Annotated in this window: 48 protein-coding genes (2 of these 48 only partly in view); 18 read left to right on the forward strand and 30 right to left on the reverse strand. The window is 74.0% G+C overall.

All coding sequences use genetic code 11. From position 1 onward, the window contains the following. Both ACZ67M_RS34025 and ACZ67M_RS34030 read right to left on the reverse strand, forming a co-directional pair. Window positions 1-3692: type I polyketide synthase (locus ACZ67M_RS34025; RefSeq protein WP_469853929.1), on the reverse strand; the 3692-nt coding region annotated here is incomplete at its 3' end. 77 nt (window positions 3693-3769) lie between these two features. Next, complete coding sequence (locus ACZ67M_RS34030) at window positions 3770-4990, reverse strand: cytochrome P450 (protein WP_385797583.1); 1221 nt, start codon at window positions 4988-4990, stop codon at window positions 3770-3772. Between the two features lie 311 nt (window positions 4991-5301). On the opposite strand from ACZ67M_RS34030, the gene ACZ67M_RS34035 reads away from it, so the two are divergent. From ACZ67M_RS34035 to ACZ67M_RS34080, 10 genes are all read left to right on the forward strand, one after another. Next, a complete protein-coding gene (locus tag ACZ67M_RS34035; RefSeq protein ID WP_361362996.1) occupies window positions 5302-6537 on the forward strand; it encodes a macrolide family glycosyltransferase in 1236 nt (411 codons plus the stop codon). Between the two features lie 52 nt (window positions 6538-6589). Then, entirely contained in the window at window positions 6590-7837 is a 1248-nt protein-coding gene (locus ACZ67M_RS34040; protein WP_469853930.1) for a cytochrome P450, read from the forward strand. A 39-nt stretch (window positions 7838-7876) separates the two neighbouring features. Then, complete coding sequence (locus ACZ67M_RS34045; protein WP_392103221.1) at window positions 7877-8311, forward strand: sugar 3,4-ketoisomerase; 435 nt, start codon at window positions 7877-7879, stop codon at window positions 8309-8311. Beyond that, on the forward strand, window positions 8308-9447 hold the full coding sequence (locus ACZ67M_RS34050; protein ID WP_385797588.1) for a DegT/DnrJ/EryC1/StrS family aminotransferase: 1140 nt from the start codon (window positions 8308-8310) through the stop codon (window positions 9445-9447). Before ACZ67M_RS34045 ends, ACZ67M_RS34050 begins: the two co-directional genes overlap by 4 nt. A 79-nt stretch (window positions 9448-9526) precedes the next feature. Then, window positions 9527-10438 carry a glucose-1-phosphate thymidylyltransferase RfbA gene (gene rfbA, locus ACZ67M_RS34055; protein WP_361363326.1) on the forward strand — a complete coding sequence of 304 codons (912 nt, stop codon included), beginning with the start codon at window positions 9527-9529 and terminating at the stop codon, window positions 10436-10438. A 47-nt stretch (window positions 10439-10485) separates the two neighbouring features. Continuing rightward, window positions 10486-11490 carry a dTDP-glucose 4,6-dehydratase gene (gene rfbB, locus ACZ67M_RS34060; protein WP_469853931.1) on the forward strand — a complete coding sequence of 335 codons (1005 nt, stop codon included), beginning with the start codon at window positions 10486-10488 and terminating at the stop codon, window positions 11488-11490. After that, the gene (locus tag ACZ67M_RS34065; RefSeq protein ID WP_361363011.1) at window positions 11477-12070 is read left to right on the forward strand and encodes a dTDP-4-dehydrorhamnose 3,5-epimerase family protein; all 594 of its coding nucleotides are present in this window, start codon (window positions 11477-11479) and stop codon (window positions 12068-12070) included. The genes rfbB and ACZ67M_RS34065 overlap by 14 nt, the downstream gene beginning before the upstream one ends. Window positions 12071-12077: 7 nt before the next feature. After that, window positions 12078-12854, forward strand: a complete 777-nt coding sequence (locus tag ACZ67M_RS34070) for a thioesterase II family protein (RefSeq protein ID WP_361363013.1) — start codon at window positions 12078-12080, stop codon at window positions 12852-12854. Continuing rightward, window positions 12844-14298: an NDP-hexose 2,3-dehydratase family protein gene (locus ACZ67M_RS34075; RefSeq protein WP_469853932.1), complete on the forward strand. Its 1455-nt coding sequence runs from the start codon at window positions 12844-12846 to the stop codon at window positions 14296-14298. Before ACZ67M_RS34070 ends, ACZ67M_RS34075 begins: the two co-directional genes overlap by 11 nt. A 31-nt stretch (window positions 14299-14329) precedes the next feature. Further along, window positions 14330-15322 (forward strand): Gfo/Idh/MocA family protein, encoded by a 993-nt coding sequence (locus ACZ67M_RS34080; RefSeq protein ID WP_392103224.1) that lies wholly within the window; start codon window positions 14330-14332, stop codon window positions 15320-15322. A 21-nt stretch (window positions 15323-15343) separates the two neighbouring features. On the opposite strand, the gene abc-f is transcribed toward ACZ67M_RS34080, so the two are convergent. The 10 genes from abc-f to ACZ67M_RS34130 form a co-directional block, all read right to left on the reverse strand. After that, window positions 15344-17014, reverse strand: coding sequence for a ribosomal protection-like ABC-F family protein (gene abc-f / locus ACZ67M_RS34085; protein ID WP_469853933.1), 1671 nt, complete (start codon window positions 17012-17014; stop codon window positions 15344-15346). Window positions 17015-17173: 159 nt separating this feature from the next. Continuing rightward, window positions 17174-18382, reverse strand: a complete 1209-nt coding sequence (metK, locus tag ACZ67M_RS34090; protein WP_392016245.1) for a methionine adenosyltransferase — start codon at window positions 18380-18382, stop codon at window positions 17174-17176. Between the two features lie 70 nt (window positions 18383-18452). Beyond that, window positions 18453-20642, reverse strand: coding sequence for a condensation domain-containing protein (locus tag ACZ67M_RS34095; RefSeq protein ID WP_469853934.1), 2190 nt, complete (start codon window positions 20640-20642; stop codon window positions 18453-18455). A 229-nt stretch (window positions 20643-20871) separates the two neighbouring features. Continuing rightward, window positions 20872-21822 (reverse strand): 4'-phosphopantetheinyl transferase family protein, encoded by a 951-nt coding sequence (locus tag ACZ67M_RS34100; RefSeq protein WP_392016250.1) that lies wholly within the window; start codon window positions 21820-21822, stop codon window positions 20872-20874. A gap of 47 nt (window positions 21823-21869) precedes the next feature. Further along, entirely contained in the window at window positions 21870-23630 is a 1761-nt protein-coding gene (locus ACZ67M_RS34105; protein ID WP_469854101.1) for an acyl-CoA dehydrogenase, read from the reverse strand. Window positions 23631-23772: 142 nt separating this feature from the next. Beyond that, on the reverse strand, window positions 23773-24027 hold the full coding sequence (locus tag ACZ67M_RS34110) for an acyl carrier protein (protein WP_064732217.1): 255 nt from the start codon (window positions 24025-24027) through the stop codon (window positions 23773-23775). Between the two features lie 122 nt (window positions 24028-24149). Then, window positions 24150-25106 carry an aromatase/cyclase gene (locus tag ACZ67M_RS34115; RefSeq protein WP_469853935.1) on the reverse strand — a complete coding sequence of 319 codons (957 nt, stop codon included), beginning with the start codon at window positions 25104-25106 and terminating at the stop codon, window positions 24150-24152. Window positions 25107-25132: 26 nt separating this feature from the next. After that, entirely contained in the window at window positions 25133-25933 is an 801-nt protein-coding gene (gene fabG, locus ACZ67M_RS34120) for a 3-oxoacyl-ACP reductase FabG (RefSeq protein ID WP_385797613.1), read from the reverse strand. Next, entirely contained in the window at window positions 25930-27627 is a 1698-nt protein-coding gene (locus tag ACZ67M_RS34125) for an FAD-dependent oxidoreductase (RefSeq protein ID WP_469853936.1), read from the reverse strand. The genes fabG and ACZ67M_RS34125 overlap by 4 nt, the downstream gene beginning before the upstream one ends. Next, a complete protein-coding gene (locus ACZ67M_RS34130) occupies window positions 27627-29552 on the reverse strand; it encodes an AMP-binding protein (RefSeq protein WP_469853937.1) in 1926 nt (641 codons plus the stop codon). Before ACZ67M_RS34130 ends, ACZ67M_RS34125 begins: the two co-directional genes overlap by 1 nt. A 130-nt stretch (window positions 29553-29682) precedes the next feature. Here ACZ67M_RS34130 and ACZ67M_RS34135 point away from each other — a divergent pair, with 130 nt between their 5' ends. Further along, window positions 29683-30144: a nuclear transport factor 2 family protein gene (locus tag ACZ67M_RS34135; RefSeq protein ID WP_392016259.1), complete on the forward strand. Its 462-nt coding sequence runs from the start codon at window positions 29683-29685 to the stop codon at window positions 30142-30144. 14 nt (window positions 30145-30158) lie between these two features. Further along, window positions 30159-30617: a nuclear transport factor 2 family protein gene (locus ACZ67M_RS34140; protein ID WP_064732213.1), complete on the forward strand. Its 459-nt coding sequence runs from the start codon at window positions 30159-30161 to the stop codon at window positions 30615-30617. An 86-nt stretch (window positions 30618-30703) separates the two neighbouring features. Here the strand turns inward: ACZ67M_RS34140 and ACZ67M_RS34145 are convergent, their stop codons facing one another. From ACZ67M_RS34145 to ACZ67M_RS34175, 7 genes are all read right to left on the reverse strand, one after another. Next, window positions 30704-31615, reverse strand: a complete 912-nt coding sequence (locus ACZ67M_RS34145) for an MBL fold metallo-hydrolase (protein WP_392103233.1) — start codon at window positions 31613-31615, stop codon at window positions 30704-30706. Then, window positions 31612-32922 (reverse strand): FAD-dependent monooxygenase, encoded by a 1311-nt coding sequence (locus tag ACZ67M_RS34150; protein ID WP_469853938.1) that lies wholly within the window; start codon window positions 32920-32922, stop codon window positions 31612-31614. Before ACZ67M_RS34150 ends, ACZ67M_RS34145 begins: the two co-directional genes overlap by 4 nt. A 14-nt stretch (window positions 32923-32936) precedes the next feature. Beyond that, the gene (locus ACZ67M_RS34155; RefSeq protein ID WP_382802462.1) at window positions 32937-33200 is read right to left on the reverse strand and encodes an acyl carrier protein; all 264 of its coding nucleotides are present in this window, start codon (window positions 33198-33200) and stop codon (window positions 32937-32939) included. A 75-nt stretch (window positions 33201-33275) separates the two neighbouring features. Further along, on the reverse strand, window positions 33276-34532 hold the full coding sequence (locus ACZ67M_RS34160) for a ketosynthase chain-length factor (protein ID WP_392016267.1): 1257 nt from the start codon (window positions 34530-34532) through the stop codon (window positions 33276-33278). Continuing rightward, window positions 34529-35791 (reverse strand): beta-ketoacyl-[acyl-carrier-protein] synthase family protein, encoded by a 1263-nt coding sequence (locus ACZ67M_RS34165; RefSeq protein WP_469853939.1) that lies wholly within the window; start codon window positions 35789-35791, stop codon window positions 34529-34531. The genes ACZ67M_RS34160 and ACZ67M_RS34165 overlap by 4 nt, the downstream gene beginning before the upstream one ends. Before the next feature lie 10 nt (window positions 35792-35801). Further along, window positions 35802-36566 carry a thioesterase II family protein gene (locus ACZ67M_RS34170; protein ID WP_392016273.1) on the reverse strand — a complete coding sequence of 255 codons (765 nt, stop codon included), beginning with the start codon at window positions 36564-36566 and terminating at the stop codon, window positions 35802-35804. Window positions 36567-36613: 47 nt separating this feature from the next. Beyond that, on the reverse strand, window positions 36614-37435 hold the full coding sequence (locus ACZ67M_RS34175; protein WP_064732206.1) for an AfsR/SARP family transcriptional regulator: 822 nt from the start codon (window positions 37433-37435) through the stop codon (window positions 36614-36616). Window positions 37436-37784: 349 nt separating this feature from the next. Between ACZ67M_RS34175 and ACZ67M_RS34180 the strand changes: the two genes are divergently transcribed. Beyond that, window positions 37785-38828: an AfsR/SARP family transcriptional regulator gene (locus ACZ67M_RS34180; RefSeq protein WP_469853940.1), complete on the forward strand. Its 1044-nt coding sequence runs from the start codon at window positions 37785-37787 to the stop codon at window positions 38826-38828. A 19-nt stretch (window positions 38829-38847) separates the two neighbouring features. Here ACZ67M_RS34180 and ACZ67M_RS34185 read toward each other — a convergent pair whose 3' ends face one another. Next, entirely contained in the window at window positions 38848-39867 is a 1020-nt protein-coding gene (locus ACZ67M_RS34185) for a 3-oxoacyl-ACP synthase III family protein (RefSeq protein ID WP_361363068.1), read from the reverse strand. Between the two features lie 241 nt (window positions 39868-40108). Here ACZ67M_RS34185 and ccrA point away from each other — a divergent pair, with 241 nt between their 5' ends. Both ccrA and ACZ67M_RS34195 read left to right on the forward strand, forming a co-directional pair. Beyond that, a complete protein-coding gene (gene ccrA, locus ACZ67M_RS34190) occupies window positions 40109-41461 on the forward strand; it encodes a crotonyl-CoA carboxylase/reductase (RefSeq protein WP_378808211.1) in 1353 nt (450 codons plus the stop codon). Continuing rightward, entirely contained in the window at window positions 41458-43206 is a 1749-nt protein-coding gene (locus ACZ67M_RS34195) for a 3-hydroxyacyl-CoA dehydrogenase family protein (protein ID WP_469853941.1), read from the forward strand. The genes ccrA and ACZ67M_RS34195 overlap by 4 nt, the downstream gene beginning before the upstream one ends. Before the next feature lie 19 nt (window positions 43207-43225). Here ACZ67M_RS34195 and ACZ67M_RS34200 read toward each other — a convergent pair whose 3' ends face one another. From ACZ67M_RS34200 to ACZ67M_RS34230, 7 genes are all read right to left on the reverse strand, one after another. Further along, the gene (locus tag ACZ67M_RS34200) at window positions 43226-45529 is read right to left on the reverse strand and encodes a helix-turn-helix transcriptional regulator (RefSeq protein WP_469853942.1); all 2304 of its coding nucleotides are present in this window, start codon (window positions 45527-45529) and stop codon (window positions 43226-43228) included. Between the two features lie 4 nt (window positions 45530-45533). After that, window positions 45534-46364, reverse strand: coding sequence for a 4'-phosphopantetheinyl transferase family protein (locus tag ACZ67M_RS34205; protein WP_361363079.1), 831 nt, complete (start codon window positions 46362-46364; stop codon window positions 45534-45536). Continuing rightward, complete coding sequence (locus ACZ67M_RS34210; RefSeq protein ID WP_469853943.1) at window positions 46361-48229, reverse strand: beta-ketoacyl synthase N-terminal-like domain-containing protein; 1869 nt, start codon at window positions 48227-48229, stop codon at window positions 46361-46363. Before ACZ67M_RS34210 ends, ACZ67M_RS34205 begins: the two co-directional genes overlap by 4 nt. Window positions 48230-48246: 17 nt before the next feature. Continuing rightward, window positions 48247-49008: an acyl carrier protein gene (locus ACZ67M_RS34215; protein WP_392103247.1), complete on the reverse strand. Its 762-nt coding sequence runs from the start codon at window positions 49006-49008 to the stop codon at window positions 48247-48249. Window positions 49009-49200: 192 nt separating this feature from the next. Then, entirely contained in the window at window positions 49201-50031 is an 831-nt protein-coding gene (locus tag ACZ67M_RS34220; protein ID WP_064732199.1) for an AfsR/SARP family transcriptional regulator, read from the reverse strand. Between the two features lie 219 nt (window positions 50032-50250). Beyond that, window positions 50251-50859, reverse strand: coding sequence for a ScbR family autoregulator-binding transcription factor (locus tag ACZ67M_RS34225; protein WP_361363087.1), 609 nt, complete (start codon window positions 50857-50859; stop codon window positions 50251-50253). Window positions 50860-51031: 172 nt separating this feature from the next. After that, window positions 51032-51241, reverse strand: coding sequence for an acyl-CoA carboxylase epsilon subunit (locus ACZ67M_RS34230; protein WP_392103248.1), 210 nt, complete (start codon window positions 51239-51241; stop codon window positions 51032-51034). 291 nt (window positions 51242-51532) lie between these two features. Between ACZ67M_RS34230 and ACZ67M_RS34235 the strand changes: the two genes are divergently transcribed. Beyond that, complete coding sequence (locus ACZ67M_RS34235; RefSeq protein ID WP_469853944.1) at window positions 51533-52525, forward strand: ScbA/BarX family gamma-butyrolactone biosynthesis protein; 993 nt, start codon at window positions 51533-51535, stop codon at window positions 52523-52525. A gap of 42 nt (window positions 52526-52567) precedes the next feature. Here the strand turns inward: ACZ67M_RS34235 and ACZ67M_RS34240 are convergent, their stop codons facing one another. Continuing rightward, a complete protein-coding gene (locus ACZ67M_RS34240; RefSeq protein WP_467323025.1) occupies window positions 52568-53452 on the reverse strand; it encodes an SDR family oxidoreductase in 885 nt (294 codons plus the stop codon). A gap of 174 nt (window positions 53453-53626) precedes the next feature. Between ACZ67M_RS34240 and ACZ67M_RS34245 the strand changes: the two genes are divergently transcribed. Beyond that, complete coding sequence (locus tag ACZ67M_RS34245) at window positions 53627-54292, forward strand: ScbR family autoregulator-binding transcription factor (RefSeq protein ID WP_361363097.1); 666 nt, start codon at window positions 53627-53629, stop codon at window positions 54290-54292. On the opposite strand, the gene ACZ67M_RS34250 is transcribed toward ACZ67M_RS34245, so the two are convergent. Then, complete coding sequence (locus tag ACZ67M_RS34250; RefSeq protein ID WP_469853945.1) at window positions 54285-55820, reverse strand: FAD-dependent monooxygenase; 1536 nt, start codon at window positions 55818-55820, stop codon at window positions 54285-54287. The genes ACZ67M_RS34245 and ACZ67M_RS34250 overlap by 8 nt on opposite strands. Before the next feature lie 418 nt (window positions 55821-56238). Between ACZ67M_RS34250 and ACZ67M_RS34255 the strand changes: the two genes are divergently transcribed. Then, a protein-coding gene (locus tag ACZ67M_RS34255; protein WP_385797658.1) for a DNA primase family protein crosses the window boundary here: on the forward strand, window positions 56239-57671 show its 5' portion. It continues 1 nt past the right edge of the window; 1433 of the gene's 1434 nt are visible here — the first part of the coding sequence; it begins with the start codon at window positions 56239-56241; the stop codon is cut by the window's right edge — 2 of its three bases fall inside, at window positions 57670-57671. Beyond that, on the reverse strand, window positions 57630-57671 hold the 3' end of the coding sequence (locus ACZ67M_RS34260; protein WP_361363105.1) for a type II 3-dehydroquinate dehydratase. The gene runs 489 nt beyond the window's last position; 42 of the gene's 531 nt are visible here — the last part of the coding sequence; the start codon falls outside the window, past its right edge; its stop codon occupies window positions 57630-57632. The genes ACZ67M_RS34255 and ACZ67M_RS34260 overlap by 43 nt on opposite strands.

A 57671-nucleotide genomic window follows, 5' to 3' on the forward strand; every position in this document is an offset into this window, starting at 1 on the left:
ACACCCTCACCCCACCCCGTACCGTCCGCACCCTCCGCGAACGCCCGGCACCGCCCGTCCACCGACAACCCACGCTGCTGCGAGAACTCCACGAACATCCCGGGACTGGCCATCACCGCGGCACCGCCGGCCAGTGCGAGGTCGCACTCGCCCGACCGCAGCGCCTGGGCGGCCAGGTGCAGGGAGACCAGGGAGGACGAGCAGGCCGTGTCCACCGTCACCGCCGGACCCTCAAGGCCCAGCGCGTAGGAGATCCGGCCGGACAGGACGCTGGCGGTGTTGCCGGTCAGGAGGTACCCGTCGTAGCCCTGGGCGGGCTCGTAGAGGCGGGGTCCGTACTCCTGTGTCATGGCGCCGACGAAGACGCCGGTCCGGGAACCACGCAGACCCGCCGCCGGCACACCCGCCCGCTCCAACGCCTCCCACGACGTCTCCAACAACAACCGCTGCTGCGGATCCATCGCCACCGCCTCACGCGGCGAAATACCGAAGAACCCCGCGTCGAACTCCCCCGCACCATGCAGGAACCCACCCTCACGCACATACGTACGCCCAGGCCGACCCGGCTCCGGATCGAACAACCCCTCCACATCCCAGCCCCGGTCCACCGGGAACCCCGACACCGCATCCCCACCCGACACCACCAGATCCCACAAACCCTCCGGCGAACCCACCCCACCCGGGAACCGGCACGCCATCCCCACGATCGCGATGGCGTCGTCGGGGTGGTCGGTGCCGGTCGGAGCGGTGCGCGGCTCCGGCGCCGCCGTGACGCCCGGTATCTCCTCGCCTTCGCCGGCGGTGTCCCGGATGAGACGGGCGACCTCCAGCGGCGTCGGGTGGTCGTACACCAGCGTGGTGGGCAGTTTCAGGCCGGTCGCGGCGCGCAGCCGGTTGCGCAGTTCGATGCCCTGGATCGATTCGAAGCCCTGCTCCTTGAAGGTCAGTTCAGCGCTGACCGTGTCCGCGGAGGAGCGGCCGAGCACGGTCGCCGCGTGCACCCTGACGAGTTCGAGGACGTGGTCGAGTCGATCGGCCCCGGAAAGGCCGCGCAGCTCGCGGCTGAGCAGCGTCTCCTCGGTGTCCGGGACTCCTCCGCTGACCGGCTCGGCCTCGGGCACCGAGTCGAACCAGTGCCGCGTGCGCTGGAAGGCGTAGGTGGGCAGTTCAACCCGTCGGGCGGCGGTGCCCTCGAACAGGGCGGACCATTCGACGGGTACGCCCTGCACGAAGAGTTCGGCGGCGGCGGACAGGAAGCGCTCCAGCCCTCCTTCGTCGCGGCGCAGCGAGCCGACCGCGATCACGTCGGCGGTCTCCTGCACCGCCATCGTGAGCACCGGGTGCGCGCTGGACTCCACGAACGTCCCGAATCCGGCGTCGATCAGCAGCCGAGCGGTCTGCTCGAAACGGACGGTGTGGCGGAGGTTGCGGTACCAGTAGCCCGCGTCGAGGGTCGTGGTGTCGGTCAGGGCCGCGTCGACGGTCGAGTAGAACGGGACGCGTGAAGCCTGCGGGGTGATCGGGGCGAGCACGTCGAGGAGTTCGGCCTCGATGCGCTCCACGTGGGCCGAGTGCGAGGCGTAGTCCACCGGGACCTGACGGGCCCGGACCTCGTCGGCCCGGCAGGCGGCGACGAAGTCGACGATCGCGTCGGCGTCACCGGCGACGACCGTGCTCGACGGGCCGTTGACCGCGGCGACATCCAGGCGCCCCTCCCAACCCACGAGCCGTGCTTCGACGTCCGCACGCGGAAGCGACACCGACGCCATACCGCCCAGGCCGGCCAGCTCACGGCCGATCACCTGAGCCCGAAGCGCGACCACACGCGCCGCATCCTCCAGCGACAGGGCACCGCTGACAGCCGCCGCCGCGATCTCACCCTGCGAGTGACCCACCACCGCATCCGGTACGACACCCAAGGAGCGCCACAGCTGGGCCAGAGAGACCATGACCGCCCAGGTGACGGGCTGGATCACCTCCACCCGCTCCAGAGCAGCACCCGACCGCAGCACCTCGACCGGATCGAAGTCCACGAACGGCTCCAAGGCCGCCGCACACTCCCCCATCCGCGCCGCGAACACCGGTGAAGAATCCAGCAGTTCACGGCCCATCCCCGCCCACTGCGTCCCCTGCCCCGGGAACACCAGCACCGTCCGGCTGCGGGCAGCCGACTCGGGGGCGACGCCGTGGACGGCGGAGCGTTCCAGGCGGGTGAGGAGCTGGTGACGGTCGCCCGCGAGGACCACGGCGCGGTGGGCGAAGACGGTGCGTGCCTCGGCGAGGGTGCGGGCGGCGTCGTGGAGGTCGAGTTCGGGGGTGTGCTCCACGTGGGCGCTGAGCCGGGCGGCCTGGTCGCGCAGGGCTTCGGCGGTGCGGCCGGACACCACGACCGGTACCACCGGCAGGTGGTGGGCGGCCTCGGGGGCCGGGACGGGCGCGGGGGCCTGGGACAGGACGAGGTGCGCGTTGGTGCCGCCCATGCCGAAGGCGGAGACGCCGGCGAGTCGGGAGGTGCCGGGTTCGGCGGCCCAGGACTCCAGTTCGGTCTGGACGGTGAGGTTGAGTCCGTCGAGGTCGATGTCCGGGTTGGGCGTGGTGTGGTGGAGGCTCGGCGGGAGTTCGCCCTCGCGTACGGCGAGGACGGCCTTGAGGAGGCCGACGACACCCGCGGCGCCTTCGAGATGACCGACGTTGGTCTTGGCGGAGCCGACGGCCAGCGGGGTGCGGCGGCCCGTGGCGGTGCCGAGCACGGCTCCCAGGGCGGCCGCCTCGACCGGGTCTCCGGCGCGGGTGCCGGTGCCGTGCAGTTCGACGTAGCCCACCTGCCCGGCGGGGACGCCGGCGTGGGCGTACGCCTCGCGGAGCACCACTTCCTGGGCTGCCCGGTCGGGGGTGGTCAGACTGGGGCCGCCGCCGTCGTTGTTGACGGCTCCGCCCTTGATGACACAGTGCACGCGGTCGCCGTCGGCGAGCGCGCGGTGCAGCGGTTTGAGGACGATCACGCCGCCGCCCTCACCGCGGACGTAGCCGTTGGCGCGGGCGTCGAAGGTGTGGCAGCGGCCGTCGGGGGAGAGGGCGCCCATCATCTCCATGGCGGTCGTGCTGTCCTCGGCGAGGACGAGGTTGACGCCGCCGGCCAGGCAGAGGTCGCTCTCACCTCGGCGCAGGCTCTCGCAGGCGAGGTGGACGGCGACGAGCGCGGAGGACTGGGCGGTGTCGACGGCCATGCTGGGGCCGCGCAGGCCGAGCCGGTGGGAGAGCCGGTTGGCGGTCATGGCGCGGTGGCGGCCGGCGGCGGTGTAGCCGTCGGTGTGGCCGGCGGCGCGGGTGAGCGTGGCGTAGTCGTCGGAGGCGATGCCGACGTAGACGCCGCCGCGGGTGCCGCTGAGGCGGGCCGGGACGATCCCGGCGTGTTCCAGGGCCTCCCAGCCGAGTTCGAGGACCAGGCGGTGCTGGGGGTCGGTCGCGGCGGCCTCGGCGGGGCTCATCCCGAAGAATCCGGCGTCGAACCCGCCGTGGTCCGCGAGGGCGCCGCGCCGGGTTCCGTCGGGCTGCGCGGTGACGGCGTCGCGTCCGTCGCGCAGCAGTTGCCAGAATTCCCCGATGCCGTCGGCTCCGGGAAGCCTGCACGCCATCCCCACGACGGCTATGTCGTTGTCATCCGTGTGCTGCTCACGGGTATTCGGGGTCATGAATTCTCCATAGCCAGGGATACGGTGCGAGGGGCCCACGGGCAAGAATGGGGAATGCGGCCGGAGCGCCGCTGGAATCACCAGGTGACGGGGAGTTCGACCAGGCCGCGGACGAGCATTCCGCGGTGCCAGTCGAGTTCCGCGGCGGGCCGGGCGAGGCGCAGTCCGGGGAGCCGGCCGGTGAGGGCTTCCAGCGCGCACTGGAGTTCGGCGCGGGCCAGGGGGGCGCCGAGGCAGAAGTGGGGGCCCTGGCCGAAGGCGATGTGGGGGTTGGCGGCGCGGTCGAGGACCACGTCGTCGGGGGCGTCGAAGACGGTCTCGTCCCGGTTGGCGGAGGCGAGGGAGTAGACGACGGCCTCGCCGGCCCGGATGGTGACGCCGCCGATCTCGACGTCCTCGGTGGCGACGCGGCTGGGGCCGACACTGGCCCACAGGGGGACGTAGCGCAGGAGTTCCTCGACGGTGGCGGGGATCAGGCCGGGGTCGGCGACGAGGCGTTCGTAGCGGGCGCGGTCGTCGAGGAGGACGAGGGCCTGGCCGGCGAGCTGGTTGGCGGTGGTCTCGTGGCCACCGACGAGCATGCCGCCGGTGAGCATGAGGAGTTCGTCCTCGCTGAGCCGGCCGCCCTCGTCGCGGGCCTCGATGAGGGCGCTGATGAGGTCGTCCTCGGGGTGGGCGCGGCGCTGGGCGACGTAGCCGCGCAGGTAGTCGGCGTACTCCTCGGCGGCCTGGGCGACCTGTTCCTCGGTGAAGCGGCTGGCGGACATGAGCGCCTCGGTGAAGGCCCGGAAGATGTGCTGGTCGGTGCGGGGGATGCCGAGCATCTCGCAGATGACGGCGGTGGGCAGGGGCAGGGCGAGGCGGGACACGAGGTCGGCGGGGCCGCCGTCGGCGACCATGTCGTCGACGAGATCGTGGGTGATCTCGGTGATGCGGGGGCGCAGGGCGGCGACGCGACGGGCGGTGAAGGCGCGGGAGACGAGGCGGCGCAGCCGGGCGTGCGACTCGGGCGGCATGCCCATGAGGCCGACGGAGTCCAGGGCGCGGGGTGCGGCGCGGGGTACGTCGTGGTCGGCGGCGGCGTGCATGCTCAGCCGGGGGTCCGCGGAGGCCTTCTTGACGTCGGCGTGCCGGGTCAGCAGCCAGGCGTCGCCGCCGTAGGGCATGCGGACGCGGGCCACGGGCGAGGTGGCGCGCAGTTCGGCGTAGTCGGGGTCGAGTCGCAGGTCGACGTGGTCGCCGAAGGGGTAGGTGCGGACCGTTCCGACGGCCGCGGCGGCGGCATGGGGGCAGGTCATGGCGGTATCTCCTCTGTGTACGGACCGGGGGACCTTTCACCGGAACAGCACCCGACGGCGCCGCGGCCGGTATGCCGCGGCAGGAAAGGGATTGTGCCAATCGAGGAGAGGGCGCAGCGGGAATTCGAGCGGCGCTGGAGCGGAATGCGAGCGTGCACCGACGAGCATTGGAGGGCGCTGGTACACGGTGGTCAGGCATCGTCGGCCGGCGGGTGACCGCGCCGGGTCCGTTCCGGTGACGGTGGTGCCTCGTCCCCTGGTCGGGGGCGTGCCGACACGTCGTATCCGATTCGCCTCGAAGGGCTGGCCCGATGGCGCACATCGCCTTTTTCATTCTCCCCGCGGCAGGTCACGTGAATCCGACGCTGTCCGTGGCGAGGGAACTCGTCGCGCGCGGACACCGGGTCACCTACGCCCTTTCGGAGAACTACCGCGAGCGGGTGCTCGCGACCGGGGCGGAGTTCCTTCCGTACGCCCTGGACCAGGACCGGTTCTGGGCCACGATGGTGCCGAAGCAGGACGCGGCGGAGTACACGGACCAGCAGGAGTTCGTGAACATGATGACGTGGATGCTGGACATGACCCGGCAGACACTGGGGGACTTCGAGCGTCACTTCGGGGAGGGCGGCGACCGTCCCGACGTGTTCGTGTGCGACCCGTCGTCGTTCTGGAGCGGGCACATCCTGGCGGCCAAGTGGGGGGTGCCGGTGATCCGCAGCACGCCGACCTACGTGGCCAACGAGCACTGGTCGCTGCATCCGCCGGTGGACACGGCGGAGGAGCAGGCCGAGGACCCGGTGACGGGTGCCCTGTTCGAGGTGGTGGCCGGACTGCTGGCCGAGCACCGGGTGGAGAAGTCCATCGGGGACTTCGCGGCCGAGGTGCACTCGGGTCCGGCGCTGGTGTACCTGCCGCGGGCGTTCCAGTACGCGGGTGACACCTTCGGCGAGGAGGTCGGGTTCGTCGGTCCGTGCACGAGCGCGAACTCCTTCCACGGCGAGTGGGAGCCGCCGGGCACCGGCCGTCCACTGGTGCTGATCAGCCTGGGCACGCTGTACAACAAGCAGCCGGACTTCTTCCGGGCCTGCGTGGAGGCCTTCCGCGACACCGACTGGGACGTCGTGATCACGCACGCGGGCGGGGTGGCCGAGGGTGAACTCGGCGACGTTCCGCCGCACATCCGGGTGTACGACTTCGCGCCGCAGGGCGCGGTGCTCGCGCACGCCTCCGTGATGATCAACCACGGTGGTACGAGCACCGTGCTCCAGGCGGTGTCCGAGGGTGTGCCGGTGATCGCCGTTCCGCAGATGGCGGAGCTGCACGCGACCGCCACCCGGGCCGAGCAGCTGGGTGTGGGCGCCAAGATCCTGCGCAAGGACGTCACGCCCGAGCGGCTGCGCGAGACGACGCTGGCCCTGGCCGGCAGCGCCGAGGTGCGGGCGGCGGTGGCCCGCCTGCGCGCCGAGATCGAGGCCGCGGGCGGTCCCGCGGCCGCCGCCGACGCGGTGGAGGCGCTGCTCGCGCCCGCCGCGGCCGCCGCGGCCTGAGGGCCGCGCCGACCAGCCACCTTCCGACTTCACCGACCTTCAGGAAGCGAACATGACGACACAGACCGCCGAGGTCACGGCCGAGGCCGACCAGGACGCCGAGACACCCCACCCGTTGGCGCAGCCGGCGGACGCCGACGCGGCCGCGCTGCTCGACTGGTTCGCGCGGGCCCGGTCGGAGGCGCCGGTCTTCTGGGACGCGACCAGGTTCGCCTGGCAGGTGTTCTCCTACGCGGACTACAACACCGTCTCGACCAACCCGCAGCTCTTCTCCTCGGACTTCTCGCCGGTCTTCCCGGTGCCCGAGGAGCTGGCCCTGCTGATGGGGCCGGGTACCTTCGGCGGCATCGACCCGCCGCGGCACGGTCCGCTGCGCAAGCTGGTCAGCCAGGCGTTCACGCCGCGGCGGATGGCCGCGCTGGAGCCGAGGATCGAGGAGATCACCCGGCGGCTGCTGGCGGAGCTGGACGGGCGTACCGAGATCGACGTGGTGACGGACCTGGCGTACCCGCTGCCGGTGACGGTGATCGCGGAGCTGCTGGGGGTGCCGGCCGAGGACCAGGACCTGTTCCGGGAGTGGGTCGACGTCATCCTCAACAACGAGGGGATGGAGTACCCGAACCTGCCGGACGACTTCGCCGAGACGATGGGCCCCGCCATCAAGGAGTGGGCGGCCTACCTCTACGCGAAGATCGCCGAGAAGCGGGAGCGGCCGGCCGACGACCTGATGAGCGGTCTGATCGAGTCCGAGGTGGACGGGCGCCGGCTCACCGACGAGGAGATCGTCAACATCGTGGCGCTGCTGCTGACGGCGGGCCACATCTCCAGCGCCACGCTGCTGAGCAACCTGTTCATCGTGCTGGACCGGCACCCGGGGGCCCAGGCGGAGCTGCGTGCGGACCGCTCGCTGATCTCGGCGGCGGTGGAGGAGACGCTGCGTTTCCGCAGCCCGTTCAACAACATCTTCCGGTTGCTGAAGGAGGACACCGACATCCTCGGTGTGCCGATGAAGGCGGGGCAGATGGTGGTGGCGTGGAGCCAGTCCGCCAACCGCGACCCGCTCCAGTTCCCGGACCCGGACACCTTCGACGTGCACCGCTCGGCCAACAAGCACATGGCGTTCGGTCACGGCATCCACCACTGCCTGGGCGCGTTCCTGGCCCGCATGGAGGCGAAGGTCTTCCTCAACCTGGTCTTCGACGCGTACTCGTCGTTCACCGTCCACCACGACCGGGCGGAGTTCTACGAGGCGGACCAGCTCACCGCCCGTCATCTGCCGGTCTCCGTCGCCCGCGGCTGAGCGGGCCCGCATCCAGGGAGCTCGATCGTGGCGGTGGGGATGACTACGGAAGTGGCGGTGGGCGGGGTCAGGCCCTGCACCGTCATCGACTTGGAGCAGCACGTCGACGAGCGGGGCAGTCTCTCCGTCGTCGAGTCCGAATGGACGGCCGGGTTCCCGATCCGTCGGGTGTACTACCTGCACGACCCCGATGTCGGTTCCTCCCGCGGCGGTCACGCGCACCGGGCGCTGGAGCAGCTCGTCATCGCCGTCCACGGTGGTTTCACGATCACCGTGGACGACGGGGCGAACGAGGCGGAGTACCGGCTGGACGACGCGGGGCGGGGGCTGTACGTCGGCCCGATGGTCTGGCGGAACCTGAAGGACTTCTCGCCGGGGGCGGTGGCGCTGGTGCTGGCGTCGCTGCACTTCGACGAGGCGGACTACTACCGCGACTACGAGGAGTTCCTGTCCGCCGTACGGGGGTCGCGGTGACCGCCGTGGCGCCGGAGCGCGCCGGGCGGGTGGCCTTCCACGACCTGCGGGACCTGCACGCGCTGGACGGTGTGCAGGAGCGGGTGGACGCGGCCGTGCTGCGGGTGGCCCGCTCGGGCCGCTATCTACTGGGGCCGGAACTCGCGGCGTTCGAGGAGGAGTTCGCCCGCTACTGCGAGAACGAGCACTGTGTCGGCGTGGGCAGCGGTCTGGACGCGCTGGAGCTGGCCCTGCGGGCGCTGGACGTGGGTCCGGGGGACGAGGTGATCGTGCCCGCGCACACCTACATCGCCACATGGCTGGCGGTGTCGGCGGTCGGGGCGCGGCCGGTCCCGGTGGAGCCCGAGGCGGACTCGTACCTGATGGATCCGGAGCGGCTGGCCGACGCCTGCACCCCGCGGACGCGGGCCGTCATGCCGGTGCATCCCTACGGGCATCCGGCGGACCTCGACGCGATCGACGCCGTGGCCGCCGCCCGGGGCATTCCGGTGGTCGAGGACGCGGCGCAGGCGCACGGCGCGCGCTACCGGGGCCGGCGGGCCGGTTCGCGGTACGTGGCCGCGTTCAGCTTCTATCCGGGCAAGAACCTGGGGGCGCTGGGCGACGCGGGCGCGGTGGTGACGTCGGACGCGCGGCTCGCGGAGCGGATACGGCTGCTGCGCAACTACGGGTCGCGGGTCAAGTACCGGCACGAGGTGCCCGGCACGAACTCGCGGCTGGACGAGATCCAGGCCGCCGCGCTGCGGGTGAAACTGACCTGCCTGGACGGGTGGAACGCCCGCCGGGCCGAGGTCGCGGCCCGCTACACCGAGGGCCTGGCCGGGCTGCCGGGGCTGGAGGTGCCCACGGTGCGGCCGTGGGCCGAGCCGGTGTGGCATCAGTACGTGGTGCGCGCCGCGCGTCGTGCCGCTCTGGTGTCCGCGCTGGAGGCGGCCGGGGTGGAGACGCTGGTCCACTATCCGGTGGCCGTGCACCGCTCCGAGGCCTACGCGGGAGTGGTCGGCGGGCCGCTGCCCCGCAGCGAGCGCCTGGCCGACGAGGTGCTGAGCCTGCCCATGGGGCCGCAACTGACCGCGCAGGACGTCACGGCCGTCATCGCGGCGGTCCGCGAGGCGACGGAGACCATTCATGATTGACGTTGTACGCAATGCGCCCGGCGCCCCGTCCGGGACGACGCCGTGGCACGCCTCCGGTGGCGGACCGGGCAGGCGGCCGATGAAGGGGATCATCCTGGCCGGCGGCAGCGGCACCCGGCTGCGCCCGCTGACGGGCACGATCTCCAAGCAACTGCTCCCAGTGTATGACAAGCCGATGATCTACTACCCGTTGTCGGTGCTGATGCTGGCCGGCGTCCGGGACATCCTGATCATCTCGGCCCGGGACCACCTGGACATGTTCCGATCCATGCTCGGCGACGGCTCACGGCTCGGCCTGGAGCTGAGCTACGCCGCGCAGGACGAGCCGCGCGGGATCGCGGAGGCCTTCCTGATCGGGCAGGAGCACATCGGGGACAGCCCGGTCGCGCTCATCCTGGGGGACAACGTCTTCCACGGGCCCGGCTTCTCGTCCCTGATCCACCAGGCCGCGGCCCGCCTCGACGGCTGCGAGCTGTTCGGCTACCCGGTGAAGGACCCCCAGCGCTACGGCGTCGGCGAGGTCGACGCCGAGGGCCGGCTGGTGTCGCTGGTGGAGAAGCCGGTCAAGCCGCGCTCCAACCTGGCGGTCACCGGCCTGTACCTGTACGACAACGACGTGGTGGACATCGCCCGGGGGCTCGCGCCCTCCGCGCGCGGCGAACTGGAGATCACGGACGTCAACCGCGCCTACCTGGCCGCCGGGCGCGCCCGGCTGACCGCGCTGGGACGCGGCTTCGCCTGGCTGGACATGGGCACCCACGACTCCCTGCTCCAGGCCGGCCAGTACGTGCAGTTGCTGGAGCAGCGCCAGGGCGAGCGGATCGCCTGCGTCGAGGAGATCGCCCTGCGGATGGGCTTCATCGGCCCGGAGCAGTGCCAGGCGCTCGGCCGGGAGCTGGGCGACTCCGGCTACGGCCGCTACGTGCAGGAGACGGCCCGCCGGACCCCGGCCCGGGCCCCGGAGCCCGCCGTCGGCTTCACCGCCGCCTGAGCGGCGCGCCCCCACCCAACCATCCCTTCGCGGAAAGGTTCTTGCCGATGCGTGTCCTGGTGACCGGAGGAGCGGGCTTCATCGGCTCGCACTTCGTCAGAGAACTGCTGTCCGACGCCTATCCGGACCTGGCGGCGACCCGGGTGGTGGTCCTGGACGCGCTGACCTACGCCGGCAACCGGGCCAACCTGGATCCGGTGCGCACCGACGGCCGGCTGGAGTTCGTGCGCGGCGACATCTGCGACGCGCAGCTGGTCGGCCGGCTGATGCAGGGCGTCGACCTGGTGGTGCACTTCGCCGCCGAGTCGCACGTGGACCGGTCCATCGAGGACGCGTCCGCTTTCGTGCGCACCAACGTGCAGGGCACGCAGACGCTGCTGGACGCCGCGGTACGCGCCGGCGCGGGCCGCTTCGTGCACGTCTCCACGGACGAGGTGTACGGCTCGATCGAGACCGGCTCCTGGCCGGAGGAGCACCCGCTCGCGCCCAACTCGCCGTACGCGGCCTCCAAGGCGGCCTCGGACCTGATGGCACTGGCCTTCCACCGCACGCACGGCCTGGAGCTGTGTGTGACCCGCTGCTCCAACAACTACGGGCCGTACCAGTTCCCGGAGAAGCTCGTCCCGCTGTTCACGACCAACCTCGTGGACGGTCTGACCGTGCCCCTGTACGGAGACGGCGGCAACAGCCGGGACTGGCTGCACGTGGACGACCACTGCCGCGGCATCGCGCTGGTCGCGGCGAAGGGCCGCCCGGGCGAGGTCTACAACATCGGCGGCGGCACGGAACTGACCAACCGTGAGCTGACCGGCCGGCTGCTCGAGCTGTGCGGGCGGGACGCCTCGGCGGTGCGCCGGGTCGCGGACCGCGCCGGGCACGACCGCCGGTACTCGGTGGACATCGCGAAGATCTCCACCGAGCTGGGCTACGCCCCGCGGATCGGCCTCGACCGCGGTCTGGCGGACACGGTGGCGTGGTACCGCGACAACCGGTCCTGGTGGGAGCCGCTCAAGTCGGACGGGCGGGGGGCGGACGGCCGTGCACGTCGATGAGACGGGCATCCCCGGCACCTACCGGGTGACGCCCGAGCGGCTGTCCGACGACCGGGGCGTCTTCTTCGAGGCCGCCAAGTACAGCGTGCTGACCGAGCGGACGGGGCTGCCGTTCGCGGTCCGCCAGGTCAACAACTCCGTCTCCCGCAAGGGCGTGCTGCGCGGCGTGCACTGCAACGACGTGCCCGACGGCGCGAGCAAGCTGGTGACCTGCGTACGCGGGTCGATGCTGGACGTCATGGTCGACCTGCGGGTGGGCTCGCCCACCTTCGGACACCACGAGGTGACCCGGATGTCGGCCGGCGACGGGATCGCCCTGTACCTGCCGGGCAGCATCGGCCACGCCTTCCTCTCCCTGGAGGACGGCACCTGCGTCAACTACCTGCTCTCCACCGAGTACGTGCCCGGCGCGATGGTCGACCTGGACGCCCTGGACGCCGAACTGGCGCTGCCCTGGGACCTGACCGGGCCGCCCGTGCGCTCGCCCAAGGACGCGGCCGCCCCCTCGCTGGCGGAGGTCCTCGCCTCCGGCCGGCTGCCGCACTACTCGCCGCCCCCGCCCGCTCGTCCGAGGAGCTGAGACCACCGTGACTGCCTCCACCACCGCCCGCGGGCCCGCCACCGCCCCCGGAGGCTGGCTGCGCCGCTACCGCCCCGCCGAGGACGCGGCCGTCCGACTGGTGTGCTTCCCGCACGCGGGCGGCTCGGCCTCCGCCTACCTGCGTCTCGCCGCCGCACTGGCCCCGTCGGGCGTGGAGGTGCTGGCCGTGCAGTACCCGGGCCGCCAGGACCGGCGCGGCGAGCCGTTCATCGACACCGTCGACGAGCTGGTCGAGGCGGTGCTGCCGGAAGTACGGCAGTGGACGGACGGCCCGTTCGCGCTGTTCGGGCACAGCCTGGGCGCGACCCTGGCCTTCGAGACCGCACGGCGGCTCACCGATTCCGGCCGGCCCCCGGCCCATCTGTTCCTGTCCGGGCGCCGGGCGCCGGTCGTGCCGCGCTCCGACACGGTCCACCTCCTCGACGACCGGTCGCTGATCGAGCGGGTGACCCGCCTCCAGGGCACCGACCCGACGCTGCTCCAGGACGAGGAGCTGCTGCGCATGGTGCTGCCGGCGATCCGCAACGACTACGCGATGGCCGGCGCCTACCGCTACCGGCCGGGCCCGCCGCTGCCGGTGCCGGCCACCGTGCTGACCGGCGACACCGACCCGAACGTGACTCCCGAGGACGCCCGGCGCTGGTCGGAGGTGGTCGCGGGGCCCTGTGAACTCAACGTCCTGACCGGCGGCCACTTCTTCCTCAACGACCACACGGCGGGGATCTGCTCGCTGATCGAGGAGGCGCTGGCCGATGCTCGTTGACCTCCCCACGCCGGCCGCGCCGGTGTCCTTCGCCGAGGACCGGGCCCGGACGGCCGGCCGCGTGCTGCTGTCGGCCCGGACGCCGGAGAGCACGGCGATGCCGGCCGACCGGGTGCGCCCGTGGCTGGCCGAGCAGGCCCGCCGGGGCGAGTACCGGGTGACCCCGGTGCCGTTCTCCCTGCTGCGCGGCTGGCACTTCGAGGAGGACGGCGGCAACCTGCGGCACGAGTCGGGCCGTTTCTTCAGCGTGGAGGGCCTGCACGTGACGGCCGACGGCCTGCCTCCGGGGGGCCGGCGCCAGCCGATCATCGTGCAGCCCGAGGTGGGTCTGCTGGGCATCGTCGCCCGGGAGATCGACGGGGTGCTGCACTTCCTGATGCAGGCCAAGATGGAACCCGGCAACATCAACTCCTTCCAGCTCTCCCCCACCGTGCAGGCCACCCGCAGCAACTTCACCGGCGTGCACCGGGGGCGCCGCATCCCCTTCCTCGACCTGTTCCTGGAGCGGGGGCGCTCGCGCGTGCTGGTGGACGTGCTCCAGTCCGAGCAGGCCGACTGGTTCCTCGCCAAGCGCAACCGCAACATGATCGTCGAGATCGACGAGGACGTGGAGACGGGCGAGGAGTTCCGCTGGCTGACGCTCGGCCAGCTCCTGCGGCTGCTGCGCCTGGACAACGTGGTCAACATGGACAGCCGCTCCGTGCTGGCGTGCCTGCCGACCGCCGGCGCCCGTCCGCGGGCGGCGGGCGGCCCGGACGACACCGGGGCGCTGCGCTCCTTCCACGATCCGGCCGCCCCGTCGGTGCACGGCATGTCCGAGATCCTCAGCTGGCTGACCGGGGTCCGCGCGGTGCGCGAACTCGACCAGCGCCGCGTCCCGTTGCGCGAGGTCGAAGAGGACGGCTGGCTGTTCTCCAGCACCGAGATCGGGCACCGGAGCGGCCGGCGCTTCCGGGTGATCGGCGCGGACGTCGCGGCCAGCAACCGCGAGGTGGGCTCCTGGACGCAGCCGATGATCCAGCCGCAGGTCCCCGGCCTGATGGCCCTCCTCGTCAAACGGATCCGCGGCACGCTGCACGCCCTGGTGCAGGCCCGGGTGGACGTGGGACACCTGAACGTGGCGGAACTGGCGCCGACCGTGCACTGCCGCCCCGCCGACCACACCGGGCCGGGCCGCGAGCCGTTCCCGCCGTTCCTCACGGACGTGCTCACCGCCCCCGCGGAACGGTTCCGCTACGACGGAGTGCAGTCCGAGGAGGGCGGGCGCTTCTACCATGCGGAGAACCGCTACGCCGTGGTCGAGGCCCCCGACGACTTCCCCGAGGAACTCCCCCCGGACTACGCCTGGTTGACGTTCGCCCAGCTCACCGAGTTGCTGGCGCACGGAAACTACCTGAACGTCGAGTTGCGGACCCTGGTGGTCTGCGCCCACACCCTCTACTGACGGCCGACGGCCCCTCACCCACGGACCGCCCATGACCACTCCCCCGCGCCTCGGCCTCCTCGGCTGCTCGGACATCGCCGCCCGCCGCACCCTGCCCGCGCTGCTGCGCACCCCCGGCCTGCGGCTCACGGCCGTGGCGGCGCGCGATCCCGGGCGGGCGGCCGACTACGCGGCGCGCTTCGGCGGGGTGGCCGCCGCCTCGTACGAGGAACTGCTCACCCGGCCCGACGTCGACGCGGTCTACCTGTCGCTGCCGACCCTGCTGCACGCGCGCTGGGCCGAGCGGGCGCTGACGGCGGGCAAGCACGTCCTGGTGGAGAAGCCGCTGGCGGCCAACGGTGCGGACGCTCGACGGCTGTTCGCGCTGGCCCGTGAACGGGGGCTGGTGCTGCTGGAGAACTTCATGTTCCTCCACCACGGCACCCACCGGACGGTGACCGCCCTCCTCGACTCCGGCGCCCTGGGCCCCGTACGCGCCGTGTCGGCGGCCTTCACCATCCCGCCGCGCCCCGACGACGACCTGCGGTACGACCCGCTGCTGGGGGGCGGTGCCCTGCTGGACAACGGCGTCTATCCGCTGCGCGCGGCGCTGCGGTTCCTCGGCGGGGACGTCACGGTGGCCGGGGCGAGCCTGCGGCACAGCCGTCGCTTCGGGGTCGACCTGTCGGGTGCCGTCCTGCTGACCGGCCCCGACGGCGCCACCGCGCACCTGCGCTTCGGCATGGAGCACCACTACCGCTCCTGGTACGAGATCCAGGGCACCCTGGGCACCCTCTCGGTGGAGCACGTCTACACCACGGCCCCCGACCACCGGCCGGTGATCCGCCTCGCCACCGGCCGTGACGTGGAGGAGATCGCGGTGCCCGCCGAGGACCACTTCGAGGCGGTGCTGCGGTTCTTCGCGACCGCCGTACGCGACCGCGGTGCGGTGGCGCCGCGGCTGCGGCTGCTGGACCAGGAGTCCCTGCGGCAGGCCGCGCTGCTGGACGAGACCCGGGCGCGGGCGGTCCGCGTCGAGGTGTGACGCGGACCGCCCGCGCCGGCGTCAGCCGGTGACCCGCCTGCCCGCGGCCAGTTCCATGTGGGTGCCGGTGAAGGCGCGGCGCATCCGGCGGTCGTGGGTGACGACCACGACGGTGCCGGTGTAGTCGGCCAGGGCGGCCTCGAGTTCCTCGACCAGCAGCGGTGAGAGGTGGTTGGTGGGCTCGTCCAGGAGCAGCAGGTCCACCGGGCGGGTGACGAGCCGGGCCAGGTCGATGCGGCGGCGCTGGCCGACCGACAGGGAGCCGACCGGCAGGCCGAGTTCGGAGCGCCGGAACAGGCCGAGGGCCAGCAGTTCGTCCGTGTACTCGTCGGGGTGGCCCGGCCGGCCGTCGGCGAACTCGGCGAGCACCGAACGGCGGGGCTGCTTGGGCAGCTCGTCCTGGCGCAGCCATCCGGTGTGCGCGGCACGGGCGACCGTGCCCCGGTCGGGTTCCAGGTCGCCGGCCAGCACCCGCAGCAGGGTGGACTTGCCGGCGCCGTTCGGGCCGGTGATCAGGAGCCGTTCGCCGGCGGTGACCGACAGGTGGTCGAGACGCAGCCGTCCGTCGACCTCCAGGCCACTCGCCTCGACCAGGGGTGCGGTCGGGTCGGCTGCGGGCTCGCCCGCGGGGGTCAGGGACACGGTGAAGCGCAGCGGGTCCGGGGGGCGCGGCACCGGATTGTCCCGCAGCCGTTTGAGCCGCTCGTTGGCGTTGCGGGCCTTGCTGGAGGTGGCGGAGCTGGAGGACCGCGCCCGGTGGTGCTCGGAGCCGCTGAACGCCCAGGGGCCCTTCTTGGCGATGGTGGCGAGCATGCGGCCGGCGTTGGCGGCGAGGGTCTCCTGCCGGTCGATCTCGGCCAGGTGGTCCTGGTACTCGCGCTCCCAGCGGGCGCGGGCGGCGGCCTTGGCGGTCAGGTAGCCCTGGTAGCCGTCGCCGTAGCGGTTGACGGTGCGCCGGTCGGGGTCGACCTCCAGGATCGTCGTGGTGACCGCCTCCAGGAAGGCGCGGTCGTGGGTGATGACGACGACCGTGCCCCGGTGCTCCCGCAGCCGCTTCTCGAGCCAGTCCACGGCCTGGTCGTCGAGGTCGTTGGTGGGTTCGTCGAGCAGCAGCAGTTCGGGGGCGGCGGCGAGGGTGGCGGCCAGGGCCAGCCGGGACCGCTCACCGCCGGAGAGGGTGTCCACGGCCCGGTCGCGGTCCAGGCCGGGCAGGCCCAGACCGTGCAGCGCGGCGTCGGCGCGGGCGTCCGCCTCGTATCCACCGCGGTCCTCGAACTCGGCTTGAAGGTCGCCCAGTTCGGCCATGCGGCCGGGGCTGTCGTCACCCGCGAGCGCCGCCTCCGCCGCGTGCAGCCGCCGTTCGAGGTCCCTGAGGTCGGCGAACGCCTGGTCCAGGACGTCCCGCACCGTGGCGCCGGCGGGGAGTTCGAGGCGCTGGGGCAGATGACCGAGGCCGCCGGGGGCGGCGACGGTGACCTCGCCGTTGTCGGCGCTCTCCACCCCGGCGATCAGCCGCAGCAGGGTCGACTTGCCCGACCCGTTGTCACCGATGACGCCGGCCTTCTCGCCGGGCTTGACGGTGAGGGAGACCCGGTCCAGCACCACGTGGTCGTCGTAGCGCTTGGTGACCTCCTCGAGGGTGAGCTGGGAATGCGCCCGGGACGCGGTGGGTGAGGACAGTCGCACAGGCATCTCCAGGTGGTGGGGGGCGGTCGGCGTGCGGTGCCTCGTCCATCATTCCGGGACGAGCGCGCACGCCGCACCGCCCATGGTCGTCTTCAAGCCGCGCGCGAGTGTTTCTCCGGCGGTTCTCCGGCGTTCCCCGAGGCGCCGGGGTCCGCCGGAGGGGGCTCACAGGCCGGCCGCGGCCCTCAGCTGCTCGACGCGGTCGGTGCGCTCCCAGGTGAAGTCGGGCAGTTCGCGGCCGAAGTGGCCGTACGCGGCGGTCCGGGCGTAGATCGGGCGCAGCAGGTCGAGGTCGCGGACGATGGCGCCGGGGCGCAGGTCGAAGACCTCGGTGACGGCGTCCTCGATGCGCCGCTGGCTGACCCGTCCGGTGCCGAAGGTCTCGACGAAGAGCCCGACCGGCTCGGCCTTGCCGATGGCGTACGCCACCTGGACCTCGCAGCGCTCGGCCAGTCCGGCGGCGACGACGTTCTTGGCGACCCAGCGCATCGCGTACGCCGCCGAACGGTCCACCTTGGAGGGGTCCTTGCCGGAGAAGGCGCCGCCGCCGTGGCGGGCCATGCCGCCGTAGGTGTCGATGATGATCTTGCGTCCGGTCAGGCCGGCGTCGCCCATCGGGCCGCCGATCTCGAACCGGCCGGTCGGGTTGACCAGCAGCCGGTAGTCGTCGGTCTCCAGTTTGATGCCGTCCGCGGCCAGCTCGGCGAGGACGTGGTCGACGACGTACTCCCGGATGTCGGGCGTCAGCAGGGTGTCGAGGTCGATGTCGGAGGCGTGCTGGGAGGAGACCACGACCGTGTCCAGGCGGACCGGGCGGCTGCCCTCGTACTCGACGGTGACCTGGGTCTTCCCGTCGGGGCGCAGGTAGGGCACGGTGCCGTCCTTGCGGACCTCGGTCAGGCGCCGGGACAGCCGGTGGGCCAGTTCGATGGGCAGCGGCATCAGGGAGGGCGTCTCGGCGGTGGCGTAGCCGAACATCAGGCCCTGGTCGCCGGCGCCCTGCCGGTCGAGTTCGTCCTCCTCGCCCTCGACGCGGGCCTCGTAGGCGGTGTCGACGCCCTGTGCGATGTCGGGGGACTGCGCCCCGATCGACACGGACACGCCACAGGAGGCGCCGTCGAAGCCCTTGCGGGAGGAGTCGTAGCCGATGGCCAGGACGGTGTCCCTGACGATCTGGGCGATCGGCACGTAGGCGGTGGTGGTGACCTCGCCGGCGATGTGCACCTGGCCGGTGGTGATGAGCGTCTCCACGGCGACCCGGGCGCCGGGATCCTCGCGGATCATGGCGTCGAGGATGGCATCACTGATCTGGTCCGCGATCTTGTCTGGGTGGCCCTCGGTCACGGACTCCGAGGTGAACAGGCGACGGGGCATGGCTCTCCAGGGATGTGGCGTCGTTCGGCGGCCGGCGGACCCGGCCGTCGCTTCGGCGCCGTGGGGCCGGTCACCTGGGGCGTCCGGCTCGTGCGGCGACGGATTCGAGGATCCGGGTGAAGGCGGTGTCGTCGGTCGTGGCGCCGGTGAGCACCACGAGCGGCGGCCGTTCCCCGTTCGCCGCCGCGCGCCGGGCCCGTTCGCAGGCGGCGGTGCCGCCGCCGGAGAAGGCGGCGAGGACGAGCAGGGGCCCGGTGTCGCGCAGGGGGTCCCGCGCGGTGTGCCCGGCGTCGGCGGCGGTACGCAGCAGGACGACGGACTCGGGGCCCTGGTAGGCCTCGGCCAGCCGCTCGTAGCGGGTCCGGGGCAGGCCCGGCGTCTGGACGAGGCACACGGTGCCCGCGTCGGGGGCGGTGGCCGGGCGCAGCGGGACGAGCGGGGGTTCCGCCGGGGTCACGGGCGCCGCGGCCGGGGGCGGGGCGGAGCCGGGTGCGGCGGAGCCGGGTGCGGCGGAGCCGGGTGCGTCGGGGGCCGTCGACAGCATGCGCAGCAGCTCGGCGACGGTGGTGGAGTCGGCGGGCAGGTACGGCATCTCGGTCAGCAGCGACGCGCTGTCGTTGAGGACCTCGGTGGCGTCGGCGTACGGGGAATGGTCGTGGGTCGCGGTGAGGACGAGTCCGCCGTCGTCGTCGTGCCGGGTGACCAGCGTGACGGGGAAGGCGGTGCGGGCGCCCAGGGGCTCGGGCCTGCCCACGCGCACTCCCTCGGCGGCGAGTTCGGCCGCCAGGTCGTCGACGGGGCGGGGTCCGCCCTCGAAGACCAGGAGGCTGCCGTCCTGCGGCGCGGAGGAGGCGGGCGCGGGGGATCCGGAGCCGCCCCGAGTCCCTTGTGCCGGGGCCCGGTTCGCCGTGGCCGCGGACGGTACGGGTGCGGAGGTCGCGGGCGCGGGGGTGGACCAGTCGCGTACCTGGCCGGGCGAGACCCATTCGTAGGCCGCCATGTCCAGCACCCGGTCGCGTACGTCGGCCAGCAGGGTCGCCACCGTGGAGTGGGGGTCGACCTCGACGCTCAGCGGCAGCGGGACGCGCAGCGGCGCGGGCAGGCGCTCGGCGCCCTCCAGGGTGATGCCGCGGCCGGAGACGGCCACGCCGAAGCGGACCCGTGCCGGGCCCTGCGCCCCGCTGGCCCGGTACAGCAGGACGGCCCACAGCGCTTGCAGGACGCCGCTCTCGGTGCTGCCCCAGTGGGCGGCCCAGGCGGTGAGCCGTTCGGCGAGGGCGGCGTCAAGGCGCACCTCGGTCCGCCCGGTGGCCGAGCCGGGGACGGCGGCGGGCGGGACGGGGGCGTCGGTGAGCGGAACGGGGGATACGGCGTCGGCGCGGGGCGCGGAATGCGACCAGTAGTCCCGTGCCGGGCCGAGGTCCTGGCGGTGCAGCCAGCGGACGTAGTCCCGGATGTCGGGGCGCCGCTCGCCGCCGGGCAGCCGGCCGCCGGCCAGGTAGGCGCGGTAGAACTCGCGCACGAGCAGGCGGGCGCTCCAGTCGTCGAGGAGCGCGTGGTGGTAGGTGAGCAGGACCCGGGACGGCGTGTCGGCGCCGCGCCCCGCGCCGCCGCCCAGGACGGTGACCCGCAGGGCGGGGGGCAGGCGCGGGTCGAGGCCGCGCCCGAGGTCGTGCTCGACCAGGTCGGGCCAGCCGACCGTGCCCTCCGGCAGCCACAGGACTTCGGCGTTCACGTCGTCGTGGAGGAGCAGCAGCGGGTCGGGGCCGTCGCCGAAGGCGGCGCGCAGCACGCTCTCCCGGTCCACGACGGACTGCCATGAGGCGCGGAACCGGTCGAGGTCGAGCCGGCCGTGCCAGGCCCAGGTGAGCCGTTCCACGTGCCGGCCGGGGTGGGCGTCGGCGTCGGCGAGCAGTTCGCGCTGGAGCGCGGTCGGCGGTACGGAGCGGGCGGTACGGGTGCCGGGGGCCGGGTGGGTGAGCAGATCGGCGAGCAGGCCCCAGGGGAAGGCGGCGGGCGCTCCGGCGGGCAGGCGCAGGGTGTGGGGGGCGCCGTCGCGGTCGACGACGTTCGGCCAGGCGAGCGTGTCGGGGTGGTGGACGGCGACCTGGTCGAGGGCTGCCTCCAGGCGGTCCCCGTCCAGGGGTCCGTGCACCTCCAGGGTCGGGTGGCCGTGGGGTGCGGGTCCGAGGTCGAGCACGACCGTGGTGGCCGTGGCGTCCCGGCCGGGCTGCGGTGGTGAGGTGTGATTGGCGGTCATCGACGGTCCGGGGCGGGCACCTTCCGTGGTCGCGCGTACGGCGTGCGGTCCACGCGTACGGCTGTGTGCACGACGGTTGTGTGCACGACCTCGGCGTGCGGCTCGAAGGCCCCCTCCCTCCCCTCTGTGCGAACGCCCGACGAGTATGCGCGTGGCCGCCGACACGGGCCCCACACGGTGCTGACACGGCGCTGGACCAGGGCGATGCCCTGACGGCGGTCCGGTGCGGTCACGGGTCCGCGCCCGTCCCGGCACCGCCCGGCGAGCCGGGGGCGAGCAGGTCCGCCACGGCTCCCATGAATCCCTCGTCGAGCATGGTGTGGGCCGCCGTGTCGCGGGAGCTGTCGAGGCCGGCGTCGTGGCTGGCGACGCTCAGGAGGTAGCGGCCGAGCACCCGCCGGGTGCTGAAGGCCCATTCGCCGCGGGAGGCGGGCCGGCCGTCGGGGGCCAGGAGTCCCGCGCCGTCGGCGCCGAAGCCGAACTCGGTGAAGCCGAGCCGCAGTCCCTGGCCGATGGCCTTGGTGTACGCCTCCTTCAGCGTCCACAGGCGCAGCAGGGCCGCCGACCGCCGCCGGGCCGGCAGCAGTTCCAGTTCGGCGCGTTCCGCGGGGCTGCACACGTGGCTGTGCAGGAGGTCGAACGACATGGCGCGGCCCGCGGGTTCGGCGTCCACGCCGATCCGGCCGGTGCGGCTGACGGCCACCGCGATCAGGTCGTCGGTGTGGGTGAGGCTGATGTCGACCTGGTCGAGGCCGCGCAGATAGGGCCGGCCGCCGATCTTGTAGGCGAGGTTGAGGTCGGTGGCCCTGGCGTCCAGGGCGGCGGCGGCCGTGTACTTGGTGACCAGGCGCGAGGTGAGGAACCGGAAGCGGATGAGCGGGTCCTCGGTGCGCCGGTAGCGCTGCCAGTCCCGGCCCAGGAGCGGACGCAGGCCCGGATCGGTGACGGCGGTGCCGAGCCACTGGCCCCAGGTGGTGAACACCACGGCGTTGCCGCGCGACCGCATGCCCTCGCGCACCCGGTGCCAGGGGCCGTCGGGTCCGACGACGTGGACCGGCTCGCTGATGCGGTCGAGATCGGCGGGCCCGGCCTCGGCGGGTCCCGCGCCGACGGACCCCACCGCGGGGCCGGTGCCCGTGGGGCGGGGGTCGGTGGGGAAGGCGTCTGCCGGGGGATTCACTTCGGGCCACCCTTTCCAGGGGGTCGGGCTCGCGGGGGCGGGCGGCGTCAGCGGGCCAGGGCGGTGGAGTCCAGGTCGCAGGAGAGGCCGGACCGGTGGCGGTGGAGCAGCTCGTCGAGCAGCCGGTGTGTGCACCCGTCGGGCAGGTCGGGCACCGGGACGCCGAGGCGGGCGCCGATCCGGGACAGGGCGAGCACGGCCCACGCGGGGTCGGCGAGGAAGGGGTCCGTGCCGTCCTGGCCCTCCCAGACACCGAGGACCGCGGCGGCGCCGACGATCAGGCTGTAGCGGTCGCTCAGCACGCACACCGCGGGATCCGCGAGCGCCCGGCCGCCGGAGGCCGGCAGCGCCCGGCAGGTCTCCCGCAGGGCGCGCAGTTCGGCGACGAACGTCTCGGCCAGCTCGGCGAGGACGCCGACCTGGCCGCCGACCCCGCGGCACGCGGCGAGCCGGGCGGCCGAGCCGGCCAGGGAGGCGGCCATGAAGTCGCCGCCGCCCGCGATGCCCAGTGCCCCGTAGTCCAGTGCGGGCAGTTCGGCGCCGGCGCGGAAGAGTTCGGGCGGCGGCTCGTCCTCGGCGAACCAGGCGGACTCGGCCAATGTCCTGAGCTGCGGGACGATCACGGCCTGGCAGGAGGCGGTGCCGGCGTGGCCGAGTCCGGCCACCGGCAGGTCCCGCATCAGTTTGCCGAGGGCACCGTACTCGGGGCTGTCGAGGTCGTAGCCCCGGCCGCCCAGCACCGCGGCCAGTTCCTCCAGGTTCTCCCGCAGCAGGTCGGGGACGACGTACTTGACGGCCGCCGCGAAGACGTGGGCCCGGCCGGGCAGCAGGCCGAGCGCCCGCAGCGCGACGGTGGCCATGGCGTCGCAGGCCAGCAGGTCGGCGAAGACACCGGTGAGGGGGCTGTGCCAGCGGCGGGCGATCCGGCCGCCGCGCCCGGTGGTGGCGGCGCGGACGGCGGAGTGCAGGACCGTGTCGACGGCGGCGGTGACGACGCCGCAGATCACGCTGCGGTTGACCTGGAAGGTGCGCAGGGCCAGGGTGACCCCGTCCCCCGGGGCGCCGACGAGCGCGTCCTCGGGCACCGCGCGGCCGTCGAACTCCAGGCCGCTGAAGAGGGCTCCGCGCATGCCGGCGGTCTCCACCCGCGGCAGGTGGAGGGTGGTGCCGGGCGCGGCCCGCGCGGGGTCCAGGAGGAACACCGAGTGGCTGCGCGGGCCCCGTGCGGGGTCGGTGCGGGCGTAGACGACGTGCGCGTCGGCGCGCGCGGCGTTGATGACGACGTCCTTGCGGCCGTGCAGGAGGTGGCCGCCGCCGGGTGCGGGGCGGGCGGTGAACTCGTCCCGCAGGATGGCGTTGGCGTGGGCGAGTTCGTGGTGCAGGATCGTGGCCCGTCCGCCGGCCAGCAGCTGCCCGGCCAGGTCGTGTCGCATGCGTGCGCCGCCGGCCGCCCAGACGGCGCCGGTCGCGAACATCGAGGTGATGCCGTGGCCGAAGCCCAGGGCGACGTCACGCCGGAAGACCGGGCGCAGGGCCCGGGCGAGCAGGTCGGCGCGGGTGAGCCGGCCGCCGTGGGCGGCGGGCACGAACTCGGCGGCCCAGCCCTCCTCGTCGAGCAGCGCCTCGGTCTCACGCGGCGGGGTGCGCCGCTCGTCGGCGGCGAACAGGGCGCGCAGCCCGTGGGGGTTGGCCGGGTCGTACGGGTCGCCGAGGAGGGATTCCAGCCGCGCGGCACGCGCGCGTGCGGCCTCCTCCCAGCGGCCGGGTTCGCCGTCGGGCGCGGGCGCGGTCTGCGCGATGCCGGTCATGGCGCGCAACTCAGCTCCTTCGTCCGCTCGCGGCGGGCCTCTCGCACTCCCGGACGCCAGCTTGACCAGGCCGCCTCGCGCGGGACCGGAAGGGCGGTGGAGCGGTGCCGGAGCCGCGCGGGAACCGGACCGGGGCGCGGGGTCAGACTCCCGCGCGCGCGGCCAGCTTCCGTGCGACGAAGGTGTCGAGGGCGCGCAGGGTCCGGAAATGCTCCAGGTCCATGTCCTCCTCGCCGACGGTCACGCCGAACTCGCGCTCCACGAAGGCGACCAGTTGCATGCCGAACACGGAACTGACGTAGCCCTGCTCGAAGATGTCGTCGTCGTCCCCGAGGTCGTGGACCGGGAAGAACCTGGAGAGGTAGGCCGCCGTCCTGGCTCTGGCGTCCGTGCTCATCGCTCACCGTCCTGTCGTCGGTTCGGCCCGCCGGCGCTCCGTCGAGGGCTCCCGGCCTCGACTGTCCGGGCAGGCGCTGGAGTGTGCCCGGAGCCCCGATGGACCCCGGGCACACGAGCGGTTCAGCCGGCCCGGACCACCGACTCGGCGTACTCGCGGGCCAGTTCGAGGGTGGCGGTGGAGTTGCGGCCGAGCGCCTCGCGGACGTACCGGCGGGCCTGTTCGAGGTCCGCGCCGGGGCCCAGGACGCGTTCGACGGCGTCCTCGCGCAGCACGACGCTGTGCTGCGCCACGGCGGTCGTCCCGCTGCCGTCGGACACCACGGACCACTCACCGGTGTGCGCCTCCATCAGCGCGGGTGTGGCGGTCTGCTTGTAGACGATGCGTCCGGCGTGCGGGAAGCAGATCCGTACGGACTCGGTGGTGTGCGAGGCGCCGTCCGCGGTGAGCGTGTCCATCGCCATGACCTGGACGCCGGGCGCGTCCTCGGTCAGCTCCAGCCGGGAGACGTGGGGGATCAGCCGGGGCCAGTCGCCGACCCGGTAGAGGAAGTCGTAGACCGGTTCGGCGGGCGCGGCCACGCGGATCGAGTCCTCGAAGGAGAGGACCAGGCTGTCCAGGCGCCGCCAGCGTTCGGCGAGCCTCTTCAGGCCGGCCAGCTCGGCGCGGGAGTTGGTGTCGACGGCCCGTTCCACCCACTCCGCGTCGCCGGGCCGGTCGCCGTGGACGGTGAAGTCGTGCAGCAGGGTCAGCAGGGTGGTGCCGCCCGGCAGCTCCTCCACCGCCCAGGTCCCGTTCATGGTCCGCACCGGCGCCTGCGGGTGCGACTGGCGGAACTCCACCCGCCGGGTGGCCGGGTCCTGAACCCGCTGCGAGATCCAGGACCGGACCTGGCCGTTGGCCGTCGCCCACATCCGCAGCCGTTCGTTGGTCCCGTCCGTCTCCAGTCGCTCGACGTGGACGTTGGGTGGAAAGAACAGCGGCCACCGCACGGCGTCCGCGATCAGTCCGTAGACGATCCCTGCCGGTGCGTCCACCTCGGTCGAGTGCGACGTCCTGTGCACGCGCTCACCCGTCACCACACACCTCTTCCTGACGTCGTGTTTCAGAAATTGCCGAGTCCGCCGCAGACGTTGAGCGCCTGCGCGGTGATGGAGGCGGCCGTCTCGGAGGCCAGGTAGGCCACGAGACCGGCCACCTCCTGCGGGGTGGAGTAGCGGCCGAGGGGGATCTTCGCCTCGAACTGCTCCTGCACCGCGTCCTCGGTGGTCTGCCAGGCGGCGGCGTACCCCTGCCGTACGCGGGACGCCATGGGCGTCTCCACGTAGCCGGGACAGACCGCGTTGACCGTGACGCCCGTGGGGGCGAGTTCGCGGCCCAGCGCCTTGGTGAAGCCGACCACCCCGTGCTTGGAGGCGCTGTAGGGGGCGCCGAGCAGGACGCCCTGCTTGCCGGCGGTCGACGCGATGTTGACGATCCGACCGTGCGCGGAGTCGGCCAGGCCGCCGTTGCGCAGGACCTCGCGGGTCACGAGGAACACGCTGTTGAGGTTGGTGTCGATGACGTCGTACCAGAGGTCGTCGGTGAGGTCGGCGGTGACGCCGCCGCCGCTGCGTCCGGCGTTGTTGACGAGGACCGTGACGGGCCCGTACGTGTCCACCGCGGCGCGCACCAGGTCGGCCACCGCGGTGCGGGAGCGCACGTCGGCGGCCCGGCCGTCCACCTCCAGGCCCTCGGCGCGCAGGTCGTCGACGGTCTGCTTGACGTCCGCGTCGGTGCGTGCGCACAGGAAGACGCGGTGCCCGGCGCGGCCCAGTGCGCGGGCCACGGCCAGTCCGATGCCGCTGGTGCCGCCGGTGACGAGGGCGACGGGGGCGACGGGGGCGACGGGGGGCTGTGCGGTCATGTTCGGTCCTCCTTCGAGGGGGAGAGCGGGACGGGGCGCGGGAAGCCCGGTTCGTGCGGCGGCGGCCCGGCGAGCGGGGTGGCCGGCCGCAGCGGGGCCACGGCCTGCTCCAGACCGGTGCGGGTCAGCGTGCGGCCACGGGCGGCGACGTAGCCGTCCGGGCGTACCAGCAGCCAGCAGCCGGCCGGCAGGCCGAGCGCCCGGCGCAGCGCGAAGTCGGGGTCGCCGAGCGGGGCGGGGGCCTCGGCGGGGCCGCCGCCGACGGTCCGGACGGACAGCCACTCGCCGTACTGCACGGCGGCGGTGACGGCCACGCCGGCGGGTCCGTCGCCCGGGCCGGTGCCTCCGGCGGCCAGCAGCAGGGACCAGCGGGTGTCCCGCAGTTCCTCGTGCAGGGCGCGGAAGCCGGGCACGTCCGGGTCGTGGACCGGCGCCGCCGTGACCCGCTCGCCGGGCGCTGGCCCGGTGCCGGTGAGGTGCGGGTGCTGGTCGGGGGTGGTCAGCACGGACCGGGGGTAGCCGATGCGCAGCCCGGACATGCCGCCCAGGACCTTGCGCTGCACGGCCCGTCGCAGGCCCGGCACGTTGCGGACGACGGTGAAGACGACGGGCAGCGCCACCGACGCGAGCAGGTTCTTGAGCTGGACGAGGAAGGTGGCGGTGCGGGTGGAGCCGAGCAGCGCCCTGCCGATGGGGACGCGCTCCTCGCCGTAACTGTCCAGCAGTTCCTTCCCGGCGTGGCCCTGGTCGACCTGGGCGAGCTTCCAGGCCAGGTTGTAGGCCTCCTGGATGCCGGTGTTCATGCCCTGGCCGGAGGCGGGGCTGTGCACGTGCGCGGCGTCCCCGGCGACGAAGACCCGGCCCTCGCGCATCCGCGCGACCATCCGCTGCTGGAAGGTGAAGACGGACGTCCACTCCGGTTCGCCGACCCGCACCGTGCGTCCGAGGCCGGCCGACAGCTTGGCTCCGAATCCCGCGGCGACGTCGTCGGTGGCGCCGGGGCCGGGTGCGGTGTCGAGCAGCCTCCAGTGGCCGTCCCGGGCGTAGGGCACCATCATCAGCGCCTGGCTGCCGGTGTGGGCCCAGTAGATGGTGTCGGGCGGCAGGTCGACGTCCACGGGCGCGTCGGCGAGCATCCAGGTCTCGCTGCTCTCGCCGGCCAGCTCCAGTCCGAGCAGTCTGCGCACGGTGCTGTGGCCGCCGTCGCAGCCGACCAGCCAGGACGTCTCGACGACCTCCTCCCGCCCGTCGCGCGTCAGCCCCAGCACCACCCGGTCCGCGTCCTGCTCGAAGGCGGTCAGCCGGGTGCCCCACTCGACCTCGACGCCGAGCCGGGCCACGGCCCTGCGCAGCTCCTCCTCGGTGTCCGTCTGGGCGACGATCAGCGAGTACGGGTGGGAGGTCGGCATCGTCGAGTAGTCCGCCTCCAGGCGCACCAGGCGCCGGCCGCGCGCGAACATGGTGAAGGCCCGGTTGCGGCGGCCGCGCGCGATCACCGCGTCGGCGACGCCCATCTGCGCGAACGTCTCCAGGGTGCGCGGGTGCGCGGCCACGGCTCTGCTGGTGCGCGCGGGTGCGTCGGCGGCGTCGACCAGGCGCACCGCGATGCCTCTGCGGGCGAGTTCGTGGGCTGCGGTCAGGCCGACGGGGCCGGCGCCGACGACGACGGCCCGGGGCTGCCCGGAGGCGGTCATCAGGCGCTCGCCTCCACCGTCTCGAAGAGCCCGGGCTCGGGCGTGGCGAGCGGACCGAGCTGCTTGACCAGGGCCTGGAACTCCTCGCTGCGCACGGCCTTCTGGTGCGCCTCGGCGTCCTCCCAGACGGCCAGCTCCAGGTAGACGTTGGGGTGCCAGGCGTGCCGCATGACCTGGTGGCTGACGTAGCCGGGCTGGGCGGCCATGTAGGCGGTGAGCCGGCTCTTGACGCCGAGGAAGGTGTCGAGGTCGCCGTGCACGGTCAGTTTGTTGACGAACGTCACCATGGTCTGCTCCTGGAAGAGGTCGAACGGGCCGGACGCGGACCGGACGCCGAACGCGCCGCGCTCGGCGAGCGTCTGGCGCAGGCGGCCGCGGGCCGGCTTTCCGGTGGGTGTGCGCGGTACGGCGGACAGGGCCTCGGCGGCCCGGACGTGTTCGTGGGGCGAGAGCTGCTCGTTGGCGCGCTCGACGACGGAGCGCAGGACGCGGTCGCGGGAGGTCCGCGTGCCCTGCGGGTCGCGCAGCACGACACCGGCCCAGGCCACCCGGCCGTGCTCGGGGTCGCGCAGCCCGGCGACGACGCAGTCGGTGACCCGCGGGTCGCGGGCGAGGACCCGCTCGACGCGGCCGGGCGAGACGATCTCGTTGTCGTACTTGAAGATGTCGTCGACCCGGTCCAGCAGCCGCAGGGCGCCGTCGTCGTCGACCGAGCCGAGGTCGCCCGTGCTGTACCAGCCGTCGGCGCCGAGGTGGGAGCCGGGCCGCTCACCGAGGTAGCCGGCCATCAGCTGCGGGCCCCGGACCTGCACCTCGCCGACGGCTCCGGCCTCGACCGGGCGGCGGTCGGCGAGGTCCACCAGGCGGCACTCGGTCCCGGGTACGGGGGTGCCGACGGTGCCGGGCCGGTGGGGGCGGCCGGGCCGCTGGCAGTGGGTGAGCGGGGAGAGTTCGGCCATGCCGTAGCCCTGCACGACCGGGACGCGGAGCAGTTCGCCGAGGGTGCGCGCGGCCTCGGGCAGCAGCGCCGAGCCGCCGGACAGGACGGCGGTGAGCCGGGACCCGCCGCGTGCGGCGGGCCCGAGGCCGGGCAGCCGTTCGTCGGTGGCGAGCCGGTGCAGACGGGCGGGCAGCCCGTAGTAGTGGGTGGCGCCGGTGCCCGCGGCGACGGCCAGGGACGTCAGCGGGTCGGGGTCCTGGCACAGGACCTGGCAGGCGCCCGCGTCCAGCGCGCTGTTGAGGTGCATGACGTGGTAGAGCGGCAGGTGGTTGAGGGTGACCGAGTCCGGGCCGAGCCCGTGCGCGAGAGCGGTCTGCCGGGCGTTGGCGACGAGGTTGCGGTGGGTGAGCAGGACGCCCTTGGGGCGGCCGGTGGTGCCGGTGGTGAACTGCACGCAGGCGACCGCGTCCGGGTCGGCCCCGCCGGGGCGTCCGAGGGCGGCTTCCGCCGGGCCGTCCAGGGCCTCCTCCAGGGGCAGGCAGTTGGCCGGCACCGCACCGTCGGTGTCGGTGTCGGTGACCACGACGGTGCCGAGGGCGGGCAGGGCGCCGCGCAGGCGGGCCAGCCGTCCGGCGGTGGCCGAGGGCACCAGGGCGAGTTCGGCGCCGGCGGCGGTCAGGACGTGGCGCAGTCCCTCGTCGCCGATCAGCGGGTTGAGCAGGACGACGGTGGCCCCGCCGCGCGCGACGCCGTGGTAGGCGGCGGCGAAGACCGGGTCGAGGACGGAGGCGACGGCCACGCGCGCGCCCGGGCGCCGGCCGGTCGCGCGCCGCACGAACGCGGCGATCCGGTCGGCCAGCGCGTCCAGTTCGCGGAAGGTCCGGGCGCCGTGCCGGGTGCGTACGGCGTATCCCTCGGGATCCCGGACGGCGGCCGAGCGCAGCAGGCCGTCGACCGTCATGTCGGAGTACGCGAGGTTCGGCACGGCTCGTCCTCCAGCGGGTCTCGGGGGGTGCTCACCAGGTTCTGCCGGATCGCTTGAGGAAGGTTCGAAGAGCGCTCGATCCGGGCGGCGGACAGTGGGGCGCATCCGACGGAACGAAAGGCTGGTCCGCATGACCACCGAGACGCCCGACCGCATCGAGGACCTCGCCGGGCCGAGCGGGTTCGGCGACCTGTACGCACGGGTGCAGCGGTTCTACGCGCACCAGATGCAGCTCTTCGACTCGCACGACGCCGACGGCTGGGCCGCCACGTTCACCGAGGACGCCGTCTTCAGCGTGCCGACCCTCGACGAGCCGGTGCGCGGCCGGCCGGGCCTGGTCGCCAACGTGCTCCGCAACCGGCGCCGCCAGGAGGACGGCGGGGAGCAGCACCGGCACTGGATCGGCATGCTCGACGTGCGTACCGGCGCGGACGGAGTGCTGCACACGCGCTGCTACGCGCTGGTCCACGCCACTCCCCGGGGCGGCGATTCGAGGCTGCTGCGGGTGTGTGTGATGGAGGACGAGCTGGTCCGTGACGGCGGCGAGTGGCAGACCCGGCGACGCGTGGTCACCCGGGACGATCTGGCCTGAAGGAGGCTGACGACATGACGGTGCAGACCATCGGCGAAGGGCTTGCCGCCGACGAGGGCGCCCTGTACGCGCGCGTCCAGCAGTTCTACGCGGAACAGGTGGCGCTCCTCGACGACCTGCGGGCGGAGGAGTTCGCGGCGACGTTCACCGAGGACGGCGTCTTCGCGCCCTCGCCCTCGGTGCCGGCGGCGCACGGGCGGGCGGCCATCGCGGCGGCGCTGCTGGCCGCGCACGAGCGGCGGTTCCGCTCGGAGGAGGTGCGCAGGCGGCACTGGTACAACATGCTGCGGGTGTCGGTGCGTCCGGACGGGGCGCTGCACACCCGCTACTACACCCTGGTGGCGGTCACCCGGCCCTGGAATCCGGTGCCGGACATCGGGCCGAGCAGTGTGGTGGAGGACCTGCTGGTGCTGCGGGACGGGGCGCTGCTCACCCGGGAGCGCCGGGTGGTCCCGGACCACCTGTCCTTCTGAACCTGTCCTTCTGAACCTGTCCTTCTGGGGCCTTCTGAACCTGTCCTTGTGAAGGTCCGTGCCTCGGCGGCTCCCGGCGGGCGCGCTCAGGCGCGGCAGGCCGGGAGCCGTCCGTGGTAGCGGGTCATCTCGGCGAACAGCGCGGGGATGTCCAGCGGGTCGCCGGGCCGGCCGCCGAGGGCCTCGTGGAAGGCGCGGTGCAGGTTGGGCACCAGGCGTTCGGCGTCGAGCAGGTCGGCGTACGGGCCGGGCCCCGCCTCCCGGGCGGTCTCCAGCGGGTCGAGTCCTGCGGCCAGACCTTCGGCGGCCAGCCGCTGGAGGCGGCGCAGGTAGTCCTCGTTGACGTCGAGCAGTTCCGGACCGCCCACCGGGCCGTGCCCGGGGACCACGGTGCGCGGACCGAGGGCGCGCAGGGTGTGCAGCGCCTCGATCGACCCGGCGACGGACCCCATCGGGCAGAACGGTGTCACCCCGGACATGACGAGGTCGCCGGTGAACAGCACCCGCTGCTCGGGCAGCCAGACGACGGTGTCGCCGGTGGTGTGCGCGGGCCCGGGGTGCAGCAGTTCGGCGCGCACCGCGCCCGCGTGCACGGTCATGCCGTCGCGGTGGGTGAGCTGCGGCGCCACCACCCGCGGGTCGCCCCAGCACACGTCGGGCCACAGTCCGGTCAGGTGCAGCCCGGCCGCGGTGACGTCGTCCCGGGCCCGTTCGTGGGCGACGATCAGGGCCTCGGGGAAGAGGTGGTTGCCGAAGGTGTGGTCGCCGTGGAAGTGCGTGCTGACCAGCACGCGCGGCGGGCGCGGCACGGTCCGCAGCACCGCCTCGCGCAGCCGCAGGGTCCGGGCCCGGGTCGCGGCGGTGTCCACCAGGACGGATTCGCTCCCGTCGGTGACGAGCCCGGCGTTGCTGAGGCACCATCCGCCGTCCGGCTGGACGTGGGCGTGCACGCCGTCGGCGACCTCGACCAGCCGTCCGGTACCGTCCCGGGCGGTCACCGGCCGGTCCCTGGGCGGGCCGGGGCGGAGTTCGCGGCCGCCGGGGCGGGGGCCGCGAACAGGTCCGTGCGTACGGTGGCCGGGTCGGGACCGTAGGCGATGCGGTGGGTGACGCGCTCGCCGATGCGGGAGCGGGTGACCACGGAGGCGGCCCGGGAGCGCAGCCGGGTGGCGAGCGGACCGCTGCGGCCCAGCAGCGCCTTGGCCTGGATCCGCTGGACGCGGTGCACGCCGGCCGCGGCCGGCCTGCGCCGCCTTTCGTAGGGCAGCAGCCGGTCCCGGCCGGCGTCGCCGGCGCCGACCGCGTCGAGGAGCACGGGGTGGGCGGCGGCCGCGTCCTGGAGGGCGAGGTTGATGCCCTGCGCGCCGATCGGCCCGTGGGTGTGGGCGCTGTCGCCGACCAGCAGCAGTCCGTCGTCCACCCACCGGCCCGCCTGGGCGGCGAACACGTCGAGCAGGGTGAGGTCGGACAGCGAGCGCAGGTGGGTGTGGATCAGGTCGGCGAACCCGGGCAGGGCCTCGGCGAGTTCACGGCGGACGTCCTGGATGCCGCGGACCGCCACCCGGTTCCAGGTGCGGTGCGGCAGCGTCCAGCCGACGCGCAGCCGGTCCGGGTGGGTGTCGTGGACGAGCAGCGCGCCCGTCGCGGTGCGGTGCACCCGGACCACTCCGGTGGCGCGGCCCGGCGCGGGCAGCGTGAACCAGGCCACGTCCTGGTCGAACGCCTCGCGGCGGCCGGCGTCGATGCCCGCCAGCGTCCGGGTGCGGGAGTGGCGGCCGTCGGCACCGACCACGACGTGGGCCCGCACGGTGGCGGTCCCGCCGTCGCGCCGGTGCGCCACCACGCCCGCGATCCGCTCGCGCTCGCGCACCAGCCCGGAGACCCGGTGCCCTTCCAGGAAGGTGAAGCCGGGCAGTTCCCGGCAGGCGGCGAGGAGTTCGTCCAGCAGGTGGCGCTGGGGCAGCGCGAGCAGCCGGTCGTACGGGGCGGGCAGCCGGCGGTAGTCGACGTCGAGCAGCACGCGCTCGTCCTGGAGGACCTGGAAGCCCTCCAGTTCGCGGGCGCCCCGGGCGCGGGCGGCGGACAGCACGCCGAGTTCGTCGAGGACGCACTGTCCGCCGGGCTGGAGTATCTCTCCGTGGAAGTCGCGGTTGAGGCCGGTGGAGCGCTCCACCAGGGCCACCTCGACGCCGGAGCGCAGCAGCATCAGGGTGAGCGCCAGTCCGGCGGGCCCCGCGCCGACCACGCAGACGTCGACGCGGGGGGCGTTGGCGCGGCTCATCTCGGGGACGCGCAGCGAGGCCATGACGGTCCTCCCCTTCAGGCGGCGGCGCGGGCGGACAGCGCCCGGTTGACGAGGTCGAGGTACTGGCGCGGCGTCTCCGCCTCGTCCAGCGCCTCCTCGTCGAGCGTGATGTCGTGGTCGCGCTCGACGATGCCGGTGACCTGGAGCAGGGCGAGCGAGTCGTAGCCCAGGTCGACGAACGGCGTGTCGAGGACGTCGCCGTTCAGGTCGATGCCTTCTCCCTCGCCGGCGCAGGTGCGCAGCAGGGCGGTGAGTTCGGTGAGTTCCAGCCGGTCCACGAGGTGCCTCGCCTTCGTTGGGTCCGTGGGTCGTCCGGGCCGCGGGTGCGATGGCCGCGGCCCCGGGTGTGGTCGTCAGTCGGCGGTGCGCACGACCGTCGCGGCGTTGAAGCCGCCCCGGCCGCGGGCCAGGACGAGCGCGGTACGCAGCCGCGCCGGGCGGGCCCGGCCCGTCACCAGGTCCACCGGGCAGTCCTCGGCGACGTCCGTCGTGCCCGCGGTCGGCGGGATCACCTGGTCGCGCAGGGCGAGCAGGGCCGCCGCCAGGTCCACCGCCGAGCCGCCCGACAGCAGCCGCCCGGTCATCGCCTTGGGTGCGGTGACGGGCACGCCGAAGGGCCCGAACAAGGTGGTCAGCGCCTCTGCCTCGGCCCGGTCGGCGGCCCGGTCGCCGGCCGCGTCGGCGAACACGACGTCCACGTCCGCGGGGGTGATCTCCGCGTCGGCCAGGGCGAGTTCGGCGGCGGCGAGCAGCCGGGGGCGGCCGGCGCCCGGGGCGGGGTCGAAGGTGGCCGCGCAGCCCGCGACGAGACCGAGGACGCGGGCCCCGCGGGCGCGCGCGGCGTCGCCGTCCTCGACGACGAACAGCGCTCCGCCCTCGCCGACGACGTGGCCGTTCGCGTCGGCGTCGAAGGGCAGGTAGGCCCGGTCGGGGTCGTGGGCGGTGCTCATCCCGCCGGCGGCCAGGTGGGCGGTCCAGCCCCAGGGGCACAGGGTGGAGTCGACGCCGCCGGTCACCACGGCCTGGACGCCCCGGCGCAGGTGCCGGCGGGCCTGGGCGACGGCGTCGAGGCCGCCGGCCTGTTCGGAGACGACGACTCCGCTGGGTCCGCGCAGCCCGTGCCGGATGGAGATCTGGCCGGAGTTGGCCGCGTAGAACCAGGCGAACGACTGGTAGGCGCCGACGTGCCGGCTGCCCCGGCTCCACAGGGCCTGGAGCTCCCGCTGGCCGAACTCGAATCCGCCGGCCGCGTTCGCGGTGACCACGCCGACGGCGTAGTCGGGCAGGCGTTCGGGGTCCAGCTCCGCCGTGCCGAGGGCTTCGGCGGCGGCGGCGAGGGCGAGCCGGGTGACGCGGTCGGTCTGCGGCAGCAGCCGTCCGGACACGTGCTCCTCGTCGGCGAACCCGGCGACCTCGCCGGCCAGCCGGGCGGGCGAGCCGGACGCGTCGAAGCGGGTGACCGGGCCGATGGCGCTCCGGCCGCGCAGGGCGGACGCCCACCAGGCTTCGGTGCCGACGCCGCCGGGCGCCACGACGCCGATGCCGGTGACGGCGGCCGTCACGTCGCGGGCGCCGATCAGTCCGCGTTCCCGTCCGGCGAGGGCGGTCATGCGGCCACCTCCGCTCGCCCGGCGGTCAGGACCATCGCGCTCTGGAAGCCGCCGAAGCCGCTGCCGACGCTGAGCACGGTGTCGGTGCGCTGTTCCCGGGCCGTGAGCGGCGTGTAGTCGAGGTCGCAGTCGGGGTCCGGCTCGTGCAGGTTGGCGGTGGGCGGCACGGTGTCGTGCTTGATGGCCAGGGCGCAGGCGGCGATCTCCAGGGAGCCGATCGCGCCGAGCGAGTGCCCGATCATCGACTTGATGGAGCTGACCGGGATCCGCCGGGCGTGCTCGCCCAGGCCGCGTTTGAAGGCGGCCGTCTCGTGCTTGTCGTTCTGCTTGGTGCCGGAGCCGTGCGCGTTGACGTAGTCGACGTCCTCGGGGTTCACCCGTGCCTCCAGCAGCGCGACGCGGATGGCCTCCGCCATCTCGGTGCCGTCCAGGCGCAGTCCGGTCATGTGGTAGGCGTTGGAGCGGCCGGCGAACCCGGCGATCTCGGCGTACACGGGCGCGCCGCGCCGCCGGGCGTGGCCGTACTCCTCCAGCACGAGCATGGCGCAGCCCTCGCCGAGGACGAAGCCGTTGCGGGTGCGGTCGAAGGGGCGTGAGGCGGTCCCGGGTTCGTCGTTGCGGGCCGAGGTGGCGCGGATGGCGTCGAAGGAGGCCAGGGTGATGGGCGTGATCGGCGCCTCGGAGGCGCCCGCGACCATCACGTCGGCGCTGCCCTCGCGGATGAGTTCGGCGGCGTGGCCGAGCGCGTCGAGGCCGGAGGTGCAGCCGGTGGAGACGACGGCGACCGGTCCGAGCGCACCGGTGTCCCGGGCGACCTCGGCGGCCAGGGAGCTGGGCACCAGGTAGTCACCGAGCCGTGCCTCGGCCCGGGTGTGGTCCAGTTGCCAGCCGGCGCCGTGCTCGCTGACGTGCGCGTAGATCTCGTCGAGGCCGGTGCTGCACCCGACGGCGCTGCCCAGGACCACGCCGGTGCGTTCGGCGGCGGCGTTGTCCAGGCCGCTGTCGGCGACCGCTTCGCGGGCGGCGACCAGCCCGAACTGGGCGGCCCGGTCGAGGCGTCGGGCCTCTTCGGCGGTGAAGCCGTGCCGGGTCGGATCGAAGTCGGCCTCGGCCGCGATCCGGGAGCGGAACCCCGAGGCGTCGAAGAAGGTGATGGGGCGGGTGGCGGTGCGTCCCTCGGTCAGCAGGGACCAGAACGCGGTGGTGCCCACACCGCCGGGCGCGACCACTCCGATCCCGGTGATGGCGACTCGTCTCATCGGCTGTCCCTCACGCTCGTCCTCCGGTGGTCGACAGTGCGGGCCGCGCCGCCGTCCGGCGGACGACGCGGCAGGCCCGCCCGAGCAGCCGGGGCAGTGCGCGCCCCCGTACGAAGAAGTGGTCCCCGGGCAGGGTGCGGGTGACCGTGCGTCCCGCCGTCCAGCGGTGCCAGCCGGCCATCACCGGCAGTGGGGCCAGCGGATCGTCCACGCCCGCGACGGCCAGCACCGGCACCCGGAACGGGCCGCCGGCCACCGGGTGGCGGGCGGCGGCGCGCAGGGCGTCGGCGAGGACCAGGTCGTCGCGCAGCACCGGCAGCACCTTGCGCTCCCACAGGTCGCCGGGGACGGTGTCCGGCGGGCCGGCGCCCAGGGTGTCGAGCAGGTTCCGCAGCCGCCTTTCGGGCTCCCGGCAGGCGTCGGAGAGCACGGAAGCGGCGTCGGGGGGCGGGCAGGCGCCCACGGCGAGCAGCGCGGGGGTGGGCAGGCCGGCCTCGTGCAGCGCCCTGGCGAGGGTGTAGGCGACCAGCGCGCCGAGGCTGTGGCCGTAGAGCACGTACGGCACGGTGGGCGCGCGGAAGCCGTCGAGCAGGTCGGCGAGCAGCGTCTCGCGTGCGGTCACCCGGGGTTCGCGCCGCCGGCCTTCGCGGCCCGGCAGCAGATGGGGCACGGGCAGGGCGCCGGTGCCCAGGTCGGCACTCCAGCCGTGGAAGGCGGAGATGCCGGCCCCGGCGTGGGCGAAGCAGTGCAGGGGCACCGGCGGTGCGTCGGACACGGAGCGTCCCTCCCTCCCGCCGCGGCCTTCTCGGACCGCGTGCGGCTTCAGGCCGCGTACAGGTTGAAGGTGGAGGTGCGGCGCGGTCCGCACGCCACGTCGAGAGCCGGGTCGACGGTGAGCATCGCCTGGTGCAGCCGCTGGAGCTGCGGTGACGGCTCCACGCCCAGTTCCTCGATCAGCCGGCCGCGCAGCCGGCGGTAGACGTCCAGCGCGGTGGCCTGCCGGCCCGAGCGGTACAGCGCGACCATCGCCTGCGAGTGCAGCCCCTCGTGCTGCGGGTGACGGGCGATCAGGTCGGTGAGTTCGGCGATCAGCTCGGCGTGCCGGCCGAGTCGGAGGTCGACGTCGATGCGCCGCTCCACGGTGCCGAGCCGGCTCTCCTCCAGCCGCATGACCTCGATCTCCAGGATCGGTCCGACCCGGACGTCGACCAGGGCCGGGCCCTGCCACAGGGCGAGGGCGTCCCGGAAGAGGTCCGCGGCCTGTTCGTCGCGGGCCTCCTCGAAGGCGGCCTGGCCGGCCGTCACCAGCTGCTCGTAGCGGTGGACGTCGACGCTCTCCGGCGGGACCTGGAGCAGGTAGCCGCCGTGTCGGGTGGCGAGCACCTCCTTGGCCCGGCCCGGGGCGTCGGGCCCCATCGCCGTGCCGAGGCGGCGGCGCAGCTGGAGTATGTACGTCTGCATGGTCGTCATGGCGCTCTGCGGCATGTTGGTGCCCCAGATCTCCTCCATGAGCGTGGGCACGGGCATGACCCGGCCCGGATAGAACGCGAGCAGGGCGAGGATCTGCCTCGGCTTGCCCGCGGTCGGAACGATCGAGACCCCGTTGACGTCGGCGCGCAACGGACCCAGAACCTGAATCTCCATGGTTTCCTCCCCGTACCGGTCCAAGTGGTCGAGGCCCCTCGGTGGCTCAAAGCCGTCGGCCGTGAAGCAAGCTAGCCCCACCCGTGCCGTGTCTCCCGGGATCTCGACCGGCGTTCGAGCGACTCTCCACAGACCGGCTTTCGCCCTGTCGCCACACCGCTCGAGAACGCTTGTACGAGCGCTGGAAGGGGGCTCGCGGACCGGCCCGCCGGCGTCGTGCGGCGGCTACCGTCCGAAGGGACCGTACCTTCGCCCCCGACCGCCACCGGACCGGATGACGACCCTCCGATTCCCGGCCCGGTCACCGACGACGCCGTCCACCGACCCGCCGACCGACGAGGGAGCTCTCATGGAACACCCAACGGACGGTGCCCCGCACGGCGCGACGGGCGGGTCCGGCACCGCGGGCCCGCTGTCGCCCGAGGCCTTCGGGGAGACGGAGTTCCGGCTGCTGGGGCCGGTCGGGCTGCACGACGGCGCGACGGGAGCGGACGTCGTGCCCTCGGGCCCCAAGCAGCGTGCCCTCCTGTCGGCGCTCGTCCTGCACGCCGGCCGCCTGCTCTCCGCCGACCGGCTCACCGAGGAACTCTGGGGCGACCGGCCGCCGACGAACGCCTCGAACGCGTTGCAGGCCCATGTGGCCCGGCTGCGGCGGCTGCTTCCCGTGCCGGGCGGGGGTTCGCGGGGCCACGAGTGGATCAGCACGCTGCCGACCGGCTACCTGCTCAGCCTCGGCTCCGCCACCACCGACGTCGAGCGCTTCCAGCGGCTGTCCGCGCTGGGCCGGGCCGCGGTGTCGGCCGACCCCGCGTACGCGGTCCGGCTGCTGCGGCACGCCCTGTCCCTGTGGCGCGGTCCCGCCCTCCAGGACAGCCGGCTCGGTCCCCTGTGCGCGAGCGAGGCGGACCGGCTGGAGGAACACCGGCTGACGGCGCTGGAGTCGCTCTACGAGGCCAGCCTGGGCTGCGCCCAGCACGGCCAGATCACCGGGGAACTGGAGAAGCTGACGGTCGACCACCCGCTGCACGAGCGGTTCTACGACCTGCTGATGGTCGCCCTGTACCGCGGTGGCCGCCAGGCCGAGGCCCTCGGGGTCTACGAACGGGCCCGCCGGCGGCTGGTGGAGGCGCTCGGCATCGAGCCGGGGCCGGCGCTGCGCGCCCGCCTGGAGGCGGTCCTCAACCACGCCCCCGACCTGTCCGCCCCGCCCCACCCGCACCCCGGGGGCGGGCCCGCGACCCTGTCGGAGGCCCTTGAGCTGGGAGGCGAGGTCGCCCGCCTGCAACGGCGCATCGACGAACTGACGCGCTCCCAGGAGGCTCTCGTGCGCCGCTACGACACGATGGTGGCGCGGCTGGCCGGAGGGCCGTCGGTCCAGCGGGTCGCCCCCTGACCGTCCCGGGCGCGGCGGCTCAACGCCCCCAGCGCAGCAGCACGGTGCCCAGCGTCATCCCGCCGCCGAAACCCGCCAGCAGGACCAGTTCGCCGTCGCGCGGCGCCCCTTGGCGGCGCGCGTGGTCGAGGGCGAGCGGGATCGAGGCGGCGCCGGTGTTCCCGTGGCGGTCCACCGGGAGGTGCACGCGGGCCGCGGTCAGCCCGAGGCTGCCGACGATGCCGCGCAGCATCTCCCCGTTGGCCTGGTGCGGCACGAAGTGGTCGACGTCGGCGGCCGCCACGCCGAACTCCGCCAGGGTGCCGGACACCGCGCCCGGCAGTTCCCGCTCGACGAACTCCCGCACCTCGCGGCCCCGCATCCGGAAGTGATGGTCGCCGCCGGCCACGGTCTTCTCCGACGCCGGCTGCCTGCTGCCGCCCGCGTGGACGCCGATCAGCCCGTGCAGCGCACCGTCGGTGCGCATGCCCGTACCGAGGAAGCCCCGCCCCTCGCGCACCGGCCCGATCACCACCGCTCCCGCGCCGTCGCCGAACAGGGGCGCGGTCCTGCGGTCGGTGCGGTCGATGATCCGCGAGTACACCTCGGTGCCGACGACCAGGGCAAGCCGGCGCCCGCCCGCGTCCCCTTCGGCGGCGAGCAGCCGCGCTCCGGTGTGCAGGGCGGCCACGAAGCCGGCGCACACGGCGTTGACGTCGAAGGCTGCCGCGCGGTGGGCGCCCAGCCGGTGCTGGAGGAGGGACGCGGTGGCCGGCTGCGGGTGGTCCGGCGTCGATGTCGCCACGATGATCCAGGCGAGGTCCTCCGGCCGCGCCCCGGCGTCGGCGAGGGCCCGGGCGGCCGCCTCGGCCGCGAGGTCGGACGCCGCCTCGTCGTCGGCGGCGTAGCGGCGCTCGACGATGCCGGTGCGGCGCTCGATCCACTCGGCGCTCACCGAGGCCGCCGCGCCGACGGTCTCGTTGTCCACCACCCGCTCCGGCAGGTGGGAGCCGGTGCCCAGGATGCCGAGTCCGCCCAGGGCGGGCGCGTAGACGGTCACGGCGCCACCCGGTTCACGTGCGGGTCGCGCCGGCGGGGTGCTGCGGTCATGGGCTCTCCTCGGGCCGGACGGCGCGAACCAGCATGCGCGCCGGCGGGACCCCTGGGCCTCCCCAGTCCTCCCCCTGTACCGGACGGGGCGGAAACCGGGGGTGGACTGGGGTGCCCGGGGGGCCGCCGGGTGCTCCACGCTGCTGTCCGACGTGCCGTTGCGCAGCGTGGCGAGAGGACCGGGAACTCACGTGGACGAGATCATCAATGCCGTCTCATGCGGCGACGCCTCGTCGGAGGACTTCGGAGGGCTGCGGCTGCCCGACTCCTACCGGGGCGCCGTGGTGCGCCGGGAGGACGTGGCGATGTTCGAGGGCATCGCCTCCAGGGACAAGGACCCGCGCAAGTCGCTCCAGATCCAGGACGTGCCGGTGCCGCTGCCGGGGCCCGGCGAGGCGCTGGTGGCGGTGATGGCGTCGTCGGTGAACTACAACACCGTCTGGTCGTCGATCTTCGAGCCACTGCCGACCTTCGGGTTCCTGGAGCGCTACGCCCGGCTCTCGCCGCACGCCGCCCGCCACGACCAGCCGTACCACGTGCTCGGCTCCGACCTGGGCGGGGTCGTGCTGCGCACCGGTCCGGGCGTGAACCGGTGGCGGCCGGGCGACCGGGTCGTGGCGCACTGCCTGTCGGTGGAGCTGGAGTCGGCCGACGGTCACGACGACACGATGCTCGACCCCGAGCAGCGCATCTGGGGCTTCGAGACCAACTTCGGCGGTCTGGCCGAGCTGGCCCTGGTCAAGTCCAACCAGCTGATGCCCAAGCCCGCCCACCTGACCTGGGAGGAGGCGGCCGCCCCGGGCCTGGTCAACTCCACCGCGTACCGGCAGCTCGTCTCCCGCAACGGCGCCGGCATGAAGCAGGGCGACAACGTGCTGATCTGGGGCGCGAGCGGCGGACTCGGTTCCTACGCGACCCAGTTGGCCCTGGCCGGCGGCGCCAACCCGGTCTGCGTCGTCTCCAGCGAGCAGAAGGCGGAGATCTGCCGGGCGATGGGCGCCGAGGCGGTCATCGACCGCGACGCCGAGGGCTACCGGTTCTGGAAGGACGAGCAGACGCAGGACCCCGGGGAGTGGAAGCGCTTCGGCAAGCGCATCCGCGAACTCACCGGCGGCGAGGACGTGGACATCGTCTTCGAGCACCCGGGCCGCGAGACCTTCGGAGCCTCGGTGTACGTCACCCGCAAGGGCGGCACCGTCGTCACCTGCGCGTCGACCTCCGGCTTCCGGCACGAGTACGACAACCGCTACCTGTGGATGTCCCTCAAGCGCATCGTCGGCTCGCACTTCGCCAACTACCGGGAGGCCTGGGAGGCCAACCGGCTGGTCGTCAAGGGGAAGATCCACCCGACGCTGTCCAGGGTGTACCCGCTGGAGGAGACCGGGCAGGCGGCCTACGACGTCCACCGCAACCTCCACCAGGGCAAGGTCGGCGTGCTGTGCCTGGCGCCCGAGGAGGGCCTCGGTGTCACCGACCACGACCTGCGCGCCCGGCACCTCGGCGCCATCAACCGCTTCCGTGAAGGGCAGGCTCCGACCCCATGACCCAGCAGACCCCGGACACCTCCGCCGCACCGATCGGCGTCGTCGGCCTCGGCTCCGTGGGCGAGGCGCTGTTGCTCCTGCTGCACGCGGCGGGCCACGCCGTCGTCGGTGTGGACACCGACCCCGACGTCCTCGCCCGGGTCGGCACCCGCGCCAAGGGCTCGCCCGCACCCGACGGAACGCCCGAGCCGGTCCTCACGGACGACCCGGCGCGGCTGCGCGGTGTCCGGCTGGCCGTCGAGGCGGTCCCCGAGGACGGGGCCGTGAAGACCGGGGTGCTGCGCCGCGTCACGGAGGTCTGCCCGCCCGGCACCCCTCTGCTGACCACCACGGCGGCCCTGTCCGTCGCCCGGCTGGCCATCGCCTCCGGGCGTCCCGCCGACGTCGCCGGGCTGCGCCTGTTCACCCCGCCCGCGCCGGGCGGCCCCGCGGAAGCGGTGCCGACGAGTCTGACCTCCGAGGAGACCACCGCCGCGGCGCGCGAGCTGGTGGCGTCCGCGGGCCTCACCGAGGTCGAGGTCGGCGCGGGTCCCGCCGCCGACGCCAGGGCCCTGGTGCTCGGCCTGCTGAACCGCGCGGTCGCCCTGTGCGCCGAGGGCTACGCCTCCCACGAGGACGTCGACACCGCCATGCGCCTGGGCTGCGGGCTGCCGGCCGGTCCGCTCCAGACGCTGGACCGCATCGGACTCGACACCGCGCACGCCGCCCTGACGGAACTGTGGCGGCGCACCGGCGACACGGCCTTCGAACCGGCGCCGCTGCTCGGCCGGATGGTCGCCGACGGGCGCCTGGGCCGCAAGAGCGGCGGCGGGTTCTACGCGTACGACGAGACTTGCGCCCCCGTCCGTGAGCGGGGCGACGCGCCGGACGAGACCGGCGCCCGCACCGTGCGCCGGGTCGGGGTGCTGGGCTCCGGCGCCATGGCCCGGGGCATCGCCGAGGTCACGGTCCTCGCCGGCCACCCCACCGTCCTGGTCGCCCGCGGCGCGGCGCAGGCGGAGGCCGCCCTGGCGTCCGTCGCCGACTCGCTCACCCGGGGCGTACGCCGCGGCAGGGTCACGCCGGCCCAGCGGCAGGCCGCCCTGGACCGGCTCGACGCCACCACCGGCCTCGACGCGTTCGCCGGCTGCGACCTGGTGATCGAGGCGGTCGCCGAGGACCCGGACGTCAAGCGGGAGATGTTCGCGGCGCTGGGCGAGGCCTGCGATCCCGGCACGGTGCTGACGACCACGACGTCCAGTCTGTCGGTGGCCGCGTGCGCCGAGGCGTCCGGCCGGCCCGCCGACGTCGTCGGGCTGCACTTCTTCAACCCGGCGCCGGTGATGCGGCTGGTGGAGCTGGCGCACGCGCCCGGCACGGACCCCGGCGTGCTCGCCACCGCCCGCGCCTTCTGCGGCGGGCTCGGCAAGACGGTGGTGGAGTGTCCCGACCGCACCGGCTTCATCGTGAACAGCCTGCTCTTCCCCTACCTCGGGGCCGCCCTGGCGCTGCTCGACCGCCCGGGCGCGGACGACCGCGTCGTCGAACTCACCGACGCCGCCGTGGAGCGCGGCTTCGGCTACCCCATGGGCCCGTTCGCGCTGCTGGACACCATCGGCCTGGACGTCTCCCTGGCTATCCAGCACCGCCTGTTCGACCACTTCGAGACGCCGGACCACCAGCCCTCGGACGCCCTCGCGGAACTCGTGTCGGCCGGGCTGCTGGGCCGCAAGAACCGCCGGGGCCTGCGCACCACCGCCCGCTGACCGGGCCGGGGCCCCGCCGTCAGACGGGTTCCGGGCGGAGGTCTCCCGGTCCGGCGGGACGGGTGCCGACCAACCGCACTAGGTCGCCCCGCGAACTCACCCGCAGTTTCCGGTAGATGTGCGTGAGGTGCTGCTCGACGGTGCTGGTCGTGACGTACAGGCGGGCGGCGATGGCCCGGTTCGTGCAGCCGGCCGCGGCGAGCGTCGCCACGCGCCGCTCGGCCCGGGTGAGCACCGCGACGGGGTCTCCGTCCGGGATGTGGCCCAGGCGGCGCAGCGCCTCGTTCGCCGGGGTCCGCCAGTCGAGTCCGCCGCGGGCCGGCTCGCCCCATTCGGCGAGCAGGTCGCGGCAGGCGTGGAAGTCGGCGAGCGCGGACCGCGCCCGTCCCGCCGCCAGCAGGTGGCCGCCCCTGGCCAGCAGGTAGTGCACTCCGGCCCGGGTGCGGAACAGGGCGTCGGGCACCGGCACGCGCAGCAGCCGCGCCGCCTCGTCGTGCGCCCGCAGCGCGGTCGCCGCCCGCACGCCCGCCGCCAGCGGCATGCCCACGGCCACTCCCCAGGCGGCGGGCGTCATCAGGGCGAGTGCCCGTGAAGCGTGGGCCGCCCCGGTGCCGTAGGAGCCCGTGCGCACGTGCAGTACGGCCGCCACGGCCGCCGCCACCGCCTGCCGGGCCACCGTGGCCCCGGCCGGTTCCGCGCCGTCGGTCAGCTCGCGCCACCGCGCGGCCCGCTCCGTCTCTCCGGCGTACGACAGGGCGACGAGCAGCGCCGGCACGGAGGGCGGGGGCGCGAGTGCGTGGACCACCGACACCAGCACCCGTTCGACGGCGTCGGGTTCGGGTGCGGTGCCGTCCCGGCCGGCCCCGGGGTAGAGGTGGTCGAGCGCGGTCCGCACCTCCCGGGCCCGTGGGCCGTCCCCGGCGTCGGCCGCGTCCCGGGCCACCGTCTCGTACCGGCCGTGCCACAGCAGCAGGGCCGCACCCTCCGTCCACCACCCGTCGTGCGGGTCGCGGGAGGCGAGGTCGCGTTCGAGGGCGGTCAGATGGCGGATCACGGACGCCGGGTCGCTCTCCCACTCGGCGCGCGCCAGCGTGGTCAGCATGCCGTCGGGGCGCTGCCCGCCGTCGGGCAGCCGGTGGGCGGTGCGCAGGAACTCGGCGGCACGGCGCGCCTGTCCGGCGGGCATCGCGTGCCGGGCCGCCTCCGCGAGCACCGGGACGGCCCAGACGGGGGTGTCGCCGGCTGCGCCGTCGGTGGCCCGGGCGGCCTCGGCGGATACGAGGTGGGCGGCGACGGCGGACGGTTCGGCGCCGTGGTCGTGGAGTACGCCGGCCGCGCGGGCGTGCAGCCGGGCGCTCTCCTCGGCGGTGAGCGACTCCAGCACGGCCGCGGTCACCCCTCGGTGGCGCAGCCGGCCCGCGTCGAGCAGTCCGGTCGCCTCCAGCGCGGCCAGCCGCGGGACCACGGCCCGTTCGGGCAGGCCCAGGAACCGGGCGAGCAGTGTCAGGGTCACCTGGTCGGCGAGTACGGCCAGGGCCTGCGCGGTGCGTCTCACGGGGTCCTCGGCGCCGCGCAGGCAGTCGGCGACGGCTCGCCGGAAGGCGGTACCGGCGATGGGCCGGGCCGGGCGCACCGGTCCGCAGTCCCGGTGGTCGGCCAGCAGCGCGTGCAGCAGCCGCGGGTTGCCGCCGGTGAAGCGGTGCCAGTCGGGGGCCAGCCGCCGGGCCGTCGCCGCGTCCATGGCCGCCGGGGCCGCGCGCAGGAAGGCGGCTGCCTCGTCCTCGGAGAGGGTGCGCAACGGCAGGGGGACGCAGCGCGGGTGGCCGAGCACTTCGGCCAGCGGCAGCGAGGGTGCCGTCTGCGGCCGTCCGGCCAGCACCATCAGGACGCCGGTGGCGGCGAGCCGCCCGCACACGTAGAGCAGGCAGCGGGCGGACTGCTCGTCGGTGTGGTGGACGTCGTCCACGGTCACGACCAGGGGCCGTCGCCCGCCGAGCGCGCGCAGCGCCTCGTACAGCGCCTCGGGCCTGGCCTCGGTGCCGGTCTCGCCGGACGCGGTGCCCGGTCCGGCGGCGCCGCTGAGGAGCTGGCCCACCACGCCGAGCGGCAGGTCCGACTCGGCCTCGGTGGCACAGGCGCCGAGCACCGTGGCGCCGGCGTCGGCGGCCGACGTGGCGAGCGCCCGCAGCACGGCGCTCTTGCCGGTGCCGGGGCTGCCGGTGAGCGCCGCGACGCTCCCCCGCCCCTGCCGGGCGTCGGCCAGCAGGCCCTCCAGGAGCCGGAGCGGGTCCTGTCGTCCGATCAGTCCTTCCGCCGTACCCATGCGTTCACCTCGATGCCGGCACCGGCTCGGGCAGGGGCACCAGCCGCGGCGCGGAGCGACCCCAGGGGAAGCCGTGGTGGAGCTGGAGGACGGGCGGCGCGTCGGAATCGGCGAGGACGGCCACCGCGGCCAGTACGTCGGGCACCGGCTCCAGTTCGACGAACCGCCAGCGCCGCTCGGTGTCGTTGTCGGGCGGCTGGAAGCCGAGGACGCCCCGGTCCTCGGCGAGCGTGAAGGAGAACGCGTCGAAGGGCAGGCTCAGGCCCAGACCGCGGGCCTTGGAGTAGGCCTCCTTCAGTGTCCACAGGCGCAGCAGCCGCCGGTCGCGGGGGCGGCCGGGGGCAGCCCGGGTCACCCAGTCCCGCTCGGACGCCGCGAACGTCTCCAGAATCGTGTCGAAGCCCTGTTCACCGCGGTCGAGCCGTTCCACGTCCACGCCGACACGGTGCCGTCGCACGACGCCGAGCAGGTTGTGGCCGCCCGCGTGCGAGAGGTTGAAGTCCAGCTCCCGGCCGCCGCGCGGCAGCCCTTCGGCGGGCTTCTGGAGGAACGGCCGTCCGCGCGAGGACCGCCAGATGACGGCCTCGGCCTCCGGCAGTCCGCTCTCCAGGGCGAGCACGCGCCGTACCAGGGAGTGCGCCACCAGGTACTGGCGCCGGTCGCGTTCGAAGAGGAACCGGGCGGCGATCTCCTGTTCGTGCTCGTCCAGCCAGTGCCGGGCCAGCAGGGCCGCGATGCCCGGGACCAGTTCGTCGTTGGGGCAGAAGAACAGCTTCACCGGCTCGGGCCGGTCGCGCGGGACCGGAGGGCCGGCCGCGAGGGCCTCGGTCGTCATCCGTTCGGCTCCGGATCCGCTGGGGCACGGTCCGCGCCCAGCCACAGCGGGCGGCGCAGCCGGGCGGACGGTGGCGGCGGCTGGGGCGGTGCCGTCCACGGCGACGCGGCCTCCAGCGCGGCCCAGTCGACGCCGACGCCGTTCAGCCAGAGCCGGGTGAGCGTCTCGGTGCGTCCGGCCCGCCACAGGGCGATGAGGTAGTCGCGGGTCTCCGGCAGGCCGTCGAGGCCCAAGGGGTCGCCGCGCCCGTCGCGCAGGTCGGCCGTGGCGGCCTCGGGTCCGGCCTCACCGGTGTCCGCGAAGTGCGCCAGCCGGGCGACGAGTTCGGCCACGTCCCGCGGGGCGGGCAGGGCGATACGGCAGGGCATGGCGGCCCGTCCGACGCGCAGCGCACGTGCCAGGCCGGCGGGCGGCGGTCCGGGCGCCGGGTGGCCCGCGTCCGCGTCCGCTTGGGCGGTCGCGGTCAGCCAGTCGGCCAGGCGGTGCGCGGTGGCGGCCAGGTGGGCGGGGGTCGGAGCGGACAGCAGCAGCGGCCCTCCGTCCCCGCCGGTGTCCGTCCCGCCGGTGTCCGTCCCGCCGGGCTCCGCCGCGTACTCCTCGACCACGGCCCACGCCGTACCGCCGCCCTCGGCAGCGATCTCGACCGTGGCGGTGCGCGGCAGTTCCCGCCCCGCCTCGTCGCGCGTGCGCGGCCACGGGACCCCGGCGGTGTCCGCTGCGCCGGATATCCGGACGCCGTGCCGCACTTGGAGCACGGCGTCGGTCAGTGCCGCGATCCCGGTGACCGCGCCGGCCGATCCGATCCGCCGTGCGGTCGTCTCGCGGGACTCGTGCGCCTCCTCCGCCGCGCGGGATTCCGGCCGGCGGGGGCGGGCCCGGTGGCCGCTCGCGGTGTCGCGGACGACGGCGTGCACGCGGTCGCCGTCCGCGAGCGCGCGGTGCAGCGGCTTGAGCACCACGGCTCCGACGCCCTCGCCCGCGCCGTCCGCGAGGCGTGCGGGGTGCAGCAGCAGTTCGACGCCTCCGGCGACGGCGGCCGCGCACTCGCCGCGGCGCAGTGCGCCGACGGCGAGGTGGACCGCGGTGAGGCCGGAGCACTCCGCGGTGTCGACGGCCTGTGCGGGACCGGTCAGTTCCAGCGACGCGGCCAGCCGGCCGGGCAGGCCCCAGTGGCCCGCCCTGGGGGTCGCGCCCGCGCCGGGGGTCCAGGCGCCGGCGGCCAGGAGGGCGTAGTCGTGGCTGGCGGCTCCCACGAACACACCGAGGGCGCGTGACGTGCCGCTCGCGGTGGTCAGGGCGTCCAGCCGGGAGCCGGTGTATCCCGCGTCCTCCAGCGCGTCCCAGGCGACCTCCAGGAAGAGCCGTTCCTGCGGGTCCATCAGGGCGCCCTCGGCGGGCATGATGCCGTGGAACTCGGGGTCGAAGTCGGCGACGCCGTCCAGGAAGTGGCCGCGTCGGCCGGGTGCCGAGGAGGCGAGCCAGGGACGGGCGGCGGGCACGGCCGAGGACGTGTCACGGCCCGACAGCAGGTTGTCCCAGTGCGCGTGCAGGTCGGGGGCGAGCGGGTAGCGGCCGGCGATACCGACGACGGCGATGGGGTCGGTGGAGGTGGCACGGTCGGCGGCGGACCGGCCGTCGAAGGCGCGTTGGCCGCCGGACGCCCCGAGGCCGCCGGACGTGCCGCGGCCGACAGACGTGCCGTGGCCGTCGGGGGCGCCGTGGTCCGAGTCCGGCGCGGCGTCCGGCCGGGGCGGCGGGAGCGGTGTCCCGGTCCTGGACTGCCGCGCTCCGTTCAGCAGGCGGGCCGCGTCGTCCCGGCCGAGGGTTCCGGCCTTGAACCGGGTGAGGATCTCACGTTCGTCCATGGGGCACACCGGTTCGTTCAGGCCCGCCGGGGCAGCAGGGCGAGGGCTTCGTCCACGGAGATCCGGTCGTCGCGCACGGCGTCGAGGAGGTCCGCGAGGTCCGGGATCCCGCCCGGGGCAGGTCCGGGACCGGTGACGGAGGCGATGTGCGCGGCCAGGGCCGCGAGGTCGGGGTGGTCGTACAGCGTGACGGGGCGCTCGTGCATGCCGTAGATCTCGTTGACCGTCGCCACGAACTGGGCCGCCAGAATGGAGTCGATGCCGAGGACGTTGAAGGGCGCCGTGGTGCTCAGCTCCCAGGGGTCGCAGCACAGGATGCGGGCGAGTTCCTCGCGCAGCACCTCCAGCACCGTCTCCCGCGCGGCGGTGTGGGCCGGGGCGGGCTCGGCCGGCGCGTCGGCCCACCGCCGTCCGGCTTCCGGCGCCGCCGGCACCCGGGGACGGGTGAACTCGGCTCCGGTCAGCGGCGGTTGCCCGGCCGGTACGTCGTATCCCGCGCCCCGCTCCCGGATCACATGGCGGGCGAAGGCCAGCGGGGTGGGGTGGTCGAACAGCGCGTCCGGCTTGACGGCCGTGCCGTATCGGGCGTTGACGGTGGCCACGAACTCGACGGTGAGCAGCGAGTCGAGGCCCAGCGAACGGAACGTCCGGCCCGGGTCGACCTTGTCGGACTTCAGGTGCAGTACCGCGGCGAGTATGTCGACGAGTTCGGTCAGCAGGTCGTCGGGGACGGGCACGAGGGCCGTGGGCGGGCGTGTCCGGCTGTTGTCGAAGGACATGGTCTGACTCCTGGGATTCCGTTCCGGTGGGACGGCGACGGACGGGGCGAGGATGTGTCCGGCCCGCACGGAGGACGTGCGGCGCGGCGGCGGGGGCGGCGGAGGGCGGCAGGAACTCCCGCCATACCGGTGGCCGCCGTCCGAAGCACTCGTCGGCGATATGCGGCCCGGCCCGCGCGGCCGCCTCCCCGACTACCCGACCCGGCTGAGCCGTTCACTGCCGGCGCCCGCGCCGACCGGCACCGACTCGGGGCCGGACATGAGGATCGAGCGCTGCATCCGGCGCAGGCCCGCGGAGGGTTCGAGGCCGAGTTCCCTGACCAGCGCGTTGCGCAGTCGCTGGTAGACGTCCAGCGCCTCGCTGCGCCGGCCCGAGCGGTGCAGGGCGAGCATGAGCTGGCCGTGCAGGTTCTCGTGGGTGCGGTGGCGGCTGACGAGCACGGTCAGCTCGCCCAGCAGTTCGCGGTGGCGGCCCAGCCGCAGGTCGGCCTCGATGCGCTGGTCCAGGGCGCACAGCCGGGTCTCCTCCAGGCGCCTGGTCTCGATCTCCAGCTGGGCCCCGGTCTGCACGTCGGCCAGCGCACCCCCGGTCCACAGCCCCAGGGCGTCGCGCAGGTGGCGGGCCGCGCCGGCGAAGTCGTCGGCGTCCATGGCCCGGTAGCCGAGGCCGGCCAGCCGCTCGAACTCGCGGACGTCACTGGTGCCGTCCGACGTGTTGAGCAGGTATCCGCCGGGCAGGGTGACGAGCACGTCCTTGGCGGTGCGCCCCCCGGTGTTCTCCGGATCCTGCCGCAGCGCGGTGGAGATCAGCTCCCGGAGCTGGAGCACGTACGTCTGGAGCGTGGTGCGTGCGCTGCGGGGCGGTCGTTCACCCCACAGTTCGTCGATGAGCGTCCGGACCGGCACCACCTGGTCCGCTTGGAGGGCGAGCAGCGCGAGCACCTGACGCGGCTTCGGAGCCGTCGGCGTTACCGACAGGCCGTTCTCCCTGACGCTCAGCGCCCCCAGAACGTCGATGTCCATGCCGTCTCCCCTATCCCTGCATGAGTCGTCCTGACACAGCCGCTTCCTGGCATGACCCAACTAAAAAACAGGACGGATGGTTTGTCAATACCAAACCAACCGCGCTGTTTTATTTTCTGGGACGGGCTTGAGTGTCACTGGAGTCCACGAGCAATCCCCACAAAACCAGACATTTTTAGCGACTGCATGGTCTTTTTCAGGGAGGAGCGAAACAGCCGCCTACCGGCCGCTGACCGCGATGACCAGCGCATGACGGTCCGTCAGGCGGGGCAGCAGCAGCCGCCAGAAGCCCGTGACGCGGTCCTGCGACAGCCACGCCTCGTCCTCGCCGCCGAGTACCTCGAAACCCACCGTCGCGGCCACCACCGCGGTCACGGCGTCGGCGGCGAGGACGCCCCTGGCGAGCCAGCCGTCCCGCTCCGCGCGCCGCACCGAATCCTCGACCCAGTACCGCCACTCCCGCCTCAGCGAGGCGACCTCACCGCGTCCGGGATCGTCGCCCAGTCCGAAGCCGGCCCGGACGACGACGTCTTCGGCGATCCGGTTCACCAGTTCGTACGTCGCGTCCACCAGGGCCGGCAGGGCACGCCCGTCCCGCTTCAGCGACTCCGCGGTGATCCGGCGCAGCCTCACCAGCGCCTCGTCCTCGACAGCCCGCGCCAGCGCCCGCTTGTTCTCGAAGTGGAAGTGCAGGGCTCCGTTGCTCACCCCGGCCTCCCCGCTGATCGTGGACAGCGACGCGGCCACGAACCCCTCTCTGGCGAAGAGTTCCGCCCCGGCGCGGATCAGCGCCTGGCGGGTACGGAGCGCGCGCTCCTGCTTGACCATCAGTCGTCTCCTGGCTGGACCCTGGGCGCACGGCACGCGGGGTGCCCTGCGCCGTCCTTGCCGCCTGCGGTTTTCGTCAGCTCAGGCTAACAAACCGCGCGTGCGGTTTATAGAGGTGGGTGGGATCTACATGAAATGGCCGGGCGCGATCGCGCCCGGCCCGGCGGGGGGCCTATCGCCAGCTACGAGGGGAGCGATAGGCCGCCGCGGTCCATCGCGCGGACCGAGGGAACGGGGCGTCCCGCGACATCTCCCCGCCGGCCGCCGCGCCTCGTCCGGCCAGCACCGAACAGAGCACGAGGGCCACGGCGGCGAGTTCGACCTCGTCGGCCCGCCCGCGCTCGATGCGCAACGCGAGCCCCGGAGAACCAGGTTCGCCCATGTCCGCTCCTCCCGACCCCCGCCACGGTGGGCCACCGCACTACAGAAGGGCTCCAGTACCGCTTGAGAGCGCGTCTTCGGACGGCTGGACCCGGGGAGCGCTCCCGGCGCAGATGAACTGGAGAAATGGTGGAGGAACGGGCAGATATGAGAGATGCCGTTCCGGTTCAATCCGGCGGCGGATCTGATCGATCACTGACGGAGGCTTTGATTCCTCTAGAAATCAAACCGGTTGGTCTCTATCTTTTGAGCCCTCCGCAGCCCACCACTCCGATCTCGTCCAGGGGGAACGATGACCGCGAGCACGTTTCGGATCGAAGAGCCGTCGATCGACCAGACCACGGCACCGGCCGCCCCGTCGCCCTTCCGGGCGGCGGTCGCGCGCGACAGACAGCTGACGACGACGGTCCCCAGGGAGCTGGTGCACCGCGCGGCCGTCGCCGAGGTCATGCTGACCGACTGGAAGCGGCTGGACGACACCCACTTCGACCTTACCGCCCAGTGGCCCCGGGGCCACAGCTTCTTCACCCCCGTGAAGGGGGTCCACCACGACCCGCTGATCGCTGCCGAAACGATTCGACAGATCGGCTCCCTGCTCGCGCACGCCGAGTTCGGCGTCCCCTTCGGCCACCAGTTCCTGCTGGAGGAGCTCAGCCTCAGCGTGCAGCCCGAGCAGCTCGAGGTCGCCCAGACGCCCGCCGCGCTGGACCTGGAGGTCCAGTGCAAGGAGGTCAAGACGCGGGGCAGCCGGCTGATCGGCCTCTGCTACGAGACGACGGTGCTGCGCGAGGGACGGCTCGCCGCCTCGGGGCGCATCTCCTTCGGCTGCATCTCTCCCGCCGTGTACCGCCGACTGCGCCCGGAGCGCGTGTTCGGCGCCGAGTACGGTCCCATCCCGCTCACCGCTCCGGTGGCGCCGCAGAGCGTGGGGCGCACCTCACCGGCCGACGTGGTCCTCTCCCCCACCGGGGAGCCGAACCACTGGCAGCTCCGGCTGGACACCCGGCACCCGGTGCTCTTCGACCACCAGGTCGACCACATTCCGGGCATGGTGCTGCTGGAGGCGGCCCGTCAGGGGGCGACCGCGGTCCTGGGCGGCTCCCCCGTCCTGCCGCTGGGCCTCGAGTGCGAGTTCAAGAAGTACGCGGATCTGGACCGCCCCTGTCTGATCGACGCCCTGCGTCTGCCCAAGGGCTCGTGCGCCCCGGAGACGGTCCTGGTCACCGGGCACCAGGACGGCGGGATCGTGTTCACCGCGACGGTGACCGCCGAGCCCGCCGGCTGACGGCCCGGGGGCCGAGGGGACGGCCGTCCCCTCGGCCCGCCCTCACCCGGTACGGGGACTTCCGGCGAGGGCATGCCGCCCCGTCGGCGCGCCGAACGCCGCGAGGTGGTCCTCGGCCCAGGTCAGGAAGGAGCGCGGCGGCCGGCCGGTCAGCCGGGCGACCGTGTCCTCGACATGTGCCTTGGCTCCCGCCCGCTGCCGCTCGGCGCTCGCCAGCAAGGCCTCGGCGACGGCACTGGGGTGACGCTGCCTCAGCGCCGCGCGAGCCTGGTCGAGGGAGAGTTCCTCGAAGCGCAGGGGGGTGCCCAGCAGCCGGCCGAGCTGCGCCGTCTGCTGCACGGCGCTGACCGGTTCCGGGCCGGTCAGGGTGTGGACGCGCCCCTCGTGCCCGTCCTCGGTCAGCGCGCACACGGCCACCGCCGCGACGTCCCGCGGGTCCACACACACGTTGGCCGAGGATCCGTACAGGGCGCGCACGACCCGCTCGGACCTGACGGAGGCCGCCCAGGACAGCGTGTTGGACATGAAGGCGCGTGGACGCAGCACGGTCCACCGCATCCCCGAGCCGCGCAGCAGGTCCTCGTTGGCACGGTGCCAGCGGGTGATCAGGTCGTCGGCCCCCGGGTCGGCGACGGCGGCCGCCGACAGCCGCACCAGGTGCCGCACACCCGCGGACCGCGCGGCCCCGACGAAACGCGCGTCGTCGTCACCGCCGATCCGGCTGGTGAGGAGGAAGGCGCGGCTCACGCCCCGCAGGGCGCGCTCCAGCGACCCCTGGTCCGCGTAGTCCCCGGCCACCACCTCGGTCCCGGCGGGCGCCCTCACCTGCGACGGATCCCTGGCCATGACACGTACCGCGAGACCGGCGGGGAGCCGGCGCAGGACTTCCCCCCCGATGGTTCCAGTGGCCCCCGTCACGAGAATCACCCGTACTTCCCCCCTCCCGTGGGCAGCAGCCGAGTGCGTGCCGCACGAATTGCCGCAACCTTCCGGCTGCGCGAAGCTCAACCAGTTGTAAGATACGTACTGTGCGGTTTTTTTGGGAGTCGGTCAGAGGCTTCCAGGCCGCCGAGCGATCTTCGAGAAGGGGAGGGCGGCAGAGTGGTGAAGCAGGATCGTGCCATCCGGACCCGCAGGAACATCCTTGAGGCAGCGGCGAAGATCTTCGAGGAGCGCGGGTACCAGGCAGCGACCATCGCCGAGATCCTCGGCGCGGCCGGTGTGACCAAGGGAGCGCTGTACTTCCACTTCAGCTCGAAGGAGCAGCTCGCCCTCGGGGTGCTGGAGGAGCAGGACCAGCGCTTCGTCATCCCCGACCGCTCGTGCAAGTTGCAGGAGTTGGCGGACGTGGTCCTCCTGCACGCCTACCGCCTCCAGTCCGACCCCATGGTGCGCGCGGGCGTGCGGCTGAGCATGGACCAGCACGCGGAGGGGCTCGACCGCAGCGGCCCGTTCATGCGCTGGAGCGAGGTCTGCCAGGGCCTGCTGGAGCGGGGGCAGGCCCAGGGCGAGCTGCTGCCCCACGTGGTCCCGTCGGTCACCGCCGACGTCGTGGTGGGCACGTTCGCCGGCATCCAGTCGATGTCCCAGGCGGTGAGCGACTACCGGGACCTGCGGTACAAGTCCTCCGAACTGCTCCGTCATCTGTTCCCCAGCATCGCCGTGCCCTCGGTGCTGACCTCGCTGGACCTCTCCGAGAGCCGGGGCGCCGACGTCTTCGAGGAGATCCAGCGCGGCCTGCTGGAGCCGGCGGCCGTGGCTAGCTGACCGCGCCCGCCAGCACCGGCCTCTCGGCGACGAGAACCCGCCGGTTGCCGAAGTACCGTACGAGCGCGTCGCCCGGGCCCTCTCCGCCGCGGACCGACGCCCAGGCGACGTACCCGTCCGGCCGCACCAGCAGGGCGTCGCAGGGGATGTCGGGGGTCGGCTCGGCGCACACCAGCCGCAGGGCCCCCGACCACGCGCGCGCCCTCCGCGCGCACCGGCGCCCCTCCTCGCCGAAGACCAGCAGCAGGGGCCGGCCCGCCCGGAGCAGGTCGATCACGTCGGCCCGGCCCTCCCCCGTGCTCAGGGTGACGTTCTGCAGGAACCTTCCTTCCCATGCGGAGGACCGCTGGGAGCGTCCCGGCAGGACGGTGTCCTGACCGCTGATCATGTCGCTGAGGTACCGGCTCTCCCGGTCCGCGGTCACGAGGTCCGCGAACACTCCGCGCAGCGCGTCGGCATCGGGCCCCGGACGCATCAGGGCGAGTTGGGCCCGCGTGTTGTCGATGACCCGCTGGGCCTCCGGACGGCGTTCGGCGTCGTAGGTGTCCAGCAGGTCGTCCCCGGCCCGGCCGAGTACGGCGAGCGCGAGCTTCCAGCCGAGGTTGAGGGCGTCCTGCACGCCGGTGCTCAGCCCCTGGGCGCCGACCGGGAAGTGCATGTGCGCCGCGTCGCCCGCGAGGAAGATCCGCCCGAAGCGGTAGGAGCGCACGAGCCGGGCGAAGTCGCTGAACCGGCTGAGCCAGCGCGTCTCCCGGATGCCGATCTCCTTCCCCGCGATCCGGGAGACCTCGCCCCGCAGCTCCTCGGGGGTGGGCGCCAGTTGGCGCCGCGGGTGGGCACCGGCGCAGTCGAGGGTCTTGACGTGGGTTCCGGCGCCGGGGATCTCGTGCACGACGATCCAGCCGCGCGGGGTGCGGTGCCAGCCCGGCGGCAGGGCCTGCGGGTCCTCCAGCGTGACCAGCCCGGAGAGCCCCGAGGTCGTGGCCGGGTACGTCTGCGAAGGGATCCCCGCCAGTTCGCGGACCGTGCTGCGTCCCCCGTCCGCCCCCACCAGATAGCGGGCGGAGCAGACCACGGAGCCGTCCGGTCCCGTGGCCGTGACCCGGACGCAGGTCCGGTCCTGGGTCACCTCGGTCACGCGGTGCTCGCGCAGGATCCGGACGCCGACGGCCCGCGCCCGCCGCTCGAAGAGCCGCTCGAGGTCGGCCTGGGGCCGATTCAGCACGGGGCCGGGCTCCGAGGCGGGGGCGGTGATGGACAGACCGGGTATCCCGCCGTAGCGGAACGGGGCCCGGGCCTCCGGCCGGACGGCGTCCGCGCTCGGCACGAGTTCGGGGAAGTACCCCCGTCTGGCGAGCCCTTGCAGGGCCCTGGCGTGCAGCACTCGCGCCTTGGGCCGCTCCGACACGGCGGCCTGCGCCTCCAACACGAGCGTACGGACCCCACGGGCACCCAGCTCGGCCGCGACCAGCAGGCCGACCGGTCCGCCCCCCACGATCACCACTTGCGCGTGCTCACGACGCCTCACCCCAGGGCCTCCCCGTGACATCGAAAGGCGCCGCGGCACGGGTCTCGGACGGGATTCGCCATGTGTCAATCGCACGGTGCACGCCCCTTCCCCCTGCCGTGGCGTACGGAATGCCGACCTCCGGCCCTCTGTGGTGCCGGACGGCTTCGACAAGGGAAAAATATACCGGGTGGACGGTTCTTTTCAAGAGAGTAGCCTTCACCCCGCGGTCACAGATTGTCCCGGAAGAACTCCACGAGCGTGAGAGGTCCGTCCCTCCTGCCGGACGCCGTCGGCAAGTTGACCGGCAGCCCGGATTCCGCAGCACTTGAAAACAAAACCGGGTGGTACGTATCTTATTCCGGTCGGACTCCTGTGCGGGAGTCACACACGGCCTGAGTCGCTTGAGTCGCTCGGGTCACCGTCCGGGGGGATGCACATGGGTTCTGAGCTGCGGCAAGCCGACAGCTACTCACGGCACCTGACCATACCGGCGCCAGGACCGCTCCCCGAGAGTCTCACCGACCGCGGCCTGGCCGAGCTGTTCGCGAGAACGTACGCCGACCGGTACCGGCACGTCCCCGGCCTGGGCTGGTACCGCTGGGACACCACCCGCTGGCAGATGGACGAGGAGGACACGGTCCTCTGGGCGGCCGGCGACCTCGTGGAGTCCCTGGCCCTCTCCGATCCCCTCGGCCGGTACTCCGACGCCGTATTGCAGACCCACCGCCGTCGGGCTCTTTCCACGACGGGCATCCATGCCATGCTGGCGCAGGCCAGGTCGGCACCGGGGATGGTGCTGAACGCGGCTCGGCTCGATGCGGACCCGTACGCGTTGTGCACGCCGGACGGCATCGTCGACCTGCGCACCGGACTGATCGAGCCGCCCGACCCCGACAAGGACCTGCACTCCCGCCGCACCACGATCGCGCCACGGCGGACGGCGACTCCGCGCTGGGACAGGTTCCTCGCCGACACCTTCGGCGACGACGACACGGGCGCCGGGACGGTCGACTTCCTCCAGCTTCTGCTGGGGTATTCGGTCACCGGTGACGTCGGTGGCCAGGTCCTGCCGTTCCTCTTCGGTTCCGGCAGGAACGGCAAGTCCGTGCTGCTCGACGTCCTGCTCAAACTGCTCGGGGACTACGCCGACGCGGCCCCGCCCGGCTTCCTGATGGCCCGTCCCTACGAGGACCATCCCACCGACCTCGCGGAGTTGCACGGGCGCCGGATCGTCGTCTGCTCCGAGGTCAAGCCCGGGGACCGGTTCGACGAGACGCGGGTCAAGCTCCTGACCGGCGGGGACCGGATCAAGGCGCGGCGGATGCGGCAGGACTTCTTCAGCTTCGAGCCGACGCACAAGCTCTGGCTGCTGGGCAACCACCGGCCCGAGGTGGGCACCGGCGGGTTCGCCTTCTGGCGCCGCATGCGCCTGATCCCCTTCGAACGCGTCGTCCCCGACCACCGGAAGATCGACAACCTGGCCGACATCCTCGTCACCGAGGAGGGACCCGGGATACTCGCGTGGCTGATCACCGGCGCGCGGCGCTACCTGCGCGGTGACAGGGACCTCACCGGCCCGGAGCGGGTGCGGGTGGCCACCGCCGCCTACGCGGAGACCGAGGACCACACCGGGCGCTTCGTCGCGGAGGCGTGCGCGCTCGATCCCGCGCTGCGGGCCGAGCAGACGGGCCTCCACGAGGCGTACCGGGCCTGGTGCCGGAACGAGGGCGTTCAGCCGCTTTCGTCGCGTGCGCTGGCGGCGAGGATCCGCGAGACCGTCGGGCTGGCGTCGCCACGGGCGATGGTCCTGTCCCGGCAGCGCAAGTACTACCCGGGCATCGGGCTGCTCGCCGCCGGGGAGGCGGCGTG

The organism is Streptomyces sp. NPDC107500 (genome assembly GCF_055582785.1).

Coding starts and splice junctions, on each gene's coding strand:
- ACZ67M_RS34030 (WP_385797583.1), bottom strand. CDS start 4,990: ATGACCTGCCCCCATGCCGCCGCCGCGGCCGTCGGAACGGTCCGCACC.
- ACZ67M_RS34035 (WP_361362996.1), top strand. CDS start 5,302: ATGGCGCACATCGCCTTTTTCATTCTCCCCGCGGCAGGTCACGTGAAT.
- ACZ67M_RS34040 (WP_469853930.1), top strand. CDS start 6,590: ATGACGACACAGACCGCCGAGGTCACGGCCGAGGCCGACCAGGACGCC.
- ACZ67M_RS34045 (WP_392103221.1), top strand. CDS start 7,877: ATGACTACGGAAGTGGCGGTGGGCGGGGTCAGGCCCTGCACCGTCATC.
- rfbA (WP_361363326.1), top strand. CDS start 9,527: ATGAAGGGGATCATCCTGGCCGGCGGCAGCGGCACCCGGCTGCGCCCG.
- rfbB (WP_469853931.1), top strand. CDS start 10,486: ATGCGTGTCCTGGTGACCGGAGGAGCGGGCTTCATCGGCTCGCACTTC.
- ACZ67M_RS34075 (WP_469853932.1), top strand. CDS start 12,844: ATGCTCGTTGACCTCCCCACGCCGGCCGCGCCGGTGTCCTTCGCCGAG.
- ACZ67M_RS34080 (WP_392103224.1), top strand. CDS start 14,330: ATGACCACTCCCCCGCGCCTCGGCCTCCTCGGCTGCTCGGACATCGCC.
- abc-f (WP_469853933.1), bottom strand. CDS start 17,014: ATGCCTGTGCGACTGTCCTCACCCACCGCGTCCCGGGCGCATTCCCAG.
- metK (WP_392016245.1), bottom strand. CDS start 18,382: ATGCCCCGTCGCCTGTTCACCTCGGAGTCCGTGACCGAGGGCCACCCA.
- ACZ67M_RS34095 (WP_469853934.1), bottom strand. CDS start 20,642: ATGACCGCCAATCACACCTCACCACCGCAGCCCGGCCGGGACGCCACG.
- ACZ67M_RS34105 (WP_469854101.1), bottom strand. CDS start 23,630: ATGACCGGCATCGCGCAGACCGCGCCCGCGCCCGACGGCGAACCCGGC.
- ACZ67M_RS34110 (WP_064732217.1), bottom strand. CDS start 24,027: ATGAGCACGGACGCCAGAGCCAGGACGGCGGCCTACCTCTCCAGGTTC.
- fabG (WP_385797613.1), bottom strand. CDS start 25,933: ATGACCGCACAGCCCCCCGTCGCCCCCGTCGCCCCCGTCGCCCTCGTC.
- ACZ67M_RS34125 (WP_469853936.1), bottom strand. CDS start 27,627: ATGACCGCCTCCGGGCAGCCCCGGGCCGTCGTCGTCGGCGCCGGCCCC.
- ACZ67M_RS34135 (WP_392016259.1), top strand. CDS start 29,683: ATGACCACCGAGACGCCCGACCGCATCGAGGACCTCGCCGGGCCGAGC.
- ACZ67M_RS34140 (WP_064732213.1), top strand. CDS start 30,159: ATGACGGTGCAGACCATCGGCGAAGGGCTTGCCGCCGACGAGGGCGCC.
- ACZ67M_RS34150 (WP_469853938.1), bottom strand. CDS start 32,922: ATGGCCTCGCTGCGCGTCCCCGAGATGAGCCGCGCCAACGCCCCCCGC.
- ACZ67M_RS34160 (WP_392016267.1), bottom strand. CDS start 34,532: ATGACCGCCCTCGCCGGACGGGAACGCGGACTGATCGGCGCCCGCGAC.
- ACZ67M_RS34165 (WP_469853939.1), bottom strand. CDS start 35,791: ATGAGACGAGTCGCCATCACCGGGATCGGAGTGGTCGCGCCCGGCGGT.
- ACZ67M_RS34175 (WP_064732206.1), bottom strand. CDS start 37,435: ATGGAGATTCAGGTTCTGGGTCCGTTGCGCGCCGACGTCAACGGGGTC.
- ACZ67M_RS34180 (WP_469853940.1), top strand. CDS start 37,785: ATGGAACACCCAACGGACGGTGCCCCGCACGGCGCGACGGGCGGGTCC.
- ACZ67M_RS34195 (WP_469853941.1), top strand. CDS start 41,458: ATGACCCAGCAGACCCCGGACACCTCCGCCGCACCGATCGGCGTCGTC.
- ACZ67M_RS34200 (WP_469853942.1), bottom strand. CDS start 45,529: ATGGGTACGGCGGAAGGACTGATCGGACGACAGGACCCGCTCCGGCTC.
- ACZ67M_RS34205 (WP_361363079.1), bottom strand. CDS start 46,364: ATGACGACCGAGGCCCTCGCGGCCGGCCCTCCGGTCCCGCGCGACCGG.
- ACZ67M_RS34210 (WP_469853943.1), bottom strand. CDS start 48,229: ATGGACGAACGTGAGATCCTCACCCGGTTCAAGGCCGGAACCCTCGGC.
- ACZ67M_RS34215 (WP_392103247.1), bottom strand. CDS start 49,008: ATGTCCTTCGACAACAGCCGGACACGCCCGCCCACGGCCCTCGTGCCC.
- ACZ67M_RS34220 (WP_064732199.1), bottom strand. CDS start 50,031: ATGGACATCGACGTTCTGGGGGCGCTGAGCGTCAGGGAGAACGGCCTG.
- ACZ67M_RS34225 (WP_361363087.1), bottom strand. CDS start 50,859: ATGGTCAAGCAGGAGCGCGCGCTCCGTACCCGCCAGGCGCTGATCCGC.
- ACZ67M_RS34230 (WP_392103248.1), bottom strand. CDS start 51,241: ATGGGCGAACCTGGTTCTCCGGGGCTCGCGTTGCGCATCGAGCGCGGG.
- ACZ67M_RS34235 (WP_469853944.1), top strand. CDS start 51,533: ATGACCGCGAGCACGTTTCGGATCGAAGAGCCGTCGATCGACCAGACC.